Annotated in this window: 51 protein-coding genes and 1 tRNA gene (2 of these 52 only partly in view); 26 read left to right on the top strand and 26 right to left on the bottom strand. The window is 59.0% G+C overall.

The features are described 5' to 3' along the window. On the bottom strand, nt 1-457 hold the beginning of the coding sequence (locus tag ACJ8QF_RS17410; RefSeq protein WP_004936982.1) for an FAD/NAD(P)-binding protein. It extends 998 nt beyond the left edge of the window; only the first 457 of its 1455 coding nucleotides appear in the window; the start codon lies at nt 455-457; its stop codon lies off the left edge, out of view. Between the two features lie 283 nt (nt 458-740). Here ACJ8QF_RS17410 and ACJ8QF_RS17415 point away from each other — a divergent pair, with 283 nt between their 5' ends. Continuing rightward, on the top strand, nt 741-1523 hold the full coding sequence (locus tag ACJ8QF_RS17415; protein ID WP_442537723.1) for an AraC family transcriptional regulator: 783 nt from the start codon (nt 741-743) through the stop codon (nt 1521-1523). Nucleotides 1524-1527: 4 nt separating this feature from the next. Here the strand turns inward: ACJ8QF_RS17415 and cybC are convergent, their stop codons facing one another. Together cybC and pmbA are read right to left on the bottom strand one after the other, a co-directional pair. Next, nucleotides 1528-1914, bottom strand: a complete 387-nt coding sequence (gene cybC / locus ACJ8QF_RS17420) for a cytochrome b562 (RefSeq protein WP_004936973.1) — start codon at nt 1912-1914, stop codon at nt 1528-1530. Between the two features lie 138 nt (nt 1915-2052). Then, entirely contained in the window at nt 2053-3393 is a 1341-nt protein-coding gene (gene pmbA, locus ACJ8QF_RS17425; protein WP_033639296.1) for a metalloprotease PmbA, read from the bottom strand. A 179-nt stretch (nt 3394-3572) separates the two neighbouring features. Between pmbA and yjgA the strand changes: the two genes are divergently transcribed. Further along, entirely contained in the window at nt 3573-4121 is a 549-nt protein-coding gene (gene yjgA, locus ACJ8QF_RS17430) for a ribosome biogenesis factor YjgA (RefSeq protein ID WP_004936968.1), read from the top strand. Between the two features lie 30 nt (nt 4122-4151). On the opposite strand, the gene ACJ8QF_RS17435 is transcribed toward yjgA, so the two are convergent. The 5 genes from ACJ8QF_RS17435 to aaeX form a co-directional block, all read right to left on the bottom strand. Then, nucleotides 4152-4451, bottom strand: a complete 300-nt coding sequence (locus ACJ8QF_RS17435; protein WP_004936963.1) for a barstar family protein — start codon at nt 4449-4451, stop codon at nt 4152-4154. 5 nt (nt 4452-4456) lie between these two features. Then, the gene (locus ACJ8QF_RS17440) at nt 4457-4924 is read right to left on the bottom strand and encodes a ribonuclease (protein WP_206194971.1); all 468 of its coding nucleotides are present in this window, start codon (nt 4922-4924) and stop codon (nt 4457-4459) included. Between the two features lie 280 nt (nt 4925-5204). Next, nucleotides 5205-7172, bottom strand: coding sequence for a p-hydroxybenzoic acid efflux pump subunit AaeB (gene aaeB / locus ACJ8QF_RS17445; protein ID WP_033632003.1), 1968 nt, complete (start codon nt 7170-7172; stop codon nt 5205-5207). After that, nucleotides 7172-8107 (bottom strand): p-hydroxybenzoic acid efflux pump subunit AaeA, encoded by a 936-nt coding sequence (aaeA, locus tag ACJ8QF_RS17450; RefSeq protein WP_442537724.1) that lies wholly within the window; start codon nt 8105-8107, stop codon nt 7172-7174. Before aaeA ends, aaeB begins: the two co-directional genes overlap by 1 nt. Nucleotides 8108-8114: 7 nt before the next feature. Next, nucleotides 8115-8318 (bottom strand): p-hydroxybenzoic acid efflux pump operon protein AaeX, encoded by a 204-nt coding sequence (gene aaeX / locus ACJ8QF_RS17455; protein ID WP_004936952.1) that lies wholly within the window; start codon nt 8316-8318, stop codon nt 8115-8117. 314 nt (nt 8319-8632) lie between these two features. On the opposite strand from aaeX, the gene aaeR reads away from it, so the two are divergent. Further along, nucleotides 8633-9544: an HTH-type transcriptional activator AaeR gene (gene aaeR / locus ACJ8QF_RS17460; RefSeq protein ID WP_015379188.1), complete on the top strand. Its 912-nt coding sequence runs from the start codon at nt 8633-8635 to the stop codon at nt 9542-9544. Here aaeR and ACJ8QF_RS17465 read toward each other — a convergent pair. After that, entirely contained in the window at nt 9535-9855 is a 321-nt protein-coding gene (locus tag ACJ8QF_RS17465) for a hypothetical protein (RefSeq protein WP_280631169.1), read from the bottom strand. The genes aaeR and ACJ8QF_RS17465 overlap by 10 nt on opposite strands. Continuing rightward, nucleotides 9852-10127 carry a double zinc ribbon domain-containing protein gene (locus tag ACJ8QF_RS17470; protein WP_004936944.1) on the bottom strand — a complete coding sequence of 92 codons (276 nt, stop codon included), beginning with the start codon at nt 10125-10127 and terminating at the stop codon, nt 9852-9854. Before ACJ8QF_RS17470 ends, ACJ8QF_RS17465 begins: the two co-directional genes overlap by 4 nt. Before the next feature lie 207 nt (nt 10128-10334). Here ACJ8QF_RS17470 and uriH point away from each other — a divergent pair, with 207 nt between their 5' ends. Together uriH and ACJ8QF_RS17480 are read left to right on the top strand one after the other, a co-directional pair. Continuing rightward, the gene (uriH, locus tag ACJ8QF_RS17475) at nt 10335-11276 is read left to right on the top strand and encodes a uridine-preferring nucleoside hydrolase UriH (RefSeq protein ID WP_197753620.1); all 942 of its coding nucleotides are present in this window, start codon (nt 10335-10337) and stop codon (nt 11274-11276) included. Between the two features lie 691 nt (nt 11277-11967). Further along, a complete protein-coding gene (locus tag ACJ8QF_RS17480; RefSeq protein WP_049189109.1) occupies nt 11968-13650 on the top strand; it encodes a PglL family O-oligosaccharyltransferase in 1683 nt (560 codons plus the stop codon). Nucleotides 13651-13709: 59 nt separating this feature from the next. Here the strand turns inward: ACJ8QF_RS17480 and ACJ8QF_RS17485 are convergent, their stop codons facing one another. From ACJ8QF_RS17485 to csrD, 10 genes are all read right to left on the bottom strand, one after another. Continuing rightward, nucleotides 13710-14474 (bottom strand): CDP-diacylglycerol diphosphatase, encoded by a 765-nt coding sequence (locus tag ACJ8QF_RS17485; RefSeq protein ID WP_033631998.1) that lies wholly within the window; start codon nt 14472-14474, stop codon nt 13710-13712. Nucleotides 14475-14625: 151 nt separating this feature from the next. Continuing rightward, nucleotides 14626-16071: a metalloprotease TldD gene (gene tldD / locus ACJ8QF_RS17490; RefSeq protein WP_021505122.1), complete on the bottom strand. Its 1446-nt coding sequence runs from the start codon at nt 16069-16071 to the stop codon at nt 14626-14628. 7 nt (nt 16072-16078) lie between these two features. Then, a complete protein-coding gene (nit1, locus tag ACJ8QF_RS17495; protein WP_075684898.1) occupies nt 16079-16939 on the bottom strand; it encodes a deaminated glutathione amidase in 861 nt (286 codons plus the stop codon). Next, nucleotides 16936-20739, bottom strand: coding sequence for an AsmA2 domain-containing protein YhdP (gene yhdP, locus ACJ8QF_RS17500; RefSeq protein WP_442537725.1), 3804 nt, complete (start codon nt 20737-20739; stop codon nt 16936-16938). The genes nit1 and yhdP overlap by 4 nt, the downstream gene beginning before the upstream one ends. A gap of 88 nt (nt 20740-20827) precedes the next feature. Next, on the bottom strand, nt 20828-22297 hold the full coding sequence (gene rng, locus ACJ8QF_RS17505; RefSeq protein ID WP_004936922.1) for a ribonuclease G: 1470 nt from the start codon (nt 22295-22297) through the stop codon (nt 20828-20830). A 38-nt stretch (nt 22298-22335) separates the two neighbouring features. Next, nucleotides 22336-22920 (bottom strand): Maf family protein, encoded by a 585-nt coding sequence (locus ACJ8QF_RS17510; protein WP_004936921.1) that lies wholly within the window; start codon nt 22918-22920, stop codon nt 22336-22338. Between the two features lie 10 nt (nt 22921-22930). Then, nucleotides 22931-23419 (bottom strand): rod shape-determining protein MreD, encoded by a 489-nt coding sequence (mreD, locus tag ACJ8QF_RS17515; protein ID WP_004936918.1) that lies wholly within the window; start codon nt 23417-23419, stop codon nt 22931-22933. Further along, nucleotides 23416-24441, bottom strand: coding sequence for a rod shape-determining protein MreC (gene mreC, locus ACJ8QF_RS17520; RefSeq protein ID WP_028127540.1), 1026 nt, complete (start codon nt 24439-24441; stop codon nt 23416-23418). The genes mreD and mreC overlap by 4 nt, the downstream gene beginning before the upstream one ends. A gap of 94 nt (nt 24442-24535) precedes the next feature. After that, nucleotides 24536-25579, bottom strand: a complete 1044-nt coding sequence (gene mreB / locus ACJ8QF_RS17525; RefSeq protein ID WP_003855260.1) for a rod shape-determining protein MreB — start codon at nt 25577-25579, stop codon at nt 24536-24538. Between the two features lie 413 nt (nt 25580-25992). Beyond that, a complete protein-coding gene (gene csrD / locus ACJ8QF_RS17530) occupies nt 25993-27927 on the bottom strand; it encodes an RNase E specificity factor CsrD (protein WP_275095213.1) in 1935 nt (644 codons plus the stop codon). 203 nt (nt 27928-28130) lie between these two features. Here csrD and acuI point away from each other — a divergent pair, with 203 nt between their 5' ends. The 16 genes from acuI to fis all read left to right on the top strand — a co-directional run bounded on the left by acuI (nt 28131) and on the right by fis (nt 44157). Continuing rightward, nucleotides 28131-29108 (top strand): acrylyl-CoA reductase (NADPH), encoded by a 978-nt coding sequence (gene acuI, locus ACJ8QF_RS17535; RefSeq protein WP_004936902.1) that lies wholly within the window; start codon nt 28131-28133, stop codon nt 29106-29108. 156 nt (nt 29109-29264) lie between these two features. After that, entirely contained in the window at nt 29265-30266 is a 1002-nt protein-coding gene (gene msrP / locus ACJ8QF_RS17540) for a protein-methionine-sulfoxide reductase catalytic subunit MsrP (protein ID WP_442537726.1), read from the top strand. After that, complete coding sequence (msrQ, locus tag ACJ8QF_RS17545; RefSeq protein WP_004936895.1) at nt 30267-30866, top strand: protein-methionine-sulfoxide reductase heme-binding subunit MsrQ; 600 nt, start codon at nt 30267-30269, stop codon at nt 30864-30866. A 287-nt stretch (nt 30867-31153) separates the two neighbouring features. Continuing rightward, nucleotides 31154-31606, top strand: coding sequence for a type II 3-dehydroquinate dehydratase (aroQ, locus tag ACJ8QF_RS17550; protein ID WP_004936891.1), 453 nt, complete (start codon nt 31154-31156; stop codon nt 31604-31606). Nucleotides 31607-31638: 32 nt separating this feature from the next. After that, the gene (gene accB, locus ACJ8QF_RS17555) at nt 31639-32106 is read left to right on the top strand and encodes an acetyl-CoA carboxylase biotin carboxyl carrier protein (RefSeq protein WP_004936889.1); all 468 of its coding nucleotides are present in this window, start codon (nt 31639-31641) and stop codon (nt 32104-32106) included. A 12-nt stretch (nt 32107-32118) separates the two neighbouring features. Continuing rightward, nucleotides 32119-33468 (top strand): acetyl-CoA carboxylase biotin carboxylase subunit, encoded by a 1350-nt coding sequence (gene accC / locus ACJ8QF_RS17560; protein WP_004936886.1) that lies wholly within the window; start codon nt 32119-32121, stop codon nt 33466-33468. A gap of 419 nt (nt 33469-33887) precedes the next feature. After that, nucleotides 33888-34955, top strand: a complete 1068-nt coding sequence (locus ACJ8QF_RS17565; protein WP_004936880.1) for a cupin domain-containing protein — start codon at nt 33888-33890, stop codon at nt 34953-34955. Between the two features lie 25 nt (nt 34956-34980). Next, nucleotides 34981-35934: a lactate/malate family dehydrogenase gene (locus tag ACJ8QF_RS17570; protein ID WP_015379200.1), complete on the top strand. Its 954-nt coding sequence runs from the start codon at nt 34981-34983 to the stop codon at nt 35932-35934. Continuing rightward, complete coding sequence (locus tag ACJ8QF_RS17575) at nt 35934-38165, top strand: hypothetical protein (RefSeq protein ID WP_442537727.1); 2232 nt, start codon at nt 35934-35936, stop codon at nt 38163-38165. The genes ACJ8QF_RS17570 and ACJ8QF_RS17575 overlap by 1 nt, the downstream gene beginning before the upstream one ends. 47 nt (nt 38166-38212) lie before the next feature. After that, nucleotides 38213-39418, top strand: a complete 1206-nt coding sequence (locus ACJ8QF_RS17580) for an MDR family MFS transporter (RefSeq protein WP_004936868.1) — start codon at nt 38213-38215, stop codon at nt 39416-39418. A gap of 196 nt (nt 39419-39614) precedes the next feature. Further along, nucleotides 39615-39691: transfer RNA gene (locus tag ACJ8QF_RS17585), tRNA-OTHER, on the top strand. Between the two features lie 219 nt (nt 39692-39910). Beyond that, the gene (locus tag ACJ8QF_RS17590; RefSeq protein WP_004936865.1) at nt 39911-40153 is read left to right on the top strand and encodes a YhdT family protein; all 243 of its coding nucleotides are present in this window, start codon (nt 39911-39913) and stop codon (nt 40151-40153) included. Beyond that, on the top strand, nt 40143-41588 hold the full coding sequence (gene panF, locus ACJ8QF_RS17595) for a sodium/pantothenate symporter (protein WP_004936863.1): 1446 nt from the start codon (nt 40143-40145) through the stop codon (nt 41586-41588). The genes ACJ8QF_RS17590 and panF overlap by 11 nt, the downstream gene beginning before the upstream one ends. 11 nt (nt 41589-41599) lie before the next feature. Further along, nucleotides 41600-42481 carry a 50S ribosomal protein L11 methyltransferase gene (gene prmA, locus ACJ8QF_RS17600; RefSeq protein ID WP_004936861.1) on the top strand — a complete coding sequence of 294 codons (882 nt, stop codon included), beginning with the start codon at nt 41600-41602 and terminating at the stop codon, nt 42479-42481. 393 nt (nt 42482-42874) lie between these two features. After that, complete coding sequence (gene dusB / locus ACJ8QF_RS17605; RefSeq protein WP_004936856.1) at nt 42875-43879, top strand: tRNA dihydrouridine synthase DusB; 1005 nt, start codon at nt 42875-42877, stop codon at nt 43877-43879. Next, on the top strand, nt 43861-44157 hold the full coding sequence (gene fis / locus ACJ8QF_RS17610; protein ID WP_000462905.1) for a DNA-binding transcriptional regulator Fis: 297 nt from the start codon (nt 43861-43863) through the stop codon (nt 44155-44157). The genes dusB and fis overlap by 19 nt, the downstream gene beginning before the upstream one ends. Nucleotides 44158-44231: 74 nt before the next feature. Here fis and ACJ8QF_RS17615 read toward each other — a convergent pair whose 3' ends face one another. Both ACJ8QF_RS17615 and ACJ8QF_RS17620 read right to left on the bottom strand, forming a co-directional pair. Next, nucleotides 44232-44462 carry a hypothetical protein gene (locus tag ACJ8QF_RS17615; RefSeq protein ID WP_131165448.1) on the bottom strand — a complete coding sequence of 77 codons (231 nt, stop codon included), beginning with the start codon at nt 44460-44462 and terminating at the stop codon, nt 44232-44234. Between the two features lie 145 nt (nt 44463-44607). Further along, nucleotides 44608-44949, bottom strand: coding sequence for a hypothetical protein (locus ACJ8QF_RS17620; protein ID WP_004936850.1), 342 nt, complete (start codon nt 44947-44949; stop codon nt 44608-44610). Nucleotides 44950-45196: 247 nt separating this feature from the next. Between ACJ8QF_RS17620 and lpxO the strand changes: the two genes are divergently transcribed. The 4 genes from lpxO (at nt 45197) to ACJ8QF_RS17640 (ending at nt 52774) form a co-directional block, all read left to right on the top strand. Further along, nucleotides 45197-46102, top strand: a complete 906-nt coding sequence (lpxO, locus tag ACJ8QF_RS17625) for a lipid A hydroxylase LpxO (protein WP_004936848.1) — start codon at nt 45197-45199, stop codon at nt 46100-46102. A gap of 299 nt (nt 46103-46401) precedes the next feature. Then, nucleotides 46402-47322 carry a kdo(2)-lipid IV(A) palmitoleoyltransferase gene (gene lpxP / locus ACJ8QF_RS17630; protein WP_442537728.1) on the top strand — a complete coding sequence of 307 codons (921 nt, stop codon included), beginning with the start codon at nt 46402-46404 and terminating at the stop codon, nt 47320-47322. A 115-nt stretch (nt 47323-47437) separates the two neighbouring features. After that, nucleotides 47438-48133 (top strand): CTP synthase C-terminal region-related (seleno)protein, encoded by a 696-nt coding sequence (locus tag ACJ8QF_RS17635; RefSeq protein WP_021505130.1) that lies wholly within the window; start codon nt 47438-47440, stop codon nt 48131-48133. Nucleotides 48134-48835: 702 nt separating this feature from the next. Then, entirely contained in the window at nt 48836-52774 is a 3939-nt protein-coding gene (locus tag ACJ8QF_RS17640; protein ID WP_442537729.1) for a non-ribosomal peptide synthetase, read from the top strand. A gap of 41 nt (nt 52775-52815) precedes the next feature. Here the strand turns inward: ACJ8QF_RS17640 and ACJ8QF_RS17645 are convergent, their stop codons facing one another. Together ACJ8QF_RS17645 and ACJ8QF_RS17650 are read right to left on the bottom strand one after the other, a co-directional pair. Further along, nucleotides 52816-53505, bottom strand: coding sequence for an LrgB family protein (locus ACJ8QF_RS17645; RefSeq protein ID WP_049189117.1), 690 nt, complete (start codon nt 53503-53505; stop codon nt 52816-52818). Further along, entirely contained in the window at nt 53498-53920 is a 423-nt protein-coding gene (locus ACJ8QF_RS17650; protein ID WP_004936830.1) for a CidA/LrgA family protein, read from the bottom strand. The genes ACJ8QF_RS17645 and ACJ8QF_RS17650 overlap by 8 nt, the downstream gene beginning before the upstream one ends. A 140-nt stretch (nt 53921-54060) precedes the next feature. On the opposite strand from ACJ8QF_RS17650, the gene ACJ8QF_RS17655 reads away from it, so the two are divergent. Continuing rightward, a complete protein-coding gene (locus ACJ8QF_RS17655; RefSeq protein ID WP_004936826.1) occupies nt 54061-54948 on the top strand; it encodes a LysR family transcriptional regulator in 888 nt (295 codons plus the stop codon). A 73-nt stretch (nt 54949-55021) separates the two neighbouring features. Here ACJ8QF_RS17655 and ACJ8QF_RS17660 read toward each other — a convergent pair whose 3' ends face one another. Together ACJ8QF_RS17660 and ACJ8QF_RS17665 are read right to left on the bottom strand one after the other, a co-directional pair. Beyond that, a complete protein-coding gene (locus tag ACJ8QF_RS17660; RefSeq protein WP_004936822.1) occupies nt 55022-56671 on the bottom strand; it encodes a Na+/H+ antiporter in 1650 nt (549 codons plus the stop codon). A 197-nt stretch (nt 56672-56868) separates the two neighbouring features. After that, nucleotides 56869-57671, bottom strand: partial view of an NCS2 family permease gene (locus ACJ8QF_RS17665; RefSeq protein ID WP_004936819.1) — the 3' portion only. Its footprint extends 559 nt past the window's final position; 803 of the gene's 1362 nt are visible here — the last part of the coding sequence; the start codon falls outside the window, past its right edge; the stop codon is at nt 56869-56871.

Below are 57671 nucleotides of genomic sequence, written 5' to 3' on the forward strand. Positions count from 1 at the left end.
GCACCAGCGCGTTCATCTGCTCGGCGCCGCCGCAGGCGGTGGTCAGCCGATAGCCGGCTTCGTGCGGCGCGATGGCATTCACTTCGGCGGTCACGAAATTCAGCGCTACGTTACTGTCCGCCGCCATATATATCGTCATGTCGCGAATAAAATCGAGATATTCCCGATACAGCCAGCGCGGCGGATAACGATCCTGGCAAAACTGCGGAAAATGCATGGCGATCCAATCAACGAAGTGCGCTTCGTCGAAAATATCCGCCGACATATTTTCCGGCGTCATATTTAATATATGGCTGTCAAAATCGCTGCTGTATGCCATACCGCCTTTAAATCCCTGCTTGTCGAAAACCGTCAGGGAAAGCGGCCTTTTGCAATGATTAACCGACTTATTTTTTATAAAGTTATAGGCAAAAGAGATGCCGGCGGCCCCGCCGCCAATCACACCGAACTTATACATGAAATATCACCTTATAGTCATTGAACTGCGCTAAGAACTATTGCTTCAGGTGTTGGAATAAAATGACGCTTTATTCCTTATTAACTTCTTGTATTGCGAGAACGAGAACCTTCGTCCCACCCTGGTGTGAAGACTTGTACGGGTTTCATGGCCGATAAAATAACGGCGCCCCGAACAAGCGTTATTTTTCTGCCCCGATAGTAGGGCGACCGTCGCTGGCTTGCTTTATATGAAAGGCCAACTATCATTGCGTTTCGGCCAATTTGCCCGCCAAAGGGAACACATGCGCAACGTCCGCATTGATGACATCGACCACGTAACCCGCGCGGTGATCGCCATCGGCACCGATTATCCGCCGGGGCACCTGCTGCCAATGCACAGCCACCGGCGTGCGCAGTTGCTGTACGGCGCTACCGGCGTCATGCACGTTTTCACGCAGCAAGGCAATTGGGTCGTTCCGCCGCAGCACGCGGTGTGGCTGCCGCCGCAGATGCCGCACGCGGTGCGGATGGTCGGCGTCACCACCCGCAGCCTGTACCTCGAACCCGGCGCGTTGCCCGCCGAACGCCCGCAGGTATGTCAGGTGGTCAGCGTCACGCCGCTGATGCGCCAGCTGTTGATGGCGGCGGTGGATATGCCGCTGGAGTATGAACAACAGGGCCGTGACGGAGCGCTGGCGGCGCTGCTGCTGCACGAGCTGGCCCGGCTGCAACCTTTGCCGTTGCACATCCCGCTGCCCGCCGATCCTCGGCTGGGTGAGCTGTGCCGCGCCTTTTTGCAACACCCCGACGCCCACGACTCCGCGCAGCGGTGGGCGCACCGTCTGTACATGAGCATTCGCACCTTCAGCCGCTTCTTTCGCGCGCAGACCGGCCTGCCTTTTTCGCAATGGCGCCAGCGCGCCTGCGTGGTGCTGGCGCTGGCGCTGCTGGCCGAAGGGCACAGCGTGACGCAGGTGGCGATGGAGATGGGATATGACAGCAGCGCGGCGTTTTCAACCATGTTCCGCCGCGTGCTGGGGCAGGCGCCCTCCTCCTATCTGACAGAAGACGGGCGCGACGGTTGACGGATTAGCGGAATTTCTTGTGGTTGGCGTCGCGGGTTTGCTTGAAGCCTTGCGCCAGCTGCTTCGCTTCGGCGACTTTGCCCTGATTGGCCAGCGCCAGCGCCTGATCGATCTGGCCGATCAGGGTGTCCAACCCGCTGCGGAAATCTTTCATCTCCGGGCTGTCGGCGGCTTTGTCTTCCAGCTTCGGCGGAGTGCCCTGTTTGGCATCCTGCGCGGCGGCGCGCATGTTCTGCAGGCTCTGTTTGAGGGTAGCGGCTGAGTCGGTATTCAGCACCGTTTTGTAGTTTTCCGCCAGGGTGTCCATATCGTCGCCGAGATCGGCGGCGACCGCCAGCGAACTGGCTGCCAGCAGCGCCAACGCCGCCAGCGCTTTCAGGGTATTCTGCATGTTTGCTCACCTTCCAGTTATTGTTTTAATTAACCCACCGTTACCATAGGCAAGGCCGGGAAAAATCGAAACCGGAGATTTGTAAGCAAGGTTGAGACGGGATAACGCGCGGCCGGCGGGCGCCGGCCGCGCAGCGGATCACTGGCCGGCGATCTTCATTTCCGGCAGCAGCACCGAACCGCACTGGATATTGCTGCGGGTTTCGATATCGCTGCCGACGCTGACGATGTTGCGCAGCATGTCTTTCAGGTTGCCGGCGATGGTGATCTCGCTGACTGGGTACTGGATCTCGCCATTTTCCACCCAAAAACCGGCGGCGCCGCGAGAATAATCGCCGGTGACGCCGCTGACGCCCTGGCCCATCAATTCGGTGACCACCAGGCCGGTGCCAAGCTGCTTCAGCATGCCGGCGAAGTCTGCGCCCTGCCCGGCAATGCGCCAGTTATGGATGCCGCCGGCATGGCCGGTGCTGTGCAGGCCCAGCTTGCGCGCCGAGTAGCTGGTCATCAGCCAGGTTTGCAGCACGCCATCCTTGACGATATCGCGCCGCTGGGTGCGCACGCCCTCGCTGTCGAACGGCGTCGACGCCAGCCCTTTCAGCAGGTGCGGATGCTCCTCGACGGTCAGCCACTCCGGCAGGATCTGCTTGCCGAGCGAGTCCAACAGGAAGGTAGATTTGCGATAAACGCTGCTGCCGCTGATGGCGCCTACCAGATGGCCGAACAATCCGGTGGCCACCTCGGAGGCGAACAGTACCGGCGCCTTCATGGTCGACAATTTGCGCGGCGCGAGGCGCGCCAGCGTGCGGCGGGCGCACTCCTGTCCCACCCACTCCGGGCTGTGCAGATCGCCCATCGCCCGGCCGATGGTGTAAGCGTAATCCCGCTCCATGTCGCCGTCCTGTTCTGCGATGACGCAGCTGGACAGCGAGTGACGGCTGGAACAGTAGCTTTGCAGCATGCCGTGGCTGTTGCCGAACACCTTGATGCCGTAGTGGCTGTTGAAGCTGCCGCCTTCGGTGTTGGTAATGCGTTTGTCCGCCGCCAGCGAAGCCTGCTCGGCGCGCGCCGCCAGCTCGATGCCGCGCTCGGCGTCCAGCTCGGTCGGGTGGAACAGATCGAGATCCGGCGCCTCGAACGCCAGCAGATCTTTCTCCGCCGGGCCGGCGCAGGGATCCTCAGAGGTATAGCGCGCGATGTCCAGCGCCGCCTGTACGGTGCGAGCGATGGCGTCCGGGCTGAGATCGGTGGAAGAGGCGCTGCCTTTGCGCTGGCGGTGATACACGGTAATGCCCAGCGCACCATCGCTGTTGAACTCGACGTTTTCCACTTCGCCGAAGCGGGTGCTGACGCTGATGCCGGTCGATTTGGTGACCGCGACTTCCGCCGCGTCGGAACCGGCGCGGGCCAGCTCCAGCGCCTGAGAAACGGCCTGTTCCAGCGCCTTGCGCTGTTCTGCAACTTGAGTGACTACTTTCATCAATCTGCCATAATTAATCAGAAAATCGTTGAGAAAAGTGCCGGAGCGGCGTAGTTGTGCACGCGGAGCGGCGCGCAAAAATCCTGAGATCTCTGCCGTTGAGTCTAACAGGAACCGCGTTGAATTTCGCATAAAGCCGGCAACCTGTTAGGATTAGCCTCTTTTTAACGGAGCCTACCATGAACAAACAGCCTGAAGACTGGCTCGACGATGTCCCGGAGAATGAAAACGAGGACGATGACGAGATTATCTGGGTCAGTAAAAGTGAGATTAAACGTGATGCCGAAGCGCTGAAAGACCTGGGGGCCGAAATGGTCGATCTGGGCAAAAACGCGCTGGATCGCATTCCGTTGGATGAAGATTTGCGTGCCGCCATCGAACTGGCGCAGAAGATCAAAAAAGAGGGCCGTCGCCGTCAGCTGCAGCTGATCGGTAAAATGTTGCGCGCCCGCGATATCGAGCCGATCCAGACCGCGCTCGACAAGCTGAAAAACCGCCACAACCAGCAGGTTTCGCTGTTCCACAAGCTGGAAGCGCTGCGCGACCGTCTGGTCGAAGAAGGCGATGACGTCATTCCGTCGATCCTGGATCTGTATCCGGCCGCCGATCGCCAACAGCTGCGTTCACTGGTGCGCAACGCGCAGAAAGAGAAGGCCGCCAACAAGCCGCCTAAGGCTTACCGCCAGATCTTCCAATACCTGCGCGAGCTGGCCGAAGCGGCCGACTAAGCGCCGCCGCCATCCCGGGATGAACCCGTTTCATCCCCGGTGATGTGCCGGTTCGCCGCTGCTTTCGCGGATATTGAAGCGCAGGCTGCCTTCCAGCTCTTCTTCCGCCTCTTCAAACAGCAGAATGATCGCGCCGAAACGACGCTTGCTGCGGGCATTCAGGTGAGTGAACTCGATTTCCACCGGCAGACCGATATCGCCGGTCACTACGTCCCACAGCGCGTCGAGGTTGGCGCCGAATCCCTCGTCCAGCGCAAACTTGTGCGCAAAATCGCGGTAGAAGGTCGGCACATCTTGGATCTGTTCAAAATCAAACTCTACTTTTGCCATCAAACTCACTCCACACGAATGAAGTTTTTGTAATGGTCGCGCGTGACGAAGATCAGACCGTCGCTCGAATACAGCAGGCGATCGGCGCCGCGCCGGCCACACTGGTAATTGATGTCCGCTTCGCGCCAGACCCGGCCGCCGGCGCTCGGCAGTTGCCCTTCACGGTTAGAGAATCGATCGCCGCCAATCGCCTTGCCCGGCAATACCTCACAGAGGTTGCCTGAACGCGGGTCCCAGCCCTGCTCGCGCGCCTGCTTCTTGGTGACGTAATAGCCCGGAAGCCGCTGATGCTGCTGCAGGTAACTCACCACCGTTTGCTGCTGCGTGAGCCGATCGATGCTCTGCTGTTGCCCCGCCGGCGCTTGTACCACCGTCGCATTGCCGCCGATCGCACGGTGCTCGTTGCCGCGCAGCGCGCTGAAGACGGCGATGACCACGGCGATGACAATCGCCAACAGAATCCGCTTGTTCATGACATTCCCTGAAATTATGCCGCCGAAGGCGCCGCAGCTCCCCCAGGCTAGTTAGGTATATAGCCGACCAGGATGAAACTAAGATGACCGGCACGTCACGTTTTCACGGCGGTAAGCGTTTCATCCACTCATGACAATGATGCCACTTTCCAGTCGTTCTGGCACTCGGAGTCTCTCTGAAAACGGGCCGCCTCACATGAGGCGGCTCGCCATGCCAGGCGCTGCTTTCAGTATAGTCAGGGAAGGCGCCGCACAACGCGGCGCAACAGGAGGGAACGCATCAATCGATCAAGGCGTGACGATAGCGATGCAGCATGTCGGCCAGGCGTTTCACCGGCCCGGTGACGCTGAGCGGCGCCTGATTGTCCACCAGCTTCTGCTGGTACTCGTTCATTTCACCCAGCAAGCGATCGTAGTAATAGGCGCGCTTGACGTCGTTCTTGGCGGAGACCACCCGATCGGCGGTGCTGCGGATCTGGCGGTGGAAGGCCGACAGCTCTTCGCTGACCGGAATCTCCGCCCGCTGCATGCGCTGGTGGGCGATGATCAGGTTCAGCGCCAGACGATACTTGGCGATGTCGTTCGGGAACATCATCAGCAACTGGTTAAGCTGCTGATACAGCGCCGGCAGGTGGTTTTGCCGACGACGCGCCGCCTTGGTGGTCAGCGCCGACACCGCGCTGCTGACGAACTGGTTGAGCAACGTGCGGCCGGTGCGTTCACGCGAATTGTCGCGGATCAGCAGCAGCACCATCAGCCCAACGCAGCTGCCGAGGAACTGGCCCAGCGCCCCGTCGAGAAACTGGGTGACGTTGAACTCCATCGGGTTGCTCAGCACCAGAATGTTGATGGTCCCGGCCAGCAGCCCCAGCGAACCGAGCCGCCGCTTCTGCACCTCGATGCCGATGAAAAACGCCAGCAGGCCGAGGCTGAGACACAGCAGCAAAATGCTCTGCTGCGTTGCCGGCAGGATCACCATGAAGAACAGAGAGCCGACCGGGATCGCCGCCAGCATGCCCAGCACGAAATCCATCGCCACCATGCGCGGCGCCGGGGTGCGCATCGCCAGCGAGGTGATGACCGCGATGATCACCATAAAACCGCTGCCGGACGTCCAGCCGGTCCACAGCCACAGCAGGCTGCCGAAGGCCGTCGCCACAAAGGTGCGCAGGCCGTTGATCATCGCGTGATGTCCTTCCGCCGAAGTCGGCTTGACCACGGTTTCGTTGCTCAACACCCCCTCTTCCACCGCGCTGATGCTGCAGTTGGCGTGCACGCCTTTCGACAGCAGCAGGTAGCGCGTCGCCGCGCCGACCCAGCCGGTGAGGGTCGGCAGCGTTTCCTCGGAACGATGCGTGGTCAGCACCTGGCGCAGCAGCTTCATGCGCTTGTGGATCTCCTGCGGGGTTTCCGCCGGGACCATCAGTTGCTCACGCAGGCTGTCTTTCAGCGCGTCCGGGTGATTCAACAAGATCAGATAGGTTTCGCAGGCCTGGGTGATCAGCGTCAGCGACAGCGTATGCAGCGCTTTTACCCGGCGGTTGACCTTCTGCCAGCGCGAGGACTCCATCATCAGGTTGTTGCGCATGCCGTCCAGCGCCGTGGTGCTCTTCACCAGATTGCTCCAGGCGCGATCGATATCCTCTTTGTCGGCATTGCTGATGCACATCTGCATCAGGCGGTATTGCGCCACCAGCAGCTGATCCACCGCCCGATCGATGTCCTGTTTGATCGAACGCGGCGAGAACAGCAGATCCGCCAACACGGCGCTGACGATCCCCAGCACGATCTCGCTGCAACGTTCGATGGCGAACTGCGGCGCTTCCAGCAGATGAGACTCGCTGGTGGCGACCGTCACGATGATGATCAGCGCGGTATACCCGGCCAGCCCCCAGGCATAGGAGTTCTCCACCTTGATAAGCGAAGAGATCCAGGTGCAGAAACCGGCCCAGATGCAGCACAGCAACAGCATCACCACCGGCGCGCGGGCGGTGGTGATGATAATGATCAGGCCGACGAAGCAACCGATAAAGGTGCCGATAATGCGCAGCCAGCCGCGGTGGCGGATGGCGCCGGAGAAGGGTTCGCCGCCGGCGGCAAAGGCCGGGCCGGCGGCGACGATGGCGGCGGTCATCGCCGACCAGCGCGGGGTTTCCAGATTGAGATGGAAGCCGACGAACAGCGCAAACACAATCGCGAAGCTGAGTTTGAAGGCGAATCTCAGCCGGATAAAGGTTGGGCTGCTCATTAGCCGAACTCACGCAGCCGGTGCATCAGGCGCACAAAAGGCGAGCCGCTGTCGGCATTGCGATCGTTCTTGCCGACGATCACCACGGTAGCGGTGGTGCCGGCCGGGTACGGATGCTGTTGATCCTTGGCGTCCAGCAGGATCTTCACCGGCACGCGCTGCGCCAGGCGCACCCACTCCAGGTTGCTGTCAATCGAGGCCAACCCTTTGTTGTTCACCGTGCTGCTGCTGTTGTTCACCGCCGCCGCCACGCTGTCGACGGTGCCGTGCATGATGCGGTTGCTGCCGAGCGGGGTGATCTCCGCGCGGTCGCCCTTATTCAGGCCATTCAGCTTGGTTTCTTCCAGGTACGCCAGGATGTAGAAGGAATCTTTCTTCACCAGCGCCACCGCCACCGAGCCGCGGGTGATGTATTCGCCGGCATGGACGTTGAGGTTGGTGCTCCAGCCATCGGCCGGCGCCCGCACCGTGGTGCGTTCCAGATCCAGCTGCGCCAGCTCGCGCGCCGCAATGGCCTTCGCCAACTGGTGCTGCACGGTCTGCAGTGAGTTGTTCGACTGGTCAATCTCTTCCTGCGACATCGCCTGCACGCCCAGCTTCACGCGGCGGCCGGCCTCGCGCCGTTTTTCCGCCGCCAGCGTCTGATAGTAGGCGACGTCGGCGCCGGCTTCCGCCAGCGCCTGCTCATAACGCGGCCGATCGACCACGAACAGCACCTGGCCTTTCTTCACCAGTTGGTTATCCACCACCGGCACGTCGGTCAGCAGGCCGCTGACGTCCGGGGCGATCGCCACCACATCGGCGGTAAACTTGGCATCACGCGTCCACGGCGACTCGGTGTAGAACACCCAGGCCTTGAATATCGCGGCGATGCCCAACAGCACAAGAATCAAAGTGATCGCGATTCGGGTTATTTTTATCGAAAAATTTTTCACAGCGACCTCAAACAAAAAGACACGAAATCAGATAAAACAAGCAGCAATACAGCGCGGTGTTAAACAGCGCCGGATGCCAGACAAAATCGTAAATCCCCGTCGGCTGCAGCAGGCGGCGCAGGAGAAAAAACAGCGCCAGCGACACCAGCAGCTCGAAAAACACCGGCGGAAACGACAGCCCGAAGATGACCATAACCGGAAGCAAACTCATCACTTTTTCCTTATTGTTCACTACGCCGGGGAAAGACACATCTCGCCATTCACATTCTCTTTACATTTTAGCGTGCGCGCGCCACAAATCTTGACCGGACAGCTTGTCCAGGTCACGAACCCGAAAAAAGGTTAAACTTGGGGGCAGACATCCACGACAGGGATTGCGAGGGTGCCGGAGGAGCGGCAGGATTGCGTTGCCGATCGCTCTCGCACGTTGGTAAGGTCTATTCACCCGACCACGTTATATTAGCCTGCTTACTATCAAGTCATCAACAATCTGTGATCTAAATCACTTTTAAGCCAGAGTGAATAATGGAAAGATTAAAACGGATGTCGGTATTCGCCAAAGTGGTTGAGTTCGGGTCGTTTACCGCGGCCGCACGCCAACTCGACATGAGCGTTTCATCGATCAGTCAGACCGTCTCGAAACTGGAAAATGAACTGCAGGTCAAGCTGTTGAACCGCAGCACGCGCAGCATCGGCCTGACCGAGGCCGGCAAAATCTACTATCAGGGCTGCCGACGCATGCTGCAGGAAGTCAGCGAGGTGCATGAGCAGCTGTACGCATTTAACAATACTCCCGCCGGCACGCTGCGCATCGGCAGCTCATCTACCATGGCGCAAAACGTGCTGGCGAACATGACCGCCGAGATGATGAAAGAGTACCCAGGCCTGACGGTCAACCTGGTAACCGGCATTCCGGCGCCGGATCTGATCACCGACGGACTGGATCTGGTGATCCGCACCGGGGCGCTGCAGGACTCCAGCCTGTTCTCCCGCCGCCTGGGGCAGATGCCGATGGTGGTGTGCGCCGCAAAAAGCTACCTGATCCAGCACGGTACGCCGCAGAAGCCGAGCGACATGGTCAACTTCTCCTGGCTGGAGTACAGCGTGCGGCCCGACAGCGAATTTGAACTGATGTCGCCGGAAGGCATCACTACACGCATTTCCCCGCAGGGGCGCTTCGTCACCAACGACTCCTCCACCATGATCCGTTGGCTGAAAAACGGCGCCGGCATCGCCTACGCCCCGCTGATGTGGGTGATCGAAGAGATCAAACGCGGCGAGATCGAGATCCTGTTCAAAAGCTACCATTCGGATCCGCGGCCGATCTACGCGCTCTATACCGAGAAAGACAAACTGCCGCTGAAGGTGCAGGTGTGCATCAACTATTTAACCGACTATTTCGAACGCGTAGCGGCGGTCTATCAGGGCTATCGCTGAGCGGCGCTCAAATAGCGGCGCGCCAGCGCGGCCAGCAGCGTCAGCGCCACCATGCCGAAGCCCCACAGCAGCCAGACGGCGTAGCCCGCCCAGGTCAGCAGCACAGGAAAATAGCTCGCCAGCCCGCTGCCCAGCTGTTTCAGCCATGGCAGCCAGGCGTCCAGCACCGCCTGCGGCACCAGGCTCAGCGCACCGTTCACCGGCAACGATGCCTTTCCGGCTGCCTCCGCCAACGCCGGGAGCCAGGCCAGCAGCGTCCATAGCGCCATGGCGCCCAGCAGCAGCGCGAGTGTCCAACCGCCCCGGTTCACGGCACACCGCCGCCGCACTGCGGACAAAAGCGGCTACCCGGCGGCAACGGTGCGGCGCACTGGCCGCAGGTGGCGCTTAGCGCGGCAAACGGCTGACCGCAGCGGTGGCAATAACGGGCGCCCGATTTATTCACTGCCCGGCATTCCGGGCACTGCGGCCCCGGCTCGCCATGCTGGTTATAGCGGTTGCCATGATGCCCGCCGCCGTGGCCCGCGCGCTGATGACCGCCGTGAATACCGCCTTGCCCCAACAACCGTTTCAGTAAGCTCATCCCGCCTCTCCTCTGTGCATTGACGCTGAACCTCACTGTAAACCCTGGAGTAAACTCCAGGGTAAAGCCCGGCGAGCAGGATTTACGTTTCATTACATCGTAAAAGTGGCAAGGCTTTGATGCCGTTAACAAAAGCACCATCGGCATTATCCCACGCCGTCGCGCTGCGTTATGCTGCGGAAACCTCTCCCTGCATCAGGAATAACCATGAAAAAAATCATACTGGACTGTGACCCGGGGCATGACGACGCCATCGCTCTGTTGCTGGCCTGGGGCAATCCGCAGATCGACCTGCTGGCGGTCACCACCGTGGTGGGTAACCAGACGCTGGACAAAGTGACGCGCAACGCCCTGGCGGTGGCCCGTATCGCCAATATCACCGGCGTCCCCTTCGCCGCCGGCTGCCCGCGTCCGCTGGTGCGCAATATCGAAGTGGCGCCCGACATTCACGGCGACTCAGGCCTCGATGGCCCGGTGCTGCCGGAACCCCACCTGCAGTTGGACTCACGCCACGCGGTAGACCTGATCATCGAGACCGTGATGGCCCACCCGCCGGGCAGCGTGACGCTGGTGCCGACCGGCGGCCTGACCAATATCGCCATGGCGGTGCGTAAAGAGCCGCGCATTGCCGAACGGGTCAAGGAAGTGGTGCTGATGGGCGGCGGCTATCATGTGGGCAACTGGAGCGCGGTGGCGGAGTTCAATATCAAAATCGATCCCGAGGCGGCGCACATCGTGTTCAACGAAAAATGGCCGCTCACCATGGTCGGGCTGGATCTCACCCACCAGGCGCTGGCCACGCCGGCAGTCTGCGAACGCATCGCCGCCCTCGGCACCCGGCCGGCCGCCTTCGTCGGCGAACTGCTGGCATTCTTTGGCCGTATGTACCAACAGGCGCAGGGCTTCAGCGCCCCGCCGGTGCACGATCCATGCGCGGTGGCCTATGTGATCGACCCGAGCGTCATGACGGTGCGCAAAGCGCCGGTAAATATAGAACTGACCGGCACCCTCACCTTAGGCATGACGGTGGCGGACTTCCGCGCGCCGCCGCCGCCGGATTGCCACACCCAGGTGGCGGTCAAACTGGATCAGGATAAATTCTGGGATCTGGTGGTGGATGCGCTGGAGCGGATCGGCGACGTGGAGTAAGCGCACAAGAGACGAGATTAACGCGCTTGGGCAGGCGCGTTAGTCCGTATTCTGCCGCGGCAACGGGAGGCTCAAGCCATAATCTCTTTTATTTCCAATGCAGCAGAACAATCCTAACAATAAGTCATTTTATAAAAATTAAAAAAACAGATAAAGACAAGAAGAATCTTAATAAAAATAAAACCATAAAAATCACATTAAATTTAAAAATCAGCAATGGAAAACGATGAAATAAATCTCCGCCGTCACGCCGCCGCTGACGAAATAAATTAAACAATAATATACCTATTTTATTCTTCACATTGACTACCGACATAGGCCATCGCCGAGATACCTCACGATATTCACACACGTCAAGACAACGCTCAATCAACTGATTTTAATAAACAAAAATAATGTTCAATTAAAAATTGACTGAATCACAATAGATTTGAGAAAATAGCGCATCTATTTTTGTAAACAACAAAAATGCCTTTTACGGGTGAAAAATACGGCTTAACCTTTCTTTAGGCACACGGCCTCGCGCATTCTCAGGGTAAACATTATTTAGCGCTTCACCATGAAGACGGATTAAATTTCCCATGAGACATTTTCGAATTGAACATTACATGCATTTCAACATCAGGATAAAGGATAGGGAATAATCAAAACATGCATTTAATAAACGCTATCAAGCCATGGCAGGTTAACCATGGCCGATAAATCTCCCGCTAACGCAGCGACCATCGCCGTGCTGCCCCTGCTGCTGATCTGGATGGCAGTGATCCTGCCGGTCTATCACCCCAACATGGGCGGCGGCGGTCTGGCGCTGCCGCAAAACATTCTGGCCTGGGGCGTCATGGCGCTCACTACGCTGATCGTGACGTTTACCGTTTGCCTGGGTCGCATCCGCCTTTCGCTGACCCCCACCGCCCGGCGGTTGCTGCTCGGCATCGCCGTGCTGGCGCTGCCGCTGCTGTATACCCGCCCCGAGTGGCGCGAAGACGCCCTGTGGCGCTGCGCCGGTTTGCTCGGCGGTTGGCTGTTCTATGTCGCCTGCCTGCAGCTGCGCCTAACCCCCAGGCAGCGCGAGTTGCTGCTGTACGGTCTGCTGTTCGCCATCGGCATTCAGGCGTTGCTGGCGGCGCTGCAGCTGTTCGCCCCCACGCTGGCCTGGGTAGCCCCTAACGGAAGCCGGGTCTACGGCGTCTTTCAGCAGCCGAACGTGCTGGGCAGCTTTATTGCCACCGGGCTGGCTTTGGCGCTCTGGCTGCTGCTGGCTCCCTTCACTGCGCCGACGCGGCGGCGGCAAATCCCGCTGCTCGCGCTGCTGGCCGTTTTCTCCGCCCTGCTGGTGCTGATCCAGTCGCGCGCCGCCTGGCTTGGCGGCGCCTTGGCGGCGGTTTTGCTGCTGTGTCGTTTTGCCCGCCGGCGCCCGGCCGCGAGCCGCTGGGCCGGCGGCGCGCTGCTGCTGGGCGTGACGATAGGTACCACGGTGTTGTTCACCGGTTTCGGCCTGGATGGCCGCGCGGGTCTGATCGGTCGGGAGCTGTCCAATAGCGCTCGCCTCACCATGCTGCATGACGTCGGCGCCATGATCCTGGCCAAGCCGCTGCTGGGCTGGGGTTACGGCGGTTTTGAATACAGCTTCGCGCACTTTCGCCTGCAGGAAATGCCCTGGCGAGAAGTGTTGGAAGTCGCCGGGCATCCGCACAATGAAGTCCTGCTGTGGTGGGTTGAGGGTGGCCTGCCGGCGCTGGCAGGTATCGCTATCGTCCTTGCCGCCGGCGTACGGCTGCTGAAAAGCGCCTGGCAACGGGATCGAGAACAGCCGAATGGTGCGCGCGTCGGCTTGTTCCTGGTGCTGCTGCCGATGCTGATACACACCCAGCTGGAATACCCTTTCTATCTGTCTGCGCCGCACTGGCTGGCGTTTCTGCTGCTGCTGGCGTTGCTGGACGGCCAAACCGGCGAGCCCCGCCCGCTGCCGTTCGCCAAAGCCCTGAGCCTGCCGGTGGCGCTTGCGGCGCTCGGCGTGCTGGTGATGGCGGTCTTCGCCTGGCAAGGGCGCATGGCGCTCACCCAGTCGGAGCGCACTATGCTGGCCAACATCGACAGCATCGAGCAGATGCCGTCGCCGGCCGCCTGGATCTACCGGGAGCGCAAAACCTTCGACGAGCAATCTCACGCGCTGCTGGTCTACAACCAGACGCGTGATGATGCCCTGTTGACCGGCTATCGGCAGTGGGCCAATGCCTATCTGCAGCGCCGTATCGACGCCAACGTCTACGCCACGCTGATCATGATCTTGCGCTATCAGGGGGATCAGGCACAAGCCGACGCTCGCCTGCGGGAAGCCGCTTTCCTGTTTACGCGGGATGCGCGGTTTAGGTAGGGACAACAAGGTGAGAGCGATGCCTCGTCGCTCTCACCTCCGTCATTTATGTAGCAAAATTAACGCGGCAATATCGCGCACTCTTTATCCAGCAGCGACTCTACCGACGCGCGATTGCCGACGTCCCAGCCGCGCTTCGAGGCCAGCAAGATAAACCCTTGCCGGCCGGCAAACGTCGTCGGAACGACGACCACGCCATATTCCGCCAGCTGCGGCGGCGACAGATGGAAATAATCCGCCAAATCCTTAATCGGGTAGATGCCCATCACGGCTGGCTGCATCACGCGGCGAGCATAATAGGTGTGGCGCAACAACTTATCCGGCAAAGGCCGCCATTGTTCCTGTATGTAGGGGCGTTCCGCCTGCAATTGGCGCCGCACGTCCTCGCGCAGGCAGGTCAGGTGAATGTGCAACTGGTTTTGGCTGCGGCCGTAAGCGGAGTTGATCGCCATGCCCAACATATCATCCGGCACCGGCCCGCCATACTCGGCGGCCAGCCGGTAACGCATCAGCCAGGCATAGCCAAAATAGTCCGTCCGTTCTCCAACCAGCAGCTGCGGACTTTCAATGCCGGAGAGCGGCGCCGTCGGCACCAGGATAAAGTGATAAGGGTAACGTGGGTTCTGCAGCACGCTAAAGCCCTGCGCTTTCCCCTGCGGCATATAAATCTGCTCGCACGGGGCCGGATTGCGTTTTTGCTGATAGTTGGCCATGCAGAGTTTATCGACCACGCCCCACAGCGCATCGGAACGGGCGCAGCCCGTCAGGGACAGAACGCCCAGCACCAGCAGCCAACGCCGGGCGGATAATGCCAGGCGCGTCATTCTTGTCGTGCTCTGTTTTTTCGCCACGTCAATTTCATTCCATTATGTCGTGCAGGCTACGGCGTCCTGCCGCGCTTAGCGTTACGAATGCGAGAAAGGCCGCGAAATGGAGCATGGTTGAGGGGCCAACGCGTGGCCCCTTGAGGAAAGATTACGCCGTGCCGCCGACGGTTAACGTATCCAGTTTCAGCGTCGGTTGGCCGACGCCTACCGGCACGCTCTGGCCTTCCTTGCCGCACACGCCCACGCCTTTATCGAGCGCCAGATCGTTGCCGACCATCGAGATCTGCTGCATCGCCTCGATGCCGGAGCCGATCAGCGTCGCCCCTTTCACCGGTTTGGTGATGCGTCCCTTCTCGATCAGGTAGGCTTCGGTGGTGGAGAACACGAACTTGCCGGAGGTGATGTCCACCTGACCGCCGCCAAAGTTCGGCGCGTACAGACCGTACTCGACGCTGGCGATGATCTCTTCCGGCGTCGATTGGCCCGCCAGCATGTAGGTGTTGGTCATACGCGGCATCGGCAGATGCGCATAGGACTCACGGCGGCCGTTGCCGGTCGGGGCGACGCCCATCAGCCGCGCGTTGAGCTTGTCCTGCATGTAGCCTTTCAGCACCCCGTTTTCAATCAGCACGTTGTACTGGCCCGGCACGCCTTCGTCGTCGATCGCCAGCGAGCCGCGGCGCCCTTGCAGGGTGCCGTCATCCACTACGGTGCACAGTTCGGAAGCCACCAGCTCACCCATATGGCCGCTGAATACCGAGGTGCCGCGCCGGTTGAAGTCGCCTTCCAGGCCGTGGCCCACCGCTTCGTGCAGCAGCACGCCCGGCCAGCCGGCGCCCAGCACGACCGGCATATTGCCGGCCGGCGCCGCCACCGCGCCGAGGTTGACCAGCGCCATGCGCACCGCTTCTTTGGCATAGGCATCGGCGCGCACGTCGCCGTCGACGGTTTCCAGGAAGTAGTCATAGCCGAAACGGCCGCCGCCGCCGCTGGAGCCGCGCTCACGCTTGCCGTCCTGCTCCACCAGCACGCTGACGGAAAGGCGCACCAGCGGGCGAACGTCCGCCGCCAGCGTGCCGTCGGTGGCGGCCACCAACACCTGCTCGTAAACGCCGGTGATGCTGGCGTTCACTTCCTGCACCCGCGCATCGGCGGCGCGCGCCACCTTGTCGACGCGGTGCAGCAGAGCGATTTTCTCTTCGCGCGGCAGGCTTTGCAGCGGATCGAGCAGCGGATACAGCGCCCGGTAACCGATCTCGCCCAGGGTATGCGCCCGCCCGTCGCCCTGCTCGCGCACGATGCTGCGCGCCGCCTGGGCGCTCTGCTGCAGCGCATTCAGGGTGATCTGATCGGCATAGGCGAAGCCGGTCTTCTCACCGCTGACGGCGCGCACGCCGACGCCCTGGTCGATATTGTAAGAGCCATCCTTGATGATGCCGTCCTCGATCACCCAGGCTTCGTGATAGCTGGACTGGAAATAGAGATCGGCGTAGTCGATACGGCGTTCTGCCAGTTGACCCAGTACCCTGTACAGGTCTTGATGACTCAGCTTGTTGGTAGCGAGTAACTGCTCACTGACAAACGTCAAGCTCATAATGGTTTCACTCTTGATTGGAGGATAGCTTGTCAGACGGCGCCGTCAGCGACGTCTGGAATCGGTTGTGCTGCAGCACCGGCATCTGCGCACGAATATTTTTCAGGCTTGCGGTGTCCACGCGCACCTTCAGCGCCGCCACGGCGTCCGGGTTCTCGGCCAGCACCTTGCCCCAACCGTCAACAGCCAGCGTGTGGCCCCAGGTGCGACGGGTCGGCCCGTGGCGCCCCACCTGCGCCGGCGCCAGGATCATGCACTGGTTTTCGATCGCCCGGGCGCGCAGCAGGATTTCCCAATGCGCCTCACCGGTGACCCGGGTAAACGCCGCCGGCACCGAAATCAGTTCGGCGCCCTGCGCCCGCAACGCCTGGAACAGCGCGGGGAAGCGCAGATCGTAGCATATGGTCATGCCCAAGCGCCCGACCGGCGTATCCACCACCGTCAGGTGCTGCCCGTGCTGGTAGGTATCCGACTCGCGGTAGTGGCCGTGCGCATCGTTGATATCCACATCGAACATGTGCAGTTTGTCATAGCGGGCGCGGATCTCGCCCTGCTCGTCGAACAACAGGCTGCTGGTGGTGATAAGTTCCGGGTTTTCGCGGCTGATCAAGGGCATCGAGCCCACCAGCAACCACACCCCATAGCGGCGCGCCAGCTCGCGCACCGCGTTCTGCAGCGGGCCATCGCCCTGTTTTTCCGCCTGTTGGCGGTAGGCCGCGGAGTTGGCGAACAGCAGCGCGTTCTCCGGCGTCATGACCAGTTTTACCCCGGCATTGAGCTGCTTGATCTGCTGTTCAATCTGGGCCAGGTTATCGCGTACCTGATCGCCACTGCACAACTGCAACAACGCAACGTTAGCATTCCTCATGACGCCTTATCCTCCTTTGCCTTACGAAGTACCTCATTGATCTTCGGCTGGTCGAGATCGCCGCCGATATGGTAGCGAATCAGCGAAATCTTGCTCCACAGCGGCCCCAGCACCTGCGAGGCGGCAAATACCGCCGCGCCGACGATCGGGTTGACGACAAACGCCGTGGCCACGCCGACGGTCGCCGAAATCGCCGGCGCCACCACCGCCTCCATATCGATGCGGCGGCGCGCCAGATCGATCTGGCCGCTCATGGCGATGTCCGCCGCCAGGCCGTCGATCAATAGATTATCAGTATGCATTATGCCATCTTTCAGCCAGGCGGTGCTGCGGATGGAATCAAAGTAGAAACCTTTGCCGAAGGTATCGCTGAAATCGAACTGCAGCTTGCGCAGCAGGGCGTCGAAGCTGACCAGCCGCAGCAGCTGACCGGCGCGGCCGCCGCCCATGCTGTCGATCTCGCCCTTGCCCATCTTGACCTGCAGCGCGCCGCTTAACGTATTGACCTGCGGCTGCCACGGCGCGCCGTGCCAGTACAGATCGAAGTCCACGTCGTAAGGCGCCCCCTTCAGCGGAATAGTGATGCCGAAGAAGGCGGCGGTTTCATCGATCTTGCCGCCGAGCAGTTTGCCTTTCAGCGAGCTGCGCTCTTCCTGCGCGTTTTGTTTCCACAGGCCGGTGGCGCTCATACGCCCTTTACCGGTATCGACCAGACCGTGATCCAGCGTCAGGGTATCCCCCCGATTAGTCAGATCCGCCTCGACCTTGCCGAGGTTCTGCCCCAGTACCCAGCACGACTTGCAGCGCAGCATCAGCGAAGGCCAGTCGCGGAAGGAAACTTTCTCGGTCGACGGCGACGGTGCGCCCGCCGCGTTTTTCGTCTCGGCGAACTGTGGGTTGTAATACAGGTAGTTGATATCGGCGCGCCACGGCCCGCGATCGGCCACCCGCAGGCTGCCGTCCACTTCGTCGCTCTTGGCGCTCACCAGGGTAGCGCCAAGCTGTTTTTCGGCCGATAGCGTCAGCTTATGCCAGGCCTGGCCGCCCAACAGCAGCTGCGGCGTAGTCAGCGCCACGGTGGTAGGGAAGCTGAAACCGCCCACCTGACCGCTGCCGCCGCCCTGTTTCAGTGCCGGCGCCAGCAGCGCCAGCCACTGCTCACCGTCCAGCGCCGGCAGATTCAGCGTCATCGACTTGCCGGCCGGCAGCGGCGGCGTGCCGCCACCATTGGTTTGCCAAGCGGCGCGCGCCAGATTCACCTGTTTTTTATCGAAGTTCCATTCGCTGTTGAAGCGGTTCTGTTTGCCCGCGCTGCCGGTCAACATGAAACCGTTCAGACCGCCTTTGACCTTGACGTTCACCGGCAGTGCCTCGCCCGGTGCCTTGTCCAGCGGTGAAGGTAAGTGACTGCTCACTTTCTTCAAATCCGCGTCAATGCCGATATCATAGCTGGCCGAGCCCTGATGCGGCAGCGTGATGGCCACCTGGCTCTGCCAGGGCGCGCTGCCGCTGAGCGCATCAGCGGCCTCTTTTGGCAGGCCGGGGAACTTGCCCGGCTGCCAGTCGCCCTTCAGGCCGACATTGATCTTGTAATCGCGATCGCCTTCCTGCGTGGAAAAGTTGACCGTCACCGGCTGCCCGAACCAATTGGCCGACAGGGGGTCGCTCTGCAGGTTGCCGTTGTCGAAGCGGAACTTGCCGCTGAGCTTTTGCAGTTCGCTGTCCAGCGGCTTTATCAGCAACGAATTGTTGTTCAGCGCCACTTCGCCGGTGGCTCTGACCTGCTCGCCGTCCAGGGGAATATCAAGATGTAAGCGCCCACTGACATCACCGCCAATCTGCAGCTGCTCCAGCGCCGCCCCGAGCGAATCGTGCAACGGCGTCTGCATGAAGTAGTCATGCACGTCGCTGCCCGCACCCGCGACTTCGGCGTCGATCAGCAGCCGCTCTTTCAGGTAATCCGGGATCACCGCGCTGATATTTTTACCCGCCACCTTACCCAATCGGGTTTGCGGCGCATGCATCCACAATCCCTCGTTGGCGAAATCGAGATCGATCGCCAAATCGGTCAGCGCCGGCCAGCCCGGTTGGAACTGGAAGGTGGCGTGACGTAGCGGTACGAAAACTTCAAACTGCCCTTCGTTTTTACGATACGGGAAGTGCTGCGGATCGCCGGAATAAATCAGCGTGGCGTTATCCACCTGGCCGCCCTGAATGGCGCCGCTCAGGTAGTCCACCAGATGCTTGCCCATCAACGGTTCCGGGAAATAGCGCCAGGCGTCGGCGCCGTCATACAGGCGGATGCCCGCCAGGATGTTCAGCCACGGATCGCCCTTGGCCGGCTGCTGATAACGGAAATCACCGTTGACCCACAGCGACTTCGCCTTGACGTCCAGCCCCTGACTCGCCAGCTCCCACCCTTGATCGTTGTAACGCCAGGTCAGCGCGCCGCGCGCGCTGTTGATTTCAAGCGGAGCGCGGAACATGTCGCCGTAAGGCAGGGTGCTGTCGGTGAGCCCCAGCGTCAGGCGGCCGTTCTCCACCCCGCCGCTCAGCGCACCGGAGAAGTGGTTGACGCCGGGCAGCAGTTCCCAACGCTGCCAGCTGACATCACGCCACAGCGCCTGAAAACGGCTCTTTTCCGGCTGCTTGAGCGGGATGTCCAGCGCCAGCGCTGCCACCTGCCCCTGCGGCTGCAGATCGTTCCAGCGCTCGAGCACGTCCGGGCTGAGGAACGAGAAGGTCGGCAGCAGCGCCGACAGACGCTCCAGCTGAATATCAGTCGCGCGCACCCGCAGCTCTTCGTTCTGCGCCGGCCCCATGAATTCGGTGTTTTCCGGCAGCCACAGGGCGGAAAGCGCGCCCTGCGGCCAGGCCTGGCCGTCGGTGCTCAACCGCAGTTGCGGCACGTCGAGCTGCCAACCGGTGCCCTGGCGGCGCAGCGACAGCGCCAGATTATCCACGTCCAGCCGGTGCTGCGCGGCGCCGGTGTCCCAGTTGGCCGCCCCCTGCTTGAGCAACGCATGGCCGCCGGCGATCTGGCCGTTCTGCACCTGCAGCCAGGCAGCCAGGCTGAAGTCGGCGCTTTCCAGCCCGGTGTTGGCGCGCAGCCAGCGGGTAAACCAGGGTTTCATGTCGATGTTATCGGCCTGCAGGTAGACCGTGCCGGTATCCAGCAGGCCTTGATTGTCACGCAGGTCCATGCGCAGCTGCACCACGCCGTGCTGGCCATTCAGCGTCGACAGGCTGATCTGCCCCTCGGCGCGGTGGCGATCGCGGCCGTTGAGCCAGGTCAGCTGGGGAATGTCGAATTCGGCGCGCGCGCCGGCGGGCGTCAGGAATGAAATACGACTGTCGCGCAGATCGAAATGGTCGAGCTGGCGCAGCATCAAATCGCTGATTTTACCGGGTTCAAGGCCATCGCCCTGCCGATCGCCGCCCAGCGTGGCGTTCAAATCAAGCCGGAATTGATAGAAGGTCAGATCGCGGAACTGCCAGCGCCAGTGCAACAGCGACTGCCACACATCCAGCGCCAGCGTCACGCGCTCGATATGCACATCGCTTTTGGGCAGCGTAACGCTCAGGTTACGCACTTCAAGCTGCGGGCCGAAGGTTTCCCAACTGCCCTGTAGGAAATCCATCTGCACGGGCACGCCGGACAGCTTCTCCACCTGCGCCAGCAGTTGGGGACGGTAGTCGTTCAGCTTCGGCAGCATCAGGCGCAGCCCGCTGATCAGCAGCGCCACAATCACGATTAGGGTGGCGCCTGTTGCTAACAGAATCCCAGGCAGTCGCCTCACGCAGTTCTCCTTGCTCCGCTGCCTGGCAACGGGAATATCTATGCACTGACGGGCCCGGCGTGCCGGGCCCCTACCGATGTCGGGCGGGCTACATCATGACGACGTCGAACTGCTCCTGGCTGTACAACGGTTCGATCTGCACCTTCACCTGTTTGCCGACGAAAATCTCCACTTCGGCCAGCGCATGCGACTCTTCGCTCTTCAGCGCTTCGCCGACCGCCGCAGAGGCGTACACCAGGAAGCGATCGGAATCGTAAGCGTGATGCACGCGCACAATCTCGCGCAGGATCTCGTAGCACACGGTTTCCACCGTTTTCACGGTGCCGCGCCCATTGCAAGTAGGACAATCGTGACAGAGCACATGTTCAATGCTTTCACGCGTTCGTTTACGCGTCATTTCAACTAAGCCTAGCTGAGAGAAGCCGTTGATCGTGGTTTTTACCCGATCTTTACTCAACGCCTGCTCCAGCGAGTGCAGCACCCGGCGGCGATGCTCTTCGTTGTTCATATCGATAAAGTCGATGATGATGATGCCGCCCAGATTGCGCAGCCGCAGCTGGCGCGCAATGGCCTGCGTCGCCTCGATGTTGGTATTGAAGATGGTTTCGTCGAGGTTGCGGTGGCCGACGAAGGCGCCGGTGTTGATGTCGACCGTGGTCATCGCCTCGGTCTGATCGATGATCAGATAGCCGCCGGACTTCAGTTCCACCTTGCGCTCCAGCGCACGCTGGATCTCGTTTTCCACGTCGTACAGATCGAAAATCGGCTGGCTGCCGGTATAGAGTTCGAGCTTGTTGGTGATGTCCGGGATGTACTCGCCGGTGAACTCCACCAGCAGATCGTGCGTCAGCCGCGAATCGACGCGGATGCGATCCAGCGCCGCGCCGGCGAAATCGCGCAAGATGCGCTGCGCCAACGCCAGCTCGCCGTACAGCTTGTATTTGGTCTGGTTGCGCTTCTTGCGCTCCATCACCTTGGTCCACAGGCGTTTGAGGAATGCGGCGTCCTGCGCCAGCTCTTCTTCGCCGATGCCTTCCGCCGCGGTGCGGATGATAAAGCCGCCCAGCTCGTCGCAGTGCGGCGCCACGATCGCCTTCAGGCGCTCGCGCTCGGCTTCGCTGTCGATGCGCTGCGACACGCCGACGTGCGCCGCACCCGGCATGAAGACCAGATAACGCGAAGGCAGCGTGATATCGGTGGTCAGACGCGCGCCCTTGGTGCCAAGCGGATCTTTCACCACCTGCACCATCAGGTCTTGCCCCTGGCGCACCAGCTCGGCGATGTCGCGCACGTGGAAGTTTTTCCGCTCATCGCCGGCGACGCATTCGGTATGCGGCATGATGTCAGAGGCGTGCAGGAAGGCGGCCTTATCGAGGCCGATGTCGACGAACGCCGCCTGCATGCCCGGCAGGACGCGGCTGACGCGCCCTTTATAGATATTGCCGACGATGCCGCGTTTGGATTCGCGTTCGATATGGATCTCTTGCAGAATGCCGCCATCGATATAGGCGACCCGCGTTTCAGACGGTGTGATATTAACCAGTAGCTCAGCTGTCATGCCTTCTCCTCAGAGCCGGTCGATAATGGCAGCGCCCATCAACCGGTTCTTACATCACGTAATGCGACAAAATTACTGAGCAGCTCATGTGTTTCGACCAGCGGCAGACCGACCACTGCGTGATAACTCCCGGTTATCGTTCTGACGAAACAACCACCCTTTCCTTGAATTCCATAGGCGCCCGCCTTATCCATCGGTTCGCCCGTAGCAATATAGTCGCGGATATCCTGTTGTGACAGGCTGCGGAACGTCACGTCGGTCACCACCAGCTGGCAACGCACGTCGTGGCGATCGGCGATCGCCACTGCCGTCATCACCTGATGCTGCTTGCCGGACAGGGCCGCCAGCATGTCCGCCGCATGGGCTTCGTCGCGCGGCTTCTCCAGCACCCGGCCGTTGAGCACCACGATGGTGTCGGCGCCCAGCACCGGCCGATCTTCCTGCGCCAGCGCCACGCCCGCTTTGGCCTTGTCCTGCGCCAGGCGTCGCACATAGGCTTCTGCGGCTTCGCCTTCCCGGCGCTGCTCTTCGGTATGCGTCAGCAGAATGTCGAACGACACGCCCAGCAGGGTCAGCAGTTCACGTCGACGTGGGGAGCCGGAGGCCAGATAAAGCGAAGTCATTGATATACCCTTACTGTACGGCGAACTGACGGCGGATTTTGCGCATCAACAGGAATAACCACGGCCACAAAATGCCGTTTACCACACTACTCCAGAACACCTCTGGGCGGAAAGAGACGTTGATCACTAAAAACTCAGCCCAGAACACCACCACGTCCATCGACAGCGACAGCAGCACGACGATAAGCGCCTGTTGCCACAGCGCCATATTGCGGAACAGTTGGAATTTGAACGCCACCAGATAGGCGATGATGCCCAGCGCCAGCGCGCGCACGCCCAGCGTGGAACCGAGGATCAGATCCATGATCAGCCCCAGCACGAAGCCGGTGCCGACGTTGACCCGATGTGGCAAAGCCATCACCCAGTAGATCAGGATCAGCACCAGCCAGGAAGGCCGGAACATGTAGATCTGCTCCGGCCACGGCATGATTTGCAGCACCAACGCCACCAGGAACGACAGCCAGATTATCCAGCGCCCGTGGCTGCGGTAGCTGTTCATTGCACCACCCCCGCCGCCGCGGGCTGAACCTGAGGCTGAGCAGAGGCCGGTGCCGTGGTTTGCGGCGCCACCCCGGTGGCCGGAGCCGGCAGCTGTGGCCCGACGGAACCGGCAGGCGGCAGCACCTGCGGCATCATCTGCATCAGGCGTTCATTGGCCACGCGGTGCACTTCGTCCGGCGGCAGCGGCATGTCGCCGTTGCGATCGGCGCCCCACAGCAACAACAGGTAACGCAAGCGCTGCAGACCGGCGGTCGGCCGCGCCTGAATCACGGTGTAAGCACGCTGGTTGTCGACCTTGACCGAGGAGACCACCGCCACCGGATACCCTTCCGGGAAGCGGCCGCCGAGGCCGGAGGTGACCAGTACGTCGCCAACGCGGATGTCGGTGTTGTTCGGCAGATGCTCCAGTTGCAGATCGTCGGCGCAGCCGCTGCCCGCGGCGATCACCCGAATATCGTTGCGCAGCACCTGGATCGGCAGCGCATGCGAGGCGTCGCAGATCAGCAGCACGCGGCTGGTGACTTTCGCCACCGCCACCACCTGACCGACCACGCCCTTGTCGCTGATCACCGGCTGGCCTTCATAGACGCCGTTGTCCGACCCTTTGTCGATCACCACCTGATCGCTATACGGATCGGAACCGGTGGAGATCACCTGGGTGACCATCTTGTGTTCGTCCTGACGCAGCGGAGAACCCAGCAGCTCGCGCAAGCGGGCGTTTTCCTGCTTGAATTGGCCAAGAAGAAGAATATCGCTGTTTTTCAGCAGCAGTTCCTGCCGCAGAGCGCGGTTTTCCAGCTCCAGCTGTTGGCGGGTGGCCAGCGTCTCTGACACGCTGTCCAAAACTTTACGCGGCCCGTTGGCCAGAAAATAGAAAGGGCTGACTGCGGTGTCCATGTAGTTGCGTATCTTCACGAACGTGCCGAGCCGGCTGTCGGCAACGATCAGGCCAATGGCCGCAATCACCGCCAAAAAAAGTCGCAGTTGCAGGGAAGGCCCCCTGCTAAAAATCGGCTTCATAAATTATGCGAGTTCCTCGACAACAGAAAGAGGAACCGTACCCGATTCTCGCTGTGCGCATTCATCCGATACGATTCCTCCTTCCAGGGGCTGACTATTCTTCGCTGAACAAATCGCCGCCGTGCATGTCGATCATTTCCAACGCCTTGCCGCCGCCGCGCGCCACGCAGGTCAGCGGATCTTCCGCCACTACGACCGGGATGCCGGTTTCTTCCATCAGCAGGCGATCGAGGTTGCGCAGCAGCGCGCCGCCGCCGGTCAAGACCATGCCGCGTTCGGAAATGTCGGAGGCCAATTCTGGCGGGCACTGCTCCAGCGCCACCATCACCGCGCTGACGATACCGGTCAGCGGCTCTTGCAGGGCTTCGAGGATTTCATTGGAGTTCAGGGTAAAGCCGCGCGGTACGCCTTCGGCCAGGTTACGGCCGCGCACTTCGATTTCGCGCACTTCGTCGCCCGGATAGGCAGAACCGATTTCGTGCTTGATGCGCTCGGCGGTCGCTTCGCCGATCAGCGAGCCGTAGTTGCGGCGCACATAATTGATGATGGCTTCATCGAAGCGGTCGCCGCCGATGCGCACGGAAGAGGAGTACACCACGCCGTTCAGCGAGATCACCGCCACTTCAGTGGTACCGCCACCGATATCCACCACCATGGAGCCGGTCGCTTCGGAGACCGGCAGACCTGCGCCGATCGCCGCCGCCATCGGCTCTTCAATCAGGAACACTTCGCGCGCGCCGGCCCCTTGGGCGGACTCGCGGATAGCGCGGCGTTCAACCTGGGTCGCGCCGACCGGCACACAGACCAGCACGCGCGGGCTTGGGCGCATGAAGCTGTTGCTGTGAACCTGTTTGATAAAGTGCTGCAACATTTTTTCGGTCACGAAGAAGTCGGCGATCACGCCGTCTTTCATCGGGCGAATAGCCGCGATGTTGCCGGGGGTGCGGCCCAGCATCTGTTTGGCGTCATGACCGACGGCCGCAACGCTCTTTGGGGAGCCGGCACGATCCTGACGAATGGCAACCACCGAAGGTTCATTCAGTACGATGCCTTGCCCTTTAACATAAATCAGGGTATTGGCGGTACCCAAGTCGATGGACAAGTCGTTGGAAAACATGCCACGAAATTTCTTAAACATAACGAAAGGATAATCCTGCAAGCTGGGGGCGGAAAATAAAATCCGCCTACTTTACCAACCACACGAAGCAGCGACAAGGCGCAAAAACGTTCTACTTCGGTGAAAAATAGTCTGTATTGTTTCTGCTCGAATGCACGGAAATTGGATGAGGCCTGAATTCCCTGAACAAAGGCTCAGTTTACCACCCTGTCAACGCACGAAACGGCGTAACACAGCTCATAAAATCTAACATATTCCCTGATTGCCGCCGATGGTAAGCACCTACCAACGTCAACCAGATAAAGGCAGACAAGAGCCTATCTCAAATAGGCGTCGTTGTCGCAGGCAGATTGGAGAAAACTCCAAAATGACGGGTGACATGGCCCAGATGGATCCGGCGCTCATTCTACGTCAATTTTTGTCCGTCAATCAGCTTAAACGCGATAACGACGTGAATATTTTTTACGCCCCGCGTCGATCGGTTCCGGCGACGCGAAAAAGTCGCCCTGCCCGCCATGGATCCCACGCTCTTTCAGCGTCTGCCATTCGTTGCGCGTACGTACGCTGGCAGCGAACACCTGCGCGCGCGTGCCCGCGCAGGCGCCGGTCAGGCTCTGCACGAACAGCTGGTTTTCGTCCCGCTTATCGATGCTCCGCACCAACCCCGGGTGGAGCTTGACGATCTCCACCTGCAACGACTTGATATAGGACGTACTGACCACGGTTAACCCCGCTTTGGACACCGCCAGGCGGCAACCCAGACCTGACAACAGCCTCAGCACCGGACGCAAACGGTCGATATGTTGACACACATCTGCCTCCGCAAGTTCAATCAGAATTCGTCGACGCTGACTTTTTTCGCACTGCAACAGCGTATCGCGTAGCCAGCGCTGGAAAGAACGCTGCAAAATCGAGTCCACGCACAGCGGGAACGCCAGCGTTTCTTCAGGCCACTGCGCCAGCAACGGGATGATGCGGCTCACCTGTTGGCGATCGTAACTCTCCGCCAACCCCAATTGCTCCACCAACGGCATATATTCCGCCGGCAGCAATTCCTGGGTGCCGTCATAAATTCGGCTCATGATCTCACGGTGGTGCACCTCGCCTTCCACGGTCACCGCCGGTTTCTGATACAGCCGCGGGCCGCCGCGCGCCAGCACCTGTTCCAGCAGCGTGCGCCACTTGACGCTGCCGCGCCCCTTTTCCGGCACCTGGCTGTCGTACACATACCACCCGTTTTCGCCCTGCAGCGTAGCGTGGCGCGTCGCCTGCTCCGCATAGTCGATCACCTGCTCGGTGGTTTGACCGCTGCGGTACGCCACGATGCCGATGTGCAGGAAGGCCTCGCGATCGATCAGTGCCGTGGAAGGCAAGGCATCGATGGCGTTGACCAGCTGTGAAGCGATGCCGTCGGCCTCCTTCAGGGTTCGATGCGGCAACAGCACGGTAAAATCGCTGTGGAAGTAGCGCGCCAGCAGCGCCGACGGGTAGCGCATCACGAAGGTAGACAGCAGGTTGACCAGCGAATACATCAGTTCTTGCACCGCCACGCTGCCGTGCGTCTCGCGCAGGGTCTCGAAATCGGGCAGCCGCACCATCATCACGATGCCGTGCGAGCCTTCATCTTCCAGCTGAGTGGTCAATTGGTTATCGAAGAACAGGCGATTATTCAGCCCGGTTTTGGCGTCCTGCGCGGCGAAGGCACGGATCAGCGTATCGACCCGGCTGCGCTCTTCCCGCGCTTCCGCCAGATCGGCCAGCAGGCGGTCGAGCGCGCCGCTGACGTTGGCCGGCCACTCACGCACGTCGCCCTGCATGACGTTTTCACGCTCGCCGTTCAGAATGCGCCGCGCGCGGCGTTCCAGACGATCTTCGCCGTCGGCCTGCTCACGCAGCCAGCGCAGGCTGAACAGCAAAATCACCACCATGACGACGATCGACAGCGTGACGGCGGCGGTGGATTGCAACGTGCGCACATCGCTGGCGAAGGGATCGAGGTAGGTGATTTGCAGCATACTGCCCGGATGCTGCAACAGGGGGCGCGAGACCTGACGATAGCCGTTCAGCGCATCCCAGGGCTCTTTTTTCGCCGTCGGCAATTTATAGTCGAGGAGCTTGCTGGCGCCGGCCTCTACGCGAACTGACACGATGCCGAGCGTGCGCATGACGATGGGCAACCATTTCTCCTGCTCCTGCGGCGGCTCGCTCAGCATGGCTTGATCGAGAGTGGTAACCAGCGAATCCAAGCGGCGCTCCTGGCGATCCTGGGTAACGTAAAAGAAGCTGTATGAGCATCCCATCAGCATCAAAAACATCGCCAGTGCGACCAACAGAGTGATCAATGCAGAGAGTTTGGTGGTAAATCGCATCCCTGTGCCTTGTCCGCTATGGTTAAGTGAGTGTGCCCCTGTAGCCAAAAGGGGCTGTCCAACCCTAACAAGCCTTGCCGAGGAATAAAACCTGCAAGCGCCGTTTTTGTCCTTTATCAGGACTTGGGCCGCTTATTATGCATATAGTCAAATAAATGTGATTCAGCCATTGATAGAAAAGTGTAAACGAGAGGAAGAGTGACATGCGTGCACTGTTATTGGAACAACAAGACGACCAAACTCTGGCTCATATCAAAGATATCGGCAGCGATCGGTTGCCGGAAGGCGATGTCACCGTCGACATCAACTGGTCCAGCCTAAATTACAAGGATGCGCTGGCGATCACCGGCAAAGGCAAGATCGTGCGCAACTTCCCAATGGTGCCGGGCATCGATTTCGCCGGCACCGTGCGCCACAGCCGCGACGATCGTTTCAAAGAGGGGCAAAGCGTGGTGCTCACCGGCTGGGGCGTGGGCGAACACCACTGGGGCGGCCTGGCCGAGCAGGCGCGCGTCTCCGGTGAGTGGCTGGTGCCGCTGCCGAACGGGCTGGATGAGCGCAAGGCGATGATCATCGGCACCGCCGGCTTTACCGCCATGCTGTGCGTGATGGCGCTGGAGGAAGGCGGCGTGCACCCGGACGACGGCGATATCCTGGTCACCGGCGCCAGCGGCGGCGTGGGCAGCACCGCCATCGCCCTGCTGGCGGCGCTGGGTTACCGGGTGACCGCCATCAGCGGCCGCGACAGCAATACCGAGTACCTGAAAGCGCTCGGCGCCAAAGAGGTGATGTCGCGCGATGGCTATATCGACACGCCGCGTCCGCTGGAGAAACAGCTGTGGGCCGGCGCAGTGGACACCGTCGGCGACAAACTGCTGGCGCGGGTGCTGGCACAGATGAACTATAACGGCACCGTCGCCGCCTGCGGCCTGGCGGGCGGTTATCAGTTGCCGACCACTGTGATGCCGTTCATTCTGCGCAACGTGCGCCTGCAGGGCGTGGATTCGGTGCATACGCCGCTGCATCGCCGCCAAACCGCCTGGGAACGGCTGGCCGGCATTCTGCCGGACAGCTTCTATCAGCAAGCCACGCACGAAATCGCCCTCGAGCAGGCGCCGGCCACCGCCGCTGCGCTGCTGAACAACCAAATCACCGGCCGCACCCTGGTGAAAATCCGCTGACCTTCTCCCCTCGGCGACGGGGGGAGTTCCCGCTTCTGCGAAATTTCATATTTTCCCGCGCCCCCTCGCTTCCGGCCGGCTTTAGCGCCATGCTTATTTCATGGAGACCCGTTTGCCGCTTACAGGCGGCGGGAATCAGTCGCGGAGAACATAAGCATGAACAAACACCCGAAATTGACCGAGGCCGACGTCACGCCGGAGAGCGTGTTCCACCAGCGGCGCAAGGTGCTGCAGGCGCTCGGCATCAGCGCCGCTACGCTGGCGCTGCCTACCGGCGCACGGGCGGACCTGCTGTCGTGGTTCAAGGGCAACGATCGCCCCAAGGCGCCGCCGGGCAAAGCGCTGGCCTTCAGCAAACCGGCCGCCTGGCAGGCGCAGCTGGCGATGACGCCGGAAGACAAGGTGACCGGCTACAACAACTTCTATGAGTTCGGCCTCGACAAAGCCGATCCGGCCGCCAACGCCGGCGGGCTGAAAACCGAAGGCTGGAAAGTGCGCATCGACGGCGAAGTGGCGAAACCGATAACGCTGGATATCGACGATCTGATGAAGCGTTTCCCGCTGGAGCAGCGCATTTACCGCATGCGCTGCGTCGAGGCCTGGTCGATGGTGGTGCCGTGGATCGGTTTCGAGCTGGGCAAGCTTCTCAAGCTGGCCGAACCGAACAGCAACGCGCGTTACGCAGCCTTCCAGACGCTGTACGATCCGGAGCAGATGCCCGGCCAGAAAGATCGCTTTATCGGCGGCGGCCTGAAATATCCCTACGTCGAAGGGCTGCGGCTGGACGAGGCGATGCATCCGCTGGCGCTGTTGACCGTCGGCGTGTACGGCAAAACCCTGCCGCCGCAAAACGGCGCGCCGCTGCGACTGATCACGCCGTGGAAATACGGCTTCAAAGGCATCAAATCGATCGTGCATATCCGCTTGGTGCGCGATCAGCCGCCGACCACCTGGAACCAATCCGCGCCGAACGAGTACGGTTTTTACGCCAACGTGAATCCGCACGTCGATCATCCGCGCTGGTCGCAGGCCACCGAGCGCTTCATCGGCTCCGGCGGCATTCTCGACGTCAAACGCCAACCGACGCTGCTGTTCAACGGCTATGCCGATCAGGTGGCGTCGCTGTATCGCGGCATGGATCTGCGGGAGAATTTCTAAGTGCGCCTGACGCCTGTTCATATCAAATGGCTGAAAGCAGCCCTGCATCTGGCGGCGTTTTTGCCCTTTTTGTGGCTGGTACTGGCGGTGGATCAAGGCTGGTTCAGCGCCGATCCGTCCAAGGACATCCAGCATTTTACCGGCAGGATGACGCTGAAACTGCTGCTGGCCACGCTGATGATCGCCCCGCTGGCGCGCTACGCCCGCCAGCCGCTGCTGATCCGCTGCCGTCGTCTGGTGGGGCTGTGGTGTTTTGCCTGGGGCACGCTGCACCTGATAAGCTACTCCACGCTGGAGCTGGGGCTGAGCAATCTCGGCCTGCTGGGCAGCGAGCTGGTGAACCGCCCTTATCTGACGCTCGGCATCCTCACCTGGCTGATCCTGTTGGCGCTGGCGGCCACCTCGACGCTGTGGGCGATGCGCAAACTGGGCGCCAAATGGCAAACGTTGCACAACTTCGTCTATCTGGCGGCGATCCTCGCCCCCATCCACTACCTGTGGTCGGTCAAAACCTTTTCCCCCCAGCCGTTCATTTACGCGCTGCTGGCGGTGGCGCTGTTGGGCCTGCGCTACAAGAAATTCCGCGCCTGGTGGCGCTGAATCGCGCGGCGGCGCGCGTGATTGTCGTTGAAAAACGCACGCCGCCGGCGGGAACTTTTTCTGTGTTCCAGCGCTCATATTCCTGTCACGGAACCCCGAGTTGGTCGATTTGGGGTTGAATATCTTCGCTGATAAGACCAGTATTTAGCTGCGAATTGCTACGATATCGTTATAATGCCCGACCTTGTTTCTGTTCTCAGGGTGAATTTGCCCCTTAACAGGTGACAAATCGGTAACATCGGGTTATTTTCTACGATGATGGTTTTATTGCCGGAGATACCAGCACAATGGCGGATAAGTTTCACATTTTGCTTCTGAACGGCCCCAATCTCAATCTGCTGGGGACGCGTGAGCCGGAGAAGTACGGCAGCACGACGCTGACAGAGATTGTTAACGGATTGGAAAACCAGGCATCCGCATTGGATATTACCCTGAGCCATCTGCAGTCCAACGCCGAGCATCAGCTGATCGATCGCATCCATCAGGCGCGCGGCAACACCGATTTCATTCTGATAAACCCGGCGGCGTTCACGCACACCAGCGTGGCGTTGCGCGATGCGTTGCTGGCGGTGCAGATCCCGTTCATCGAGATCCACCTGTCCAACGTGCACGCCCGCGAACCTTTCCGCCATCACTCTTATCTCTCAGACGTAGCGGTAGGCGTGATTTGCGGCCTCGGCGCGGATGGCTACGCTTTCGCTTTACAGGCAGCGGTTAACCGTCTGTCGAAAACCCACTAATTGCTCCACAAAAAGAGTACGGAATCACACTCATGGATATTCGTAAAATCAAGAAACTGATCGAACTGGTTGAAGAATCAGGCATTTCTGAACTGGAAATCTCTGAAGGCGAAGAATCGGTTCGCATCAGCCGTGCCGCACCGGCGCAGGCTTATCCCGTCATGCAGCAGGCTTACGCGATGCCGGCACAGCAGCAGCCAGCCCTGGCTACCGCCGTTGCCACCGCGCCTGCGGCAGAAACCCCTGCAGCACCGGCGGCCGTGAGTGGCCACGTCGTTCGTTCCCCAATGGTAGGCACCTTCTACCGCACCCCAAGCCCGGACGCGAAAGCCTTCGTGGAAGTGGGCCAGAAAGTGAACGCCGGCGATACCCTGTGCATCGTTGAAGCCATGAAAATGATGAACCAGATCGAAGCGGACAAGTCCGGCGTCGTGAAAGCCATCCTGGTGGAAAACGGCCAGCCGGTCGAATATGACGAGCCGCTGGTCGTCATCGAATAACGAGGCGCCCCCATGCTTGATAAAATTGTTATCGCCAACCGCGGCGAGATCGCGCTTCGCATCCTGCGTGCCTGTAAAGAACTGGGCATCAAGACCGTTGCGGTTCACTCCGCGGCCGACCGCGATCTGAAACACGTGCTGCTGGCCGACGAGACCGTCTGCATCGGTCCTGCGCCATCGGTAAAAAGCTACCTGAACATCCCGGCCATCATCTCGGCGGCGGAAATCACCGGCGCGGTGGCGATCCACCCGGGCTACGGCTTCCTGTCCGAGAACGCCGACTTCGCCGAGCAGGTTGAACGCTCCGGTTTCATCTTCATCGGCCCGAAAGCCGAAACCATCCGCCTGATGGGCGACAAGGTTTCCGCGATCAACGCCATGAAAAAAGCCGGCGTGCCATGCGTGCCGGGCTCCGACGGCCCGCTGACCGACGACATGGATAAAAACCGTGCCTTCGCCAAGCGCATCGGTTATCCGGTGATCATCAAGGCCTCCGGCGGCGGCGGCGGTCGCGGCATGCGCGTGGTGCGCAGCGACAAAGACCTTGAGCAGTCCATCAACATGACGAAAGCGGAAGCCAAAGCGGCTTTCAACAACGACATGGTGTACATGGAAAAATACCTGGAGAATCCGCGTCACATCGAGATTCAGGTATTGGCCGACGGCCAGGGCAACGCCATCTATCTGGCCGAGCGCGACTGCTCCATGCAGCGCCGCCACCAGAAAGTGGTCGAAGAAGCGCCGGCGCCGGGCATCACCAGCGAAATGCGCCGCTACATCGGCGAGCGCTGCTCGAAAGCCTGCGTGGAAATCGGCTACCGCGGTGCGGGCACCTTCGAGTTCCTGTATGAAAACGGCGAGTTCTATTTCATCGAAATGAACACCCGTATTCAGGTAGAGCACCCGGTTACCGAAATGATCACCGGCGTGGATCTGATCAAAGAGCAGCTGCGCATCGCTGCCGGTCAGCCGCTGTCGATCAAACAGGAAGAAGTGAAGATCCACGGCCACGCGGTAGAATGCCGCATCAACGCCGAAGATCCGAACACCTTCCTGCCGAGCCCGGGCAAGATCACCCGCTTCCACGCGCCAGGCGGTTTCGGCGTGCGTTGGGAATCTCATATCTACGCCGGTTATACCGTACCGCCGTACTATGACTCCATGATCGGCAAACTGATCACCTTCGGCGAAAACCGTGACGTGGCGATCGCCCGCATGAAAAACGCCCTGGCTGAACTGATCATCGACGGCATCAAAACCAACGTTGAGCTGCAGCAGAAGATCATGAACGACGAAAACTTCCAGCACGGTGGCACCAACATCCACTATCTGGAGAAGAAGCTGGGTCTGCAGGAAACCTAAGGCAGCCACGCAGCATCGTCTGACGAAAGGCCGGTTAATCACCGGCCTTTTTCTTTTCTCGCGCCCGCCTGATTTTTTCGTTCAACCGCGCAAAATAGAATCAAATCTTCACAGATAACTTTCTCTTCACATTTATCCAGCCCGCCACCCACATCACCACATAAAACATAACAAACTGTTTTTAAACAAAAAATATTTAACTCATAGCTTACAAATAAATATTAGCAAGGGAAAAACTCAATCCATCGCATTTTTACACGCTACAAGCTTTAACAAAATTAACGTATTAATTACAAAGCTTGACCCCGATCACATCCGCTCGGTGATAGCCCGTGCTATTGTCGCCGTCGATCGAATGCAGCGCGCTCTTTTTCTCTTTTTATTTATCCTTTTTATTGACTTAGATGAGTAATGTCTTAATGAGCCATGTAACTGAATACGACCGTAAGCCCGTGTTTTCCCTGTACCACCGTGCTGACATGGAAACCATAAAAAGCATTAAGGAAAACGGGATTGAGAAGCTTTTGGGCGAAGTGAAGAATTTCCGCGCCAATGAGGAAATGAACCGCTTTATTCCCGAACAGGCACGCCTGGCAGTAAGCTGGGTGCGTCTGGCGAAAAACGAAAAGCTGGATGTGCATGTTCATCCAATATCTTCGCTGTATATCATTTGTGAAGGGGAAGCGATCCTGCTGGGAGACGGCGTTGACCGCCGGGCCGTTCCAGGCGATGTCATCTGCATTCCGCCAGGCGCGGATCACGGCTTCATCGGCGCGGGCGACAACGGCTACTGGGGGCTGTCAATCCAGTTTGAGGAGCGCGGGCTCTATGAAGATCCCAGCAAGCCGCTGGTGACTTTCGATCAAGATCCCTACGCTTACTACCATCAGCTTAAAGCGCATAACGCCCGCTACATCGAGCGCTACCAGGACAACCCGATCTTTACCGCATTCGCCAAGGATAAAACGTTCTCCGAGGCGAAAAAATCCTTGTTCCTGGACTACCTGCAGATCCTGTCCGATCAGTTCCAAAAAATGGTGCTGCTGCGTAGCGCACTGTGTGAAGACGTTCGCTTCTCGCGTTTCTTCAGTGAACATCTGAAAGAAGAATTCGGCCATGACGAGGTGCTGCGCAACAGTCGCGACAACCTCCAGGTTCGCGAAGACGCGATCTTTGAAGCACTGTGCATCTGGTTCAACCACCAGATGATCACGCTGGATAATCTGGAACAGGCTATCCTGGTGCACTTTGTCATCGAAGGTTCGGCTTTCGTGTTCTATAACAACATCAAACACGTGTTCGATCCGAGCAAACAGAACCATTTCGAGGATCACTCCGAATTCGATGGCGATCATCAAGAAGTGGATAAAGCGTTCTTCAAGGGGATGACCGAAGAACAATTCCAGCGTGTCAAAGCCGTACTCGATAAAGGGTGGAGTATGGTTGAGAAGCAGTATGCAAGACTGGCCGAACTGATCGAAGCATAAGCCGGGCAGGTCATCAGGAGCGGTCATGAAAATTGTTTTATTGGGATTCGGCGGCATTGGGCAAGAGACGCTAAACGCGCTGTTAAGTACGACCGAGCGACGTGGCAGCGTCAATGAAGTCGTGATCATCTGCCGAAATACCGAAAAGTATTCAGCCGTTTGCGAAGATATTCTTGATGGCCTGCTGGCGGAAGCGCTCTTCTCACGCCATAACCGAACGTCTTTACCCAAGATTGTTGTGACGGATGACTACCGCCACATCGACGGGGCTGACGTGATCCTCTGTTGCTATGGCGTGCCTTCAACCTTTCCGATGCATGACCGCCAGGCGTTGCTGGACGATCACGTACGGCTCAGCGAGGCCATTTTTAGCCGAGCCAAACCCTTCATTGCTCCCGGCTGTCACATCATCAATGCGGTCAATCCGGTGGATAGCATCAGCTATTACATCGATAAAATCCTGCTCGACTCTCGCTGCCGGGTGATAGGCATCGGCGCCGCGCACAACACCGCCAGGCTGCTGAAAAGCATCTGCCGCATTTCCGGGATCGACATGCAGCGCATCGACGCGCGTAGCCTGACAGTCTGCGGCGAGCACGGCGCCGGGTTGGTGCCCTTGCTCAGCCAGGTAACAACCGACGAGGGACCGCTGAACCAGCTACTTTCGGCGCAGGCGCTGGCGCAAATCGTCACCGACACCCGCAATCAAGGGTTGGACATATTTCACAAAATGCGGCGCCCTCCTAAATATGGCCCGGCCGCCTCCATTCTTATCTTGCTTGAGCGCATCATCCAACGGGACGAAACCCCCTGCTGCGGTTCGGTCTGGCTGCCGGAACTGGGCGTGTTCATGTCCTGGCCGCTGGCTCTGCGCGACGGCGTCTTTACGCCGCTGTCGCTGATGCCCAATCAGGATGAGCAACAACAAATCCACCAGGCGGCGCTCAAGTTAAAAAACATCATCCAAGGTTTTAGCTGATGACGACCGATCAAACCAGACAGATTTTCCGCGATCTCTACATGCCGTTACGCCCTGAGTATCGTTTTCTTTCGCCACTGTACGGGGTGCTGTGGTGCAACAACGAACTCGCGGAAAAGTATTACCGTTTTCTTGGCGCCGAACACCCGATCGGCCAGGTGGCGCGCGCGTTGTTCTACCGTACTGACCTGGTCGAGTTTGACGTAAGCAAAGAGGTGAAGAATCCGTTCACCTGGTTTTCCCCCTCTACCCTTGCACGGCTGGTGGCTTTCATGAGCAGCCCGCGTTTCACCGACAATGATATCGCCTCGTTATATCAGCATGTACGAGATGAAACGGACTTTCACGCTGCCATTGAGCAGCAACATCGGCTTTCTGTGCAAATACGCCGGCTTTGCGACAGCGTACTGCAACAGTTCGAGGACACAAAAGCGCAGATCGCAGCCGCAGAACGCGAAGCGCTCTCCCTCGGCGCCCATTTGAAAGCGCAAGAAAAAGCGCTGAATCAGATCCTGCAACAGGCGGAAAACACCGTTAAAGCGCAGCAGGCGCCGATCCAACAATGTCGAGCCGCGATCGCCGCGCTCAAAGCCGGCAAAAAAACGCTGGGCAAGAGCGCTGCTGAGAATAAAGAGGCGCAGCTGCTGGCGCTCAATGCCGAAATCACCGAGCTGGAAGCACGCCTGAATGCGGCGCAGCAAGAAGCTGTGCATCAAGCCGGCCTGTTCCCAGCCTGGCAAAACGCGCAGGCCGCCGTCGAACATGCCCGCCAGCAAAAAGATGAAGCCACCTTGCGCGCCAGCATGCTGCCGGAAAATTTTACCGAAAGCACCGTCGCACGGCTGCAAACCGAGGGATTCAGCGCTGACTTCATTGCATTGCATCTGCCTTTCAACAAGTATCACCGCTATCTGCCGCGACGTGTGCAGGATTACGTCGGTATCCACTGTGCCGATCGCGACAGCTTGCTGGCCGAGTTGCACAATTTATGTCGTTTACTGATCGCGGCCAGCCGCACCGCCGAGCACGACAGGGAGGTGTTTCATTTGCTCAACGCGGCGCTGTGGCTGAAATGCAAGGGTAACTTCGGCAAATTGACCGCCTACATGCAGCAACTGCGGGAACTGAGCGGGGAGCTGTTCGGCGAAACGGCGACGGGCGAGACGCACTTCCCCGATCGCTGCCATGACTATTACGATCGCGAAGTGTACGGCCGCTATTTTCCGCCGCTGTGCATCACCAAAACCTGCCGCCCCGCGCCGGATTCTGACGTCTCGTTCTCAGATTGCGGGGAGAGTTCGCTGCGCAACTTCATCAATGTCCTGGTGAAAAACCAAGCAAGCGCGCAGCTTGACGCCGGAATACTCAAACGCAGCGGTCTGGCTGTCGATCCGCGCGTCATCGCGTTCTATGAAAAAAACCCTCGTTTGGAAACGATCAGAAGCCAGGAAGTACATAACCAGTGGGCTGAAATTGCCTCATCACTCAATGCGCGCGACAACCGAATCAAATACCTGACGCCAGGTAAAGACGCCTATTGCGAGTTGGCCGCCGGCGGCAACAACATGCAGCATATGCTGCAAGCGCTATTGGGCGAAGCTGATATCACCACCATTTGCCGCCGAATCGCCTCCTCTTCCGGCATCGATATTCGTTGCGATCTCAGCGACTTCCACCCGGAACGGCACGATCTGGAAGACTTCACCAACGTTGTTCGCCTTGAATTCGAAGGCAAATATGTCTTTCACTGGTATTTCCTCAAACAGCATTTCCGCTGCGCTTCGGCAGATCTGTTCAACGAAGAGGAAAATTATGTACGCCAGGCACTCGCCATGCTGAATGACGAGATGAAACAGGGCCGTCTGAATCGCGACCAGTTCCGCGCACTGCTCAGTTTCCATCTGAAAGAGAAGCCCGTGGCGCAAGTCAAAATGATATTCGACAGCCTTGGCGCTACCCTCGTCGGAGATGAAATGACGTTCTTGATGTTGGGTAAATTGAACTCCGTCGATTCCATGTTCGAATACTGCATGAACGTTCTGGCGATTCCAACGCTAGCGCATAGCGCGCCAGTCTCGGCGACTGTCGCCGCGATTATTCAAGGCATCAGCCCGCATCCGGTTATCTTCGATCAGCGGAAAAATCTCATCGCGAGAATTAGAGAAGCCGGAGTGACGCCGTTACTCACTCTGGCTAACCGATGGGAAAAGGAAAGTTTGGAAAAGGTGTAATACACTCGGTTCAACAGACGACGAGCAACATTTAAGGAGAAACCGCCTTGAGGTCAACATTCATCCCTTATTTCCCAAAAGAAATATGGGTTATCTTTATCGGGACGTTTTTGACGCGCGCCTGCTTTTTCATGATTTGGCCATTCATTACCATTCTCATGAGAAATAACTACGCGATGACTCCGGTGGAAATCGGCGTCATGATGAGCGTATCACTTATCGTGTCTATTTCTTTCGGCTATCTCTTCGGTGGCGCATCAGACAAATATGGCCGTCGCACGTTGATTATTCTCGGTGCAATTGCCGCTATTATTTCATTTAGCGTACTTGCGTTGGCCAACTCACCGGCGTGGTATTTTGTCGGTATTTTACTCAATGGCATTTCGCGCTCATTGATCGAACCCGCCAGCAAAGCGGTGATCGGCGATATTCTCCATGACAGGCAAGAGCGAGAACGCGCGTTGAACATCCGCTACTTCCTGATGAACGTGGGCGCAGCCGTAGGCCCATTAGTGGGTGTCGCTCTCGGGCTGACGGCGCAGAAGGCCACCTTCTTCGTCACCGCATTGTCGTTCCTTTGCTATTTACTGCTGGTGCTCGCGGTATTCAAAGCGGGGCACGGTAAAGAAACGCGCAACGCCACCTTCTCGTTCATTGGCTCTTTGCGGATTATCTGGAACGATCAGGCGTTCAAGGTGTTGGTAGTCGCCAACATTTTGGTGATGCTGGTCTACGGGCAGATCGATGTGACGCTGCCGCAATACCTCATGATCAGCCAGGTGTATAACCCCGAATACCTGCTCAGCGTGCTGATATTCATCAATGCAGCCACGGTGATAACGCTGCAGTATTTCACCGAGCGCTTTACCCGCCGCATGTCATTGGCACTGAAAACCAGTCTGGGCGTGTTCTTTCTCGCGCTTTCACAAATTGTCTTCCTGCTGGTTTCCAGTGAAAGCTGGCTGCTGTGGTTGGTCGCCATGTTCCTGCTCAGCCTCGGCGAAGTCATCCTGTTCCCTACGCTCAATATACAAATTGATCGTATGGCGCCGGCTAACCTAAAAGGGGCTTACTTCGGTGCCGCCACGTTTTACGAATTTGGCCTGGCGCTCGCCCCTTTTGTCGGCGGTTTGCTGTTAAAACAAGGTGGCGGTGGCGCCCTGTATGCCGTGATGTTCTTTTTATGCATCGGCGTCATCGTTCTTTATACTATTTCGGAAAGAATATCTGAGAAAAGAACGATAACCGCGTGACATTGTTAACCCGCTAATTAACGCCGTCCTTGTTTAAACGTATTAACGGGGCGGCTTTATCGTGATATTAATCACAGTAAATAAATAGCGAAGGATATGCAGGTCATTATTTAATCGAACGATTTATTTAATGCTAAAAAATAAAAGAAATCTATTTACATGAATGATTAGGAGATGTTATAAATTTGTTTATTGCAGGCGTGTAGCTCAGTGGTAGAGCGCTGTGTCATACTTCACAGAGGTCACCTGGTTCGATTCCGGTTGCGCCAACCAATATAAAACCAATTCTTTTCCCATTCTCTTTAATTATTTTCTCATCGAAATAAACCGGTAAAAATTTATATATTTACCCCCCTCTTTTCTTTCCATCGCTCCGTTGCGTTCACCGGAAAGGTGAATAATTTATTAGCCAAACGCCGCACATTCCGTACAATCCTGTTCCTTCATCTGTTCTTGTCACAAGCCATCATCGTAAACCTATGGGGGACACTGATGGACAAACGCTTTATTCAGGCGCACCGCGAAGCGCGCTGGGCGCTGGGGCTGACGCTGCTCTACCTGCTGGCCTGGGGGCTGGCGGCCTACTTGCCGGACAGCGCCATCGGCGTCACCGGCCTGCCGCACTGGTTCGAAATGGCCTGCCTGCTGGTGCCGCTGCTGTTCATCGGCCTGTGCTGGCTGATGGTGCGCACAGTGTTCCGCGACATTTCGCTGGAGGACCGCGATGCAAACTGAAGTGATCCTGCCGCTGGTCGCCTACCTGTTGCTGGTGTTCGGCCTGTCGGTGTACGCCTATCGGCGCCGCCAGAACGGAAACTTTCTCAGCGAATATTTCCTCGGCAACCGCTCGATGGGCGGCTTTGTGCTGGCGATGACCCTGACCGCCACCTACATCAGCGCCAGTTCGTTTATCGGTGGGCCGGGCGCCGCCTACAAATACGGCCTGGGCTGGGTGCTGCTGGCGATGATCCAACTGCCGGCGGTGTGGCTGTCGCTCGGCGTGCTGGGCAAGAAATTCGCCATCCTGGCGCGGCGCTACAACGCCATTACTCTCAATGACATGCTGTATGGCCGCTACCAAAGCCGCCTGCTGGTGTGGCTGGCCAGTCTCAGCCTGCTGGTGGCGTTCCTCGGCGCCATGACGGTGCAGTTCATCGGCGGCGCACGCCTGCTGGAGACCGCCGCCGGCATTCCTTACGACACCGGCCTGTTGATCTTCGGCATCAGCATCGCGCTGTACACCGCCTTCGGCGGCTTCCGCGCCAGCGTGCTGAACGACGCCATGCAGGGGCTGGTGATGCTGCTCGGCACCGTGCTGCTGCTGGTGGCAGTGATCCATGCCGCCGGCGGACTGGACAGCGCAGTGAGCAAACTGCAGCAGATCGATCCGGCGCTGGTGTCGCCGCAGGGCGGCGATCAGATCCTCAGCCTGCCGTTTATGGCGTCATTCTGGATCCTGGTGTGCTTCGGGGTGATCGGCCTGCCGCACACCGCCGTGCGCTGCATCTCCTACAAGGACAGCAAGGCGGTGCATCGCGGCATTCTGCTCGGCACCGTGGTGGTGGCGGTGCTGATGTTCGGCATGCACCTGGCCGGCGCGCTCGGCCGCGCGGTGTTGCCGGATCTCAAGATCCCCGATCAGGTGATCCCGACGCTGATGATCACCGTTCTGCCGCCGTACGCCGCCGGGATCTTTTTGGCGGCGCCGATGGCGGCGATCATGTCGACCATCAACGCCCAGCTGCTGCAATCCTCCGCCACCATCATCAAGGATCTCTACCTTGGCGTGCGTCCGCAGCAGATCCACAACGAGCGGCTGATCAAGCGCTTCTCCAGCCTGACCACGCTGATCCTCGGCCTGCTGGTGCTGCTGGCGGCCTGGCGCCCGCCGGAGATGATCATCTGGCTCAACCTGCTGGCTTTCGGCGGGCTGGAGGCGGTCTTCCTGTGGCCGCTGGTGCTGGGCCTGTATTGGGAACGCGCCAATGCTCAGGGAGCGCTTAGCTCAATGGTGTCGGGTGCGGTATGCTATACGCTATTGGCCAGCTTCAACCTGCAACCGGCGGGGCTGCATCCTATCGTGCCTTCGCTGTTGCTCAGCCTGTTGGCGTTTTATCTCGGTAACGTCGTCGGCGAAAAGCGCCGGGCGGCGTCATCATTACCCTCTTGAAGAGAATTGCTATGCCTTGGATCCAACTCAAACTGAACACCACCGGCAGCCAGGCGGAAGACCTGAGCGACGCGCTGGTGGAAAGCGGCGCCGTGTCGGTGACCTTCCAGGACACCCACGACAACCCGGTGTTCGAGCCGCTGCCGGGTGAAACCCTGCTGTGGGGCGATACCGATGTGATCGGCCTGTACGACGCGGAAACCGATATGACCGACGTGGTGGCGATGCTGGAACAGCACCCGCTGCTGGGCGCCGGATTCCGCCACAAGATAGAGCAGCTGGAAGACAAGGACTGGGAGCGCGAATGGATGGACAACTTCCACCCGATGCGCTTCGGCGAGCGCTTGTGGATCTGCCCGAGCTGGCGTGACGTGCCGGATCCCGACGCGGTCAACGTGATGCTCGATCCGGGCCTGGCGTTCGGCACCGGTACCCACCCGACCACCGCGCTGTGCCTGCAGTGGCTGGACGGCCTCGATCTGGCCGGCAAAACCGTCATCGATTTCGGCTGCGGTTCCGGCATCCTGGCGATCGCCGCGCTGAAGCTGGGTGCGGCACGCGCTATCGGCATCGACATCGATCCCCAGGCCATTCAGGCCAGCCGCGACAACGCGCAGCGTAACGGCGTCTCAGAGCGTCTGGAGCTGTATCTGCCGAAAGACCAGCCGGCGGACCTGCTGGCGGACGTGGTGGTCGCCAACATCCTCGCCGGCCCGCTGCGCGAACTGGCGCCGCTGATCGGTTGCCTGCCGAAGGCCGGCGGTCATTTGGGGCTGTCCGGCGTGCTGGCCAGCCAGGCGAGCAGCGTTGCACAAGCCTACGAAGAGAAGTTCACGCTCGATCCGGTCGCCGAGCGTGAAGAGTGGTGCCGCATCACCGGCCGCCGTAAGTAAGCGTCACGGTATATTGCTCCCTCATCCACCGGCCCCGCGCCGGTGGATTTTTTTTGTCCGGCGATCGACCCACGGGCAAGACAAAATTTTATGCAATTTTTTGCCTTTCAACGATGGATCGCCCTGACAATGCGCCTTCCAGGCAGGTTATCCCGGCAAAAATAGCGGGCGAATGCAGATAATATCCTGCGCAAAGGCGAATATTTTACCGCACACAAAATAAGCACTTTTCGTCAACTCATTGTAAAATATATACAATATTTTTATGAATCACTGCGCAGCGCATTTTTTGCCCTAATAGCGAGCCAATTGGTTAAAGTTTGGCCTTTCATCTCGGCGCAAAAATGCGTAATATACGCGCCCTTGCGGACACAGTATGGTCACTCTTTGTCTATGCGCATTGGACACCACCAGCTTACTAATTGCCTGATTGCGGCCCCGATGGCCGGTATTACAGATCGCCCGTTCAGAACCCTCTGTCATGCAATGGGTGCTGGGATGGCTGTATCCGAAATGCTCTCCTCCAACCCGGAGGTGTGGCGGACGGATAAGTCGCGTCTGCGTATGGTGCATAGCGATGAACCAGGGATCCGCTCCGTGCAGATTGCCGGATGCGATCCTGATGATATGGCCGCCGCCGCGCGTATCAACGTGGCCAGCGGCGCGCAGATCATCGACATCAATATGGGATGCCCGGCCAAAAAAGTGAACCGGAAGCTTGCCGGGTCCGCCTTGTTGCAGTACCCGGATCTGGTAAAACGGATCCTCCACGCGGTGGTTGACGCGGTGGATGTGCCGGTAACGCTGAAGATTCGCACCGGCTGGGCGCCGGAGCACCGTAACTGTGTAGAGATTGCCCAACTGGCCGAAGACTGTGGTATTCAGGCCCTGACGATTCACGGCCGAACCCGCGCCTGTCTGTTTAACGGCGACGCGGAATACGACAGCATTCGGGCAGTTAAGCAGAGTGTTTCCATTCCGATTATCGCGAATGGGGATATTACTGACCCGCATAAAGCCAGAGCAGTGCTCGACTACACCGGGGCCGATGCCCTGATGATAGGCCGCGCTGCTCAGGGGAGACCCTGGATCTTCCGGGAAATCCAGCATTATCTGGACACTGGGGAGTTGCTGCCGCCGCTGCCGCTTGGCGAGGTGAAGCGCTTGTTGATTGGGCACATTCGGGAATTGCACGGCTTCTATGGCCAAGGCAAGGGATTCCGGATTGCTCGTAAGCACGTGTCCTGGTATCTCCAGGAACACGCTCCGAATGACCAGTTTCGGCGCACATTCAACGCCATAGAGGATGCCAGCGAACAGCTGGAGGCGTTGGAGGCATATTTCGAAAATCTTAGCGTAAAAAAAGAGCTGACAGAACTATGTTCGAACAACGCGTAAATTCTGACGTACTGACCGTTTCTACCGTTAACTCACAAGATCAGGTGACTCAAAAGCCTCTGCGTGACTCGGTTAAACAAGCACTGAAGAACTATTTTGCTCAACTGAATGGTCAAGACGTAAATGACCTGTATGAGCTGGTACTGGCTGAAGTTGAACAGCCACTGTTGGACATGGTGATGCAATACACCCGTGGCAACCAGACCCGCGCAGCCCTGATGATGGGCATCAACCGCGGCACGCTGCGCAAGAAGCTGAAAAAATACGGCATGAACTGATACTAGTCAGTTAACGTGTTGAAAAGGCGCTTTATCTCATTTGATAAGCGCCTTTTTCTTTTTCTGACTTGTGCCTACATGGGCGAGGATTTGCGCGGAATGCGCTTATCGATATATCCGGCAAAGAAATAGCAAATACCCGCCACGCCCGCGATCATCACGTAGCGCTTCCACCCGTCCAAATCCACGCCCAGGCTATCCAGCCCGCTCAACACCACAAACACCAGCAGGCCCAAGATAACCGATGCTCTGCCTGTCCAGGCTGGTGGGGGTGTCAATAAACGCCTTATCCAGTGGGATTTCATAGCGCTTCCTTCTTGCTTACGATTGAGTCGCCAATCGATGAAGAATACTCTCACGTTTTAATCGGGGCGACAAAGCGGGGCATCGGCTCTGGATTGCAGGCAATAAAAAAGGCCGCAGCGCGGCCCTTGGGGTAAAGCGGAGACCTTACTCGGTCACTTTGTTCTTGAGGCTTTCCGCCCCTTGCTTGGTCTTGTCCCAAGCCTTCTCCGAGCCCTGTTTGGTGGAGTGCCAGGCCTTTTGCGAACCTTCGCTCACTTTGCTGCCGACGCTGTCGCTCTTGCCTTCGGCGGCATGCTTGGCTTTCAGCTTCAGCTCTTCACCCTTGTCCTGAGACTGGTGCAGCTTTTCTTTGGCGGTATCCGCCCCTTTGTGCGCCTCGGCGACAACTTCGTTGCTGGCGTGAGCGGCGGTGTCGGTCGCGGTTTCAGCAGCGAACACCGGGGAAGCGAGCAGCAGTGCAGACAAGGCAATGATTGATTTTTTCATAAGTCCCTCTTTTCTCAGATACGTGCCATTCGTCATGAAACAAGATGGCATGAAACGCCCCTTGAACGATTTAAGAATAGGACTAAAACAAAAAAATCGATATAAAATTTTATTACAAACAGTTTTATTGATTTTTTATGCCAACAAGCAGCACACGCAGGGAAAGCGCACGAAAAAGTTAAATTTTTCCTGTCATAAAACTATAATTTGTACGAATTTTTAACAAGCTCCAACAGGGATGGATTCTATGGTTGCCGCGATCATTATCGGCATTTTTATCATCAGCTTCCTCTACGCACACTCCCGCGGCAAAGAGAAACAAAAGCTTACCCGTCAGCTGTTCGATCACTCCACGTTTATGGGGCCGATCAACATGTTTATGACCGGTTTCTCGCGTTTGCCCGCCAAACAGCCCTATTTCGACGAAAAAGGCTTCCCGGAGCTGCAAACGCTGACCGACAACTGGCAGGTGATCCGCGAGGAAGCCGTGCGTTTGCAGGATCACATCAAAAAGGCGCAGTCGCACAACGACGCCGGCTTCAACACCTTCTTCAAACGCGGCTGGAAACGTTTCTATCTGAAATGGTACAGCGACAGCCACCCTTCGGCGCAAACGCTGTGCCCGAAAACCGTCGAGCTGCTCAACCGCATCCCATCGGTCAAGGCGGCGATGTTCGCCGAGCTGCCGCCCGGCAGCCATTTGGGTAAACACCGCGATCCTTACGCCGGCTCGGTGCGCTACCACCTGGGGCTGATGACGCCTAACGACGATCGCTGCTTCATCGAAGTGGACGGCGAGCAGCACAGCTGGCGCGACGGCCAAGCGGTGATCTTCGACGAAACCTACGTGCACTGGGCGCAAAACGCCACCGACCAGACGCGCATCATTCTGTTTTGCGACGTCGAGCGGCCAATGAAATGGCGCTGGGCGCAGGCGGTCAACCACTGGGTCGGCGCTACGCTGATGTCGGCGGCCAGTTCGCCGAACGACGATCAGGACCGCACCGGCGGCATCAACCGCATCTTCAAATACGTCAACGCGGTGCGCGACGCCGGCCAGCGCCTGAAGGCGCGTAATCGCCGCGGTTACTACCTGCTGAAATGGCTGGTGATCGCCGCCATTTTCGCCGCCATCATCCTCCCCAGCCTGTAAACCGTCGCCAATCGTCAATCCAGAGGCAATGCGAATGAGAATATTCGCATGCCTCTCTTCCTCTGAACCCCGTACCCTGTGTTAACATACGCATTCCTAGAGCCGCCTCCGCTGGCCAACAGCTATCCCTCCGAAGCCTGATAGCAGCGCAAACCGCCCTTCGAATGTAAATGTTTAGTCAATTATGGAATTCTGACTAAACCCTGGCCGTCCCCGGGTGTCTGAGTCGTTGTATCGCTATCGAGTGGATCCTTTATGCGCTACAGGTTGCTACCCCCCTAACGCATAAACGAGCTGCTATGAAACGCCAAAAGAGATTTCAACTTTCCTTGCTGCACCCGCGCTACTGGCTGACCTGGTTCGGTCTGGCCCTGTTGTTCCTGCTGGTGCAACTCCCCTACCCGCTGCTTAACCGCCTTGGCGTATGGATGGGGCGCACCTCGATGCGCTTTCTTAAGCGTCGCGTCGCCATCACCTGTCGCAACCTAGAACTGTGCTTCCCCGAGATGGACGAAGCGCAGCGCGAGCGTAAAGTAGTGGGCAACTTTGAGTCCCTCGGCATGGGCCTGCTGGAAACCGGCATGGCCTGGTTCTGGTCGGATAAACGCGTTAAGCGCTGGTTTAACGTCTCCGGCATCAACCACCTCAAAATGGCGCAGCGTGACGACCGCGGCGTGCTGGTGATCGGCGTGCACTTTATGTCGCTTGAGCTGGGCGGCCGGGCAATGGGCCTGTGCCAACCGATGATGGCGATGTATCGCCCGCACAACAACAAGGCGATGGAGTGGGCGCAAACCAAGGGCCGCATGCGCTCCAACAAGGCGATGATTGATCGCAAGGATCTGCGCGGCATGGTGCACGCACTCAAGCGCGGTGAGGCGGTCTGGTTCGCGCCGGATCAAGATTACGGCCCGCGCGGCAGCGTATTCGCGCCGCTGTTCGCCGTCGATCAGGCCGCCACCACCAGCGGTACCTTCATGCTGGCGCGCATGGCCAACCCGGCGCTGGTGCCGGTGGTGCTGATCCGCCGTGAAGGCGGCCGCGGCTACGACCTGCTGATCCAGCCGGCTCTGGAAGACTACCCGCTCAGCGACGAACAGGCGGCGGCGGCTTATATGAACAAAGTGATCGAAAAAGAGATCATGCGGGCGCCGGAGCAATATCTGTGGCTGCATCGCCGCTTCAAAACCCGGCCGGTCGGCGCGCCGTCGCTGTACTGAGCCCCGTTTTCCAGCCCGGCCGACGCCGGGCTTTTTTGTGCGCCGCGTTTAAAAAATCTGCGGCTCAACATGTCGCTTTCCTGTAATCTCCTTCTTTACCCGCACAGGAAAGGAAATGATGAAAGCTCAAGTCCGCATTGCTCTGGTCGGTGATTACAACCCGCAAGCCGTGGCCCATCAGGCCATCCCCGTGGCGCTCCAGCTCACCGCCGCCCATCTCGACATCGACGTGCAGCCCCAGTGGCTACCGACCGAAACCCTGACCTCCCCCGATGTCCTGCAAGATTTCGATGCCATCTGGGTGGTGCCAGGCAGCCCATATTGTCACGACGACGGCGCCTTTATGGCGATCAGGCATGCGCGGGAAAACGACGTGCCGTTCCTCGGTTCCTGCGGCGGCTTTCAGTACGCCATCATCGAGTACGCCCGCAACGTGATGGGCTGGCACGACGCCGGCCATGCGGAAACCGACAGCGGTGGCCGGTTGGTGATCGCCCCGCTGAGCTGCTCGCTGGTGGAAAAAACCGGCGACATCGTTTTTCAGCCTGACACCCGTGTCGCGCAGGCCTACGGCAGCCTGAACACCCATGAAGGCTACCACTGCAACTTTGGCGTGGCTCCGGACTTCGTCGCCGACCTTGAGCGCTTCCCGCTGATTATCAGCGGCCACGATGCCGAAGGCGACGTGCGCGCCATCGAACTGCCGGAGCGGCGTTTTTACGTCGCCACGCTGTTCCAATCAGAACGCGCTGCACTGCGCGGCGAGCTTTCGCCGCTGGTGGTGGAACTCGTCAAAGCCGCCGTCTGCTAACCTGCTACCTCCCCGTAGGATCGAGCCGCAGCGAGACAGGGTTCTCGTTGCGCCTTTCATTTCGGGTATCACTCGGCATCAACGTTTCACATTTATTATCTCATTAAAGTTAATCCATTAATTGCCCAATAACGGATCATTCATCGCAGTTTAATTGAAACGTCATACTCCTATGAAAGTTAACAGCAGAATTACGAATAAAGAAATGCATGAAATCACAATAAGCTTTACTTCTTATTATTCATTATTATTTCTTTTATAATAATACAACATAAGAGATTCTTTATAATTTTTTATGATTCAGCCTGTTATCTCTTGCAGAGAAGCAACCGAACTTGCCCGCTGAGATACCACTCCGTTATCGCTTACGAACCGCCTCAGCTCCGCCCCTTTTTGCCAAAAATAAAAAATCACAAATAAAACAATAAATTACATGATTGCACTTACTAATATCACGCATAAAAGCCAGTCAATCGTGATTAACACGCCACAAAAGCAATGGCAAAAAAACCAGTTTGAAAATAAATAAAATATAAATCATTAACACTAAAATCATTTAATTTATTATAATCAAATAAAATCATTAAAAATATTTAATGTGAAAACAGGCCAACTTAATAATCACCTTTTATAATGTTCGAGTGCTTGGCTGCGACTCACTTTATTTAATTCGATTCATTCCTTATTTGTGGAGGTGGTTCCGTGTCCGCTTATTCCCTGACGACCGTGCAACAAGCCGTATGGCTAGACCAATCTTTAAACCCCGATATCCCCTTATATAACGTTGGGTGTTTATGGCGCGTAGAGCGCGAGATTTCGCTACCGCTTTTTCAAGAAGCCATACGGCAAATCCAGCAACAACATGATGCGTTGCAAACCACGCTGAAAGAAACGCCGCAAGGCATTACCCAGGAAACCTGCGACCGGGCCTATATCGACCTGCATTACCACGATTTTTCGCAGAGACAAGATGCCATCAGCCTGGCAGAAACACACCTTCGTTCTCAATTCCTGCAGCCTTATTCACTGTATGACAGCCTGCTTTGGCGCTGCCACCTGGCCAAAGTCAGCGGATCCAGCACACTATGGCTGCTTGCTTCCCATCACCTGATTGCGGACGGCACCTCAATTTCCCTGCTGAGCAAAATGATCATGGAGCGCTATAAACAATTAAAAGCAGGGATAAAAAACGAAGCCCCCCACTCGCGTTACCAAGACTTCGTCATCAGCGATCGCACCTATCAGCAGTCTCCACGCTACGAGCGCGATCGTGATTTCTGGTTGAAGCGTTTCATCGACGCGCCCCCCTCCATGCTGGAACGCCGCCAAAATCACTGTGAGCAACAAACCTACCCCAGCCATCAGATAATCAAGCGGTTGCCACGCGAGCGTTTCCTACAGTTGGAACAATACGCCGCCGCGCAGGGCGGTTCTGCAATGCATTTTTTTAGCGCTTTGCTGGCCACCTGGTTCGCCCGGATTTGGCAAACCGATCAATTCACGCTGGGCGTGCCGGTACATAACCGCAGTACCGCCGAACATAAGCAAACATTGGGCATGTTTTCCTCGATGATCCCACTGCGCATCACGGTCGATTCACAGCAATCCTTCGGCCACTTACTGCGGCAAATCGGCAGCGAGCTGCGCCAGTGTTATCGTCACCAGCGTTTTCCCATTGCCGAACTCAACCGCCAGTTGAACCTGCATCAGCAGGAGCGGCGCCAACTGTTCGACATCAGCTTTTCTCTGGAGGTTTTTCCGACCGACATCGAACTGGAAGGCAGCCAGTTCAAGGTGGAAAACCTGCACCACGGTCAGGAACAGCTGCCCCTCGGCGTCTACCTGCGCCATTACCATCCGGGCGACGACCCGCTGTTGGAGTTCAACTTCAATCAGGCCTGGTTCAGTCAGGAAGACGGTGAGCGCATCGCCGCCCGCATACTGCACCTGCTGAACACGCTACTGGACGGCGATCCGGCGCTGCCGCTGGGGCAGTTACCGCTGCTGTTGCCGCAGGAAAGACAGCAAATCTTCCATCAATGGAATGAAACCCGACAAACATGGGCTGACATGCCGCAAGGCGTACATCAATTCCTGGAACGGCAGGCCGCACTGACGCCAGAAGCGCCGGCGCTGTGCTACGGGGACCACGAGATCAGTTATCAACAGCTGAATCAGCGGGCGAATCGATTGGCTGCCTTTCTCAGGCTGCAGGGATTACAGCCTGACGATCGCATCGCGGTATGCGTCAACCGCAGCCCGGATATGGTGATTGCCCTGTACGCCATCCTGAAGGCGGGCGCCGCCTATGTACCGCTCGATCCCGACTATCCGCAAGACCGCCTGCGCCACATGCTGCAAGATTGCGGCGCCAGATTCGTTCTGATCGACGATGGCGGCGAACACGCGCTGCACCCGCTGCGCGATATCGCCGTGCCGCGATTGCATCTTCAGCGTGAGAGCCATCTGTGGCGGCAAGCGCCGGATGGCAACCCGCCGCCGCTGGCCGCCGATCCACAGCGCAGCCTGGCTTATGTGATTTACACCTCCGGCTCGACGGGGAAACCCAAAGGGGTGATGAACGAACACCGCGGGGTGATCAACCGACTCCTGTGGATGCAAAAGGCTTATACACTGACGCCGGATGATGTCGTGCTGCAGAAAACGCCGTTCAGCTTCGACGTCTCTGTCTGGGAGTTTTTCTGGCCGATGATGGTCGGCGCCCGGCTGGCCATCGCCAAACCGGGCGGTCACCAGGAACCGGATTATCTCAGCGCCTGCATCGCACAACATGGCGTCACCACACTGCATTTCGTCCCCTCTATGCTGCAACTGTTTCTGCGCCACGGCGATATGGCGCAGTGCGCCTCCCTGAAACGCATCGTGTGCAGCGGCGAGGCGTTGCCGCTCGCTACGGTACAACGTTGCCTGCAGCAGTTGCCGCAGGCGGAACTGCACAATCTCTACGGCCCGACGGAAGCCGCCGTAGACGTTTCCAGCTGGCAATGCCTGCCCGATGATCCTCGCCCACTGGTACCGATCGGTAAACCGATCGCCAATACCCAGCTCCATATTCTGGATGACCAACTGCAACCGTTACCGCCTGGCATCGCCGGCGAATTGCATATCGGTGGTATTCAGGTTGCCCGTGGTTATCTGAACCGCGCGGCGCTGAGCGCCGAGCGATTTATCGCCGATCCTTTCAGCGCCGAGCCGCAGGCTCGCCTGTATAAAACCGGCGATCTGGCCCGCTGGCTGCCGGATGGCAACATTGAGTATCTAGGCAGAAACGATTTCCAGGTCAAAATCCACGGCCTGCGCATTGAATTAGGCGAGATCGAGCAACAGCTCAGACAGTGTTCAGGGGTTGAAGACGCCGCCATTCTGGCACGGGAAGACGAAAGCGGCGGCAAGCGCCTGGTCGCCTATGTCATCGCCCCAGAGCAAACGGCAGACGCCGCCGAATGGCGTCGGCAATTGCAGCAACACCTGCCGGACTTTATGGTGCCGTCCTGTTTTATCCGGCTGGATGCTTTTCCGCTGTCGCCCAACGGCAAGCTGGATCGCAAAGCGTTACCGGCACCGGCCAACATGCAGGAAACCGCTGCTTATGAAGCCCCGCAAGGCGAGCAGGAACAGCAGTTGGCCGAACTGTGGAGCGAACTGCTGGGCACAACGCGCATTGGCCGCGACGATGATTTCTTCGCGCTGGGCGGCCATTCGCTGCACGCCATTCAACTGCTGGTTAAACTGAAGCGACACGGGCATTCGTTAGGCATTAAGACGCTGTTTGCTCACTCGACGCTGCGCGGCCAGGCCCGTATTCTCACCGACGGCGTGCCCGCAACGGCTCCAGCCACCTCCGAACCCCTGCAGCAGCTGTTGACGCGTCTGAATCAGGCCAGCTTTACCTTTAAACAGGTAGAGCGCCTGAACCACGCCATCAGCCCCGACAGCGTTTGGATGGTCCATCCTGCCGTCACCGGTTGCGATGTTTATCGCGATCTGGCGAACTACTTAGAGAAAGATTTCAATGTGTTAGGCATCAACAATTACAACCTGTTCCAACAGCCGCACATCACTTCGCTACGCGAGCTGGCGGCGTATTATCTCGGCCATATGCGGCTGTCGCCGGCGCGCCCCGTCCGTCTGTTGGGTTGGTCGCTAGGGGGCCTGATCGCGCTGGAGATGGCCGCTCAACTGGAAAGCCAGGGCTATCGCGATATCCAACTGTTCCTGCTTGATACCTTCTACCGAACCCCATTCCAGATCCGCAGCGAGCCGGGCATGCTGGCGGCGATGCTGGCCATGTTGGGTATTGACGGCGAGGCCGCCGACCGGGCCTTAAAGGCAGAGCCGACGGAGCTGGCATTGGCGAAACAAACGCTCAGCGCACCGTTGCAACATGCACGCATCACGCTGTTCAAGGCGACCGAAGATGCAAATCTGAATATCACCGGCCTGGGCGATGAGCGGGAACTGCTGGCGATTGCCGACAATGGCCTGTCGGCAATCGGTCAACATCTGCAGGTGCATCCGTTGCCCTGCAATCATCACTCCATTATCTTCAGCCACGAGGAGATAGGACGCGCCTTGCGACAGTCATCGCGCACGCCGGCGATGCTAGGCAACCTTCCTTGACGCTCTACGGTCTGCGGCGCAGTTCGCCGCAGACCGCCTCCTTACCACATCAGCCGGCCGATCAGTGGCGCGGCCACCACCGTGATAATGCCGGCCAACATCATCACCAGGCTCGACACTACGCCCTCCTGCGGCCCCAGTTCATAGGCGCGGGCGGTGCCGGCGCCATGCGACGAGGCGCCAAATCCGGCCCCTTTCGCCAGGCGGCTGCGTACAGCCAGCCGCAAAAACAGAATGTCGCCCACCGCCATGCCGAACACCCCGGTGATCACCACGAACAACGCCACCAGGTCCGGTTGGCCCCCCATCTGCTTGGCGGCCTCCAGCGCGAACGGCGTGGTGATCGACCGCACCGCCAGGCTGCGCTGCACCTCTTCCGGCAGCGTCAGCAGGCGCGCCAGCCACACCGAGCTGTACACCGCCACCAGCACTGCGGTCATTACCCCGGCGGTCAGCGACAGCCAGTGGCGACGGATGATATGCAGGTTCTCGTACACCGGCACCGCGAAGGCGATGGTCGCCGGCCCCAGCAGCCACAGCAGCCAGTGGGTTTCACCGATGTAGTCCTGATAGGAGATGTGGGTGACCACCAGCAGCAACACCAGAATCATCGGCGTCAGCACCAGCGGCATCAGCAGCAACGTGCGGCGGCGGCGATAGAGTTTCTTGTTGGCGAAATAGAGCGCCAGCGTCGCCAGAAAACAGGCCAGGCTAAGGATGAAATCATTCATGGCGCTGCTTCCGCCGCTGCAGCCAAATCTCCAGCCGATACACCCTGTCCACCACCAGCCCGGTGGCGCCCAGCGTCAGCATGGTGCTGACCGCGATCACCAGAAAGATCTTCCAGCCCTCGACCATCAGCAGCTGGGCATAGTTGACCACCGCCACCACCGCCGGCACGAAAAACAGCAGCATTTCCGCCAGCAGCCAGCGGGAGCCGGCCTTGACCCAACTCAGCGGCAGAATGCGCAGCAGGATCAGCGCCAGCAGCATCAGCATGCCGACGATATTGGCGGGGAGCGGCAGGTGGAATTGTTGCACCAGACGATCGGCGATCAGGAACAGCGCCGCATACAACGCCACCTGGATCGGCACCTGCAAACGGGTCAGCAGGGAGGGGGCAACGCGGCGTAACGCCAGAGACATGAAAGATGACCTCAAACAATAAATTGACGGCCTACAGTATACGCAGCCGGGAAACCACGCCTGAAATGAATTAAAATTATCGACATCATGCCGTCCGGGAATAGTTTCCCGCCGGTAGCGTCCCCAAGGAGAGCCCTAACGTGGATGTCCGCACCCTGCGCTACTTCGTTGAAGTGGTGCGCCAGCAAAGCTTCACCCGCGCGGCGGAAAAACTGTTCGTCACCCAGCCCACCATCAGCAAAATGCTGCGGCATCTGGAGGAAGAGCTGGAATGCACGCTGCTGATCCGCGAAGGCCGCAAGCTGCGCCTGACCGACAGCGGCCAGGCGGTGTACCAGCGCGGCCTGACGATCCTCGACGAGTTCCGCCAGTTGGAGGCGGAGCTGGAAGACATCAGCTCGGTGAAAAAGGGCGTGCTGCGGCTGGGCATTCCGCCGATGGTCGGCAGGCAGATCGCCGATCTGATCCGCCGCTTTCGCCAGACCTACCCCGGCATCGAATTGAAGATTTCCGAGCTGGGCGGGCTGTCGGTCGAACAGGCGGTGATGTCCGGCGAACTGGATCTGGCGATGACGGTGCTGCCCTTCGATTCGGCGCAGCCGCTGACCTTTCTGCCGCTGCTGGGCCATCCGATGTGCGTGGTGGCGCCGCGCACGCCGCAGTGGCTCAACCGCACCAGCATCAATATCGCCGAATTGGCCGACAGCCCGATCCTGATTTATAACGAAGACTTTGCGCTGTACAAGATGCTGATGAAGGCGTTTCGCCTGGCCGGCTTTGAACCGCAAATCGCGGTGCGCAGCGGCCAATGGGACTTTCTCGCCTCGATGGTGCAGGCCGGCGTGGGCATCGCCATGCTGCCGGAGCCGGTTTGTCGCTGGCTGGACAAGGAAAACCTGGTCTGGCTGCCGCTGGAGCCGCGCATGGAGTGGAAAATCGGCCTGATCTGGCGCCAGGGCAGCTACCTGTCGCACAGCGCGCAGGCCTGGATCGCCTGCTGCCGCGACTACTGGCCGCCGCTCAAGTAACCAAAAAAAGGGCCGCACAGGCGGCCCTTCAGGACAGAAATAAAGAGGAAAACGTTTATTCCTCTTCTGAGATTTACCCTTCGCGTTCGATCAGCAGCGCTTCGAGCAGGTCGAGATCGTGCAGCAGTTTTTGCAGCGTCTCGTTGCTGATTTTCTGCGTGGCGCGCAGGTGATACAGCTCGCCGCGCTCGGCGCGCAGCGCCGTCAGGCGGAAACGCCGCTCGAGGTTTTCCATCGCCAGCGCATTCTCGATATCGTCTTTCGACGCGATGCGCCGCCGCAGCATGCCCGTCACCCGCGAGCTGACCTCTTTCAACACCTGCGGATCGAGGTTTTCTTCGGTATCGGCAACCAGGCGCTCTTCCATTTTGTTCACGCTCTCAATCGCCACTTCGGCCGCCATGGCGATCGCCATGCGCTCTTCCTGCTTGCTGGCGCTCTTGTCGGTGACCTGCACGCCGCGCAGCAGCAGCGGCAACGCCAGCACGCCGACGATCAACGACAGCAGGATCACCCCGGCGGCGATAAACACCAGCTGATAGCGCGCCGGGAAGGCGGTGCCGTCGCTCAGCAACAGCGGTATCGACAGCACACCGGCCAGGGTAATCGCCCCGCGCACCCCGGCGAACGACGCCACCCACAGCTCACGCGTGCTGTAATCGCCGAACTGCAGCGGACGCTTTTTCATAAAGCGGTTGCTGGCCTTCTTCATCACCCACAGCCAGGTGAAACGCAGCACCAACAGCGCGGCGTAGATGGTGGCCACGTCGGCGAACAGGTACCAGGTCTGGATGGTCGGATCCAGCTCCGCCTGCAGGATGGAGGTTTCAAGAATGCCCGGCAGCTGCAGGCCCAACATGATGAACACCATGCCGTTGAACACGAATTCCAGCATCGCCCAGACGCTGTTGGCGCGCAGGCGCATCGCCAGCGGCGCGTTGCGGATCACGCCGGACTGGCTGATGGTCATCCCCGCCGCCACCGCCGCCAGGATGCCGGAAACGCCGATATGTTCGGCGATCAGGTAGGACGCGAACGGCAGCAGCAGCAGGAACACGATCTGGGTCGCCGGATCGTCGCCGCTCCAGCGGCTCATCACCCGCAGCGATTTACTGTAGGTCCAGGTGACCGCCACGCCGGCCAGCAGGCCGCCGATCGCCACTTTGAGGAATTCAAGGGTCGCGCCGCCCACGGTGAACACCATGGTGCCCATCGCCACCGCGATGGCGAACTTGAGCGACACCAGGCCGGAGGCGTCGTTCATCAGCGCCTCGCCCTCGAGCACGCCCATGATCGGCTTGGGGATCCGCCCTTTGCCGACGATGCCGGACAGCGCCACGGCATCCGTCGGCGACAGCACCGCCGCCAGAGCGAAGGCCGCCACCAGCGGAATGCCCGGCACCATGGCGTAGATCAGATAACCGACGCCGACCACGGTGATCAGCACCAGCACCAGCGCCAGGCCGAGAATTTCACGCCCGTGATGCAGGAATTCGCGCGTCGGCGTTTTCCAGCCGTCGGCAAACAGCAGCGGCGGGATGAACAGCACCAGGAACAGTTCGGGATCAAAATCGACGTGCAGCCCGAAATGCGGCCAGGCCAGCAGGGCGCCGATGGCGATTTGCATCAGCGGCAGCGGCACCTGGAACGGCAACATGCGCGTCACCACCCCGGACAGGGAGACCACCAGGATCAAAATGAGGATTGTAAAAAAGATTTCCATGCTTTCCTTAGACTCTACGATTCAGACGACATCGGCTCAGGGCCTGCGTTGGTCACGATAGTAGATCACTTTTTTTACAGCCGTTAAAGCTTGTTGTGCCTTTCAAAACGCGGTGCAGAGCAGAAGAAGACTTATCTTAAGAAGGGAATTGCCGTAACAGGCTCCCCCGCCCGGCGGGCGAGGGAAACCCAAGCGGCTTAAATCGCCCAGCCGCCGGCGTAGAACGCCACCAGCGCCACGGCGATCAGCACGGTGCCGATGTTCAGCTTGCGCCATTCGCCGGAGAAGATGCGGCCGATGACCAGCGAGCTGAAGCCCAGCATGATGCCGGTGACGATGTTGCAGGTCAGCACGATGAACACGGCGCACAGCAGGCCGGCCATCGCGTCGACGAAGTCATTGAAGTCCAGCTTGGTGACGTTGCTCAGCATCAGCAGGCCGACGTACATCAGCGCCGGCGCGGTGGCGTAGACCGGCACCAGATAGGCCAGCGGCGACAGGAACAGGATCAGCAGGAACAGAATGCCGACCACGGTGGCGGTCAGGCCGGTCTTGCCGCCCGCGGCGGTGCCGGCGGCGGACTCGATGTAAACCGCAGCGGGCGCGGCGCCCACCAGGCCGGAGAAGATGCTGCTCAGGGAATCCGAGGTCAGCGCCTTGCCGCCGTTGATGATCTGCCCGTCTTTATCCAGCAGGTTGGCCTGCCCGGCCACCGCGCGGATGGTGCCGGTGGCGTCGAACACCGCGGTCATCACCAGCGCCAGCACGCTCGGCAACACCACCGGCTGCAATGCGCCCATGATATCCAGGCTGAAGATCAACGATTTGCCGTCAGCGTCCGCCAGGCTCGGCATGGCGAACAGCCCCTGGTATTTCACCGCCGGGTCGAAGATCAGGCCGATGATGGAAATGGCGATGATCACCAGCAAAATGCCGCCGGGCACGCGCAGTTTCTCCAGGCCGAAGATCACCGCCAGGCCGACCAGCGTCATGACGACCG

This window comes from Serratia sp. CY81684 (assembly GCF_052166595.1).
Taxonomy (GTDB): domain Bacteria; phylum Pseudomonadota; class Gammaproteobacteria; order Enterobacterales; family Enterobacteriaceae; genus Serratia; species Serratia nematodiphila.

Bases quoted from the DNA above. Each gene is read 5' to 3' on its own strand.
- ACJ8QF_RS17650 (WP_004936830.1), bottom strand. From the start codon at position 53,920: ATGTCTCTGGCGTTACGCCGCGTTGCCCCCTCCCTGCTGACCCGTTTG.
- ACJ8QF_RS17510 (WP_004936921.1), bottom strand. From the start codon at position 22,920: ATGACTTCGCTTTATCTGGCCTCCGGCTCCCCACGTCGACGTGAACTG.
- accB (WP_004936889.1), top strand. From the start codon at position 31,639: ATGGATATTCGTAAAATCAAGAAACTGATCGAACTGGTTGAAGAATCA.
- accC (WP_004936886.1), top strand. From the start codon at position 32,119: ATGCTTGATAAAATTGTTATCGCCAACCGCGGCGAGATCGCGCTTCGC.
- rng (WP_004936922.1), bottom strand. From the start codon at position 22,297: ATGACAGCTGAGCTACTGGTTAATATCACACCGTCTGAAACGCGGGTC.
- ACJ8QF_RS17570 (WP_015379200.1), top strand. From the start codon at position 34,981: ATGAAAATTGTTTTATTGGGATTCGGCGGCATTGGGCAAGAGACGCTA.
- yjgA (WP_004936968.1), top strand. From the start codon at position 3,573: ATGAACAAACAGCCTGAAGACTGGCTCGACGATGTCCCGGAGAATGAA.
- aaeR (WP_015379188.1), top strand. From the start codon at position 8,633: ATGGAAAGATTAAAACGGATGTCGGTATTCGCCAAAGTGGTTGAGTTC.
- lpxP (WP_442537728.1), top strand. From the start codon at position 46,402: ATGAAACGCCAAAAGAGATTTCAACTTTCCTTGCTGCACCCGCGCTAC.
- ACJ8QF_RS17660 (WP_004936822.1), bottom strand. From the start codon at position 56,671: ATGGAAATCTTTTTTACAATCCTCATTTTGATCCTGGTGGTCTCCCTG.
- aaeB (WP_033632003.1), bottom strand. From the start codon at position 7,172: ATGAGCAGCCCAACCTTTATCCGGCTGAGATTCGCCTTCAAACTCAGC.
- aroQ (WP_004936891.1), top strand. From the start codon at position 31,154: ATGGCGGATAAGTTTCACATTTTGCTTCTGAACGGCCCCAATCTCAAT.
- mreB (WP_003855260.1), bottom strand. From the start codon at position 25,579: ATGTTTAAGAAATTTCGTGGCATGTTTTCCAACGACTTGTCCATCGAC.
- ACJ8QF_RS17635 (WP_021505130.1), top strand. From the start codon at position 47,438: ATGATGAAAGCTCAAGTCCGCATTGCTCTGGTCGGTGATTACAACCCG.
- ACJ8QF_RS17565 (WP_004936880.1), top strand. From the start codon at position 33,888: ATGAGCCATGTAACTGAATACGACCGTAAGCCCGTGTTTTCCCTGTAC.
- ACJ8QF_RS17440 (WP_206194971.1), bottom strand. From the start codon at position 4,924: ATGAACAAGCGGATTCTGTTGGCGATTGTCATCGCCGTGGTCATCGCC.
- msrP (WP_442537726.1), top strand. From the start codon at position 29,265: ATGAACAAACACCCGAAATTGACCGAGGCCGACGTCACGCCGGAGAGC.
- pmbA (WP_033639296.1), bottom strand. From the start codon at position 3,393: ATGAAAGTAGTCACTCAAGTTGCAGAACAGCGCAAGGCGCTGGAACAG.
- dusB (WP_004936856.1), top strand. From the start codon at position 42,875: ATGCGCATTGGACACCACCAGCTTACTAATTGCCTGATTGCGGCCCCG.
- mreD (WP_004936918.1), bottom strand. From the start codon at position 23,419: ATGAACAGCTACCGCAGCCACGGGCGCTGGATAATCTGGCTGTCGTTC.
- ACJ8QF_RS17590 (WP_004936865.1), top strand. From the start codon at position 39,911: ATGGACAAACGCTTTATTCAGGCGCACCGCGAAGCGCGCTGGGCGCTG.
- mreC (WP_028127540.1), bottom strand. From the start codon at position 24,441: ATGAAGCCGATTTTTAGCAGGGGGCCTTCCCTGCAACTGCGACTTTTT.
- ACJ8QF_RS17615 (WP_131165448.1), bottom strand. From the start codon at position 44,462: ATGAAATCCCACTGGATAAGGCGTTTATTGACACCCCCACCAGCCTGG.
- cybC (WP_004936973.1), bottom strand. From the start codon at position 1,914: ATGCAGAATACCCTGAAAGCGCTGGCGGCGTTGGCGCTGCTGGCAGCC.
- acuI (WP_004936902.1), top strand. From the start codon at position 28,131: ATGCGTGCACTGTTATTGGAACAACAAGACGACCAAACTCTGGCTCAT.
- csrD (WP_275095213.1), bottom strand. From the start codon at position 27,927: ATGCGATTTACCACCAAACTCTCTGCATTGATCACTCTGTTGGTCGCA.
- ACJ8QF_RS17480 (WP_049189109.1), top strand. From the start codon at position 11,968: ATGGCCGATAAATCTCCCGCTAACGCAGCGACCATCGCCGTGCTGCCC.
- panF (WP_004936863.1), top strand. From the start codon at position 40,143: ATGCAAACTGAAGTGATCCTGCCGCTGGTCGCCTACCTGTTGCTGGTG.
- aaeX (WP_004936952.1), bottom strand. From the start codon at position 8,318: ATGAGTTTGCTTCCGGTTATGGTCATCTTCGGGCTGTCGTTTCCGCCG.
- prmA (WP_004936861.1), top strand. From the start codon at position 41,600: ATGCCTTGGATCCAACTCAAACTGAACACCACCGGCAGCCAGGCGGAA.
- lpxO (WP_004936848.1), top strand. From the start codon at position 45,197: ATGGTTGCCGCGATCATTATCGGCATTTTTATCATCAGCTTCCTCTAC.
- ACJ8QF_RS17415 (WP_442537723.1), top strand. From the start codon at position 741: ATGCGCAACGTCCGCATTGATGACATCGACCACGTAACCCGCGCGGTG.
- nit1 (WP_075684898.1), bottom strand. From the start codon at position 16,939: ATGAGGAATGCTAACGTTGCGTTGTTGCAGTTGTGCAGTGGCGATCAG.
- ACJ8QF_RS17620 (WP_004936850.1), bottom strand. From the start codon at position 44,949: ATGAAAAAATCAATCATTGCCTTGTCTGCACTGCTGCTCGCTTCCCCG.
- ACJ8QF_RS17470 (WP_004936944.1), bottom strand. From the start codon at position 10,127: ATGAGCTTACTGAAACGGTTGTTGGGGCAAGGCGGTATTCACGGCGGT.
- ACJ8QF_RS17485 (WP_033631998.1), bottom strand. From the start codon at position 14,474: ATGACGCGCCTGGCATTATCCGCCCGGCGTTGGCTGCTGGTGCTGGGC.
- tldD (WP_021505122.1), bottom strand. From the start codon at position 16,071: ATGAGCTTGACGTTTGTCAGTGAGCAGTTACTCGCTACCAACAAGCTG.
- ACJ8QF_RS17575 (WP_442537727.1), top strand. From the start codon at position 35,934: ATGACGACCGATCAAACCAGACAGATTTTCCGCGATCTCTACATGCCG.
- ACJ8QF_RS17435 (WP_004936963.1), bottom strand. From the start codon at position 4,451: ATGGCAAAAGTAGAGTTTGATTTTGAACAGATCCAAGATGTGCCGACC.
- uriH (WP_197753620.1), top strand. From the start codon at position 10,335: ATGAAAAAAATCATACTGGACTGTGACCCGGGGCATGACGACGCCATC.
- ACJ8QF_RS17645 (WP_049189117.1), bottom strand. From the start codon at position 53,505: ATGAATGATTTCATCCTTAGCCTGGCCTGTTTTCTGGCGACGCTGGCG.
- fis (WP_000462905.1), top strand. From the start codon at position 43,861: ATGTTCGAACAACGCGTAAATTCTGACGTACTGACCGTTTCTACCGTT.